The organism is Aeromonas sp. 159, assembly GCF_963862045.1.
Lineage (GTDB): Bacteria > Pseudomonadota > Gammaproteobacteria > Enterobacterales > Aeromonadaceae > Aeromonas > Aeromonas veronii.
In genome coordinates this window covers 1-57671 of sequence record NZ_CAWLMI010000006.1, presented here as the reverse complement: position 1 = coordinate 57671, position 57671 = coordinate 1, and the positions used below count along the sequence as shown (strand labels likewise).

General features: G+C 58.6%; 50 protein-coding genes. 38 read left to right on the top strand and 12 right to left on the bottom strand.

All coding sequences use genetic code 11. The annotated features are described in order from the left end of the window. Positions 1-15: 15 nt before the first annotated feature. The 10 genes from lafA (at position 16) to AACR14_RS01005 (ending at position 7771) form a co-directional block, all read left to right on the top strand. A complete protein-coding gene (gene lafA, locus AACR14_RS01050; protein ID WP_019444803.1) occupies positions 16-879 on the top strand; it encodes a lateral flagellin LafA in 864 nt (287 codons plus the stop codon). Between the two features lie 114 nt (positions 880-993). Beyond that, on the top strand, positions 994-2277 hold the full coding sequence (gene lafB / locus AACR14_RS01045; RefSeq protein ID WP_019444802.1) for a lateral flagellar capping protein LafB: 1284 nt from the start codon (positions 994-996) through the stop codon (positions 2275-2277). A 46-nt stretch (positions 2278-2323) separates the two neighbouring features. Then, positions 2324-2716, top strand: a complete 393-nt coding sequence (gene lafC / locus AACR14_RS01040; RefSeq protein WP_019444801.1) for a lateral flagellar export chaperone LafC — start codon at positions 2324-2326, stop codon at positions 2714-2716. A 59-nt stretch (positions 2717-2775) separates the two neighbouring features. Then, a complete protein-coding gene (locus tag AACR14_RS01035) occupies positions 2776-3177 on the top strand; it encodes a hypothetical protein (RefSeq protein ID WP_019444800.1) in 402 nt (133 codons plus the stop codon). Between the two features lie 47 nt (positions 3178-3224). Further along, positions 3225-4250 carry a flagellar hook-length control protein FliK gene (locus AACR14_RS01030; RefSeq protein ID WP_230848189.1) on the top strand — a complete coding sequence of 342 codons (1026 nt, stop codon included), beginning with the start codon at positions 3225-3227 and terminating at the stop codon, positions 4248-4250. Positions 4251-4321: 71 nt separating this feature from the next. After that, positions 4322-4744 carry a lateral flagellar basal body-associated protein LafF gene (lafF, locus tag AACR14_RS01025; RefSeq protein WP_269428984.1) on the top strand — a complete coding sequence of 141 codons (423 nt, stop codon included), beginning with the start codon at positions 4322-4324 and terminating at the stop codon, positions 4742-4744. A 7-nt stretch (positions 4745-4751) separates the two neighbouring features. Continuing rightward, positions 4752-5468 carry a lateral flagellar system RNA polymerase sigma factor LafS gene (gene lafS, locus AACR14_RS01020; RefSeq protein WP_026034857.1) on the top strand — a complete coding sequence of 239 codons (717 nt, stop codon included), beginning with the start codon at positions 4752-4754 and terminating at the stop codon, positions 5466-5468. A 50-nt stretch (positions 5469-5518) separates the two neighbouring features. After that, positions 5519-6376, top strand: coding sequence for a lateral flagellar motor stator protein LafT (lafT, locus tag AACR14_RS01015; protein WP_019444796.1), 858 nt, complete (start codon positions 5519-5521; stop codon positions 6374-6376). Then, positions 6376-7323, top strand: a complete 948-nt coding sequence (lafU, locus tag AACR14_RS01010) for a lateral flagellar motor protein LafU (protein WP_019444795.1) — start codon at positions 6376-6378, stop codon at positions 7321-7323. Before lafT ends, lafU begins: the two co-directional genes overlap by 1 nt. After that, positions 7310-7771, top strand: coding sequence for a hypothetical protein (locus tag AACR14_RS01005; protein WP_080741269.1), 462 nt, complete (start codon positions 7310-7312; stop codon positions 7769-7771). Before lafU ends, AACR14_RS01005 begins: the two co-directional genes overlap by 14 nt. On the opposite strand, the gene AACR14_RS01000 is transcribed toward AACR14_RS01005, so the two are convergent. Next, entirely contained in the window at positions 7704-8672 is a 969-nt protein-coding gene (locus AACR14_RS01000; protein WP_237714685.1) for a lytic transglycosylase domain-containing protein, read from the bottom strand. The two genes, AACR14_RS01005 and AACR14_RS01000, sit on opposite strands and share 68 nt — an antisense overlap. A gap of 119 nt (positions 8673-8791) precedes the next feature. After that, positions 8792-9241 carry a hypothetical protein gene (locus tag AACR14_RS00995; RefSeq protein ID WP_019444793.1) on the bottom strand — a complete coding sequence of 150 codons (450 nt, stop codon included), beginning with the start codon at positions 9239-9241 and terminating at the stop codon, positions 8792-8794. A 114-nt stretch (positions 9242-9355) separates the two neighbouring features. Here AACR14_RS00995 and mraZ point away from each other — a divergent pair, with 114 nt between their 5' ends. The 18 genes from mraZ (at position 9356) to mutT (ending at position 30438) form a co-directional block, all read left to right on the top strand. Then, positions 9356-9814 (top strand): division/cell wall cluster transcriptional repressor MraZ, encoded by a 459-nt coding sequence (mraZ, locus tag AACR14_RS00990; RefSeq protein WP_013723406.1) that lies wholly within the window; start codon positions 9356-9358, stop codon positions 9812-9814. Then, positions 9815-10753: a 16S rRNA (cytosine(1402)-N(4))-methyltransferase RsmH gene (gene rsmH, locus AACR14_RS00985; RefSeq protein WP_005336168.1), complete on the top strand. Its 939-nt coding sequence runs from the start codon at positions 9815-9817 to the stop codon at positions 10751-10753. Between the two features lie 3 nt (positions 10754-10756). After that, complete coding sequence (gene ftsL / locus AACR14_RS00980) at positions 10757-11071, top strand: cell division protein FtsL (RefSeq protein WP_005336166.1); 315 nt, start codon at positions 10757-10759, stop codon at positions 11069-11071. After that, positions 11068-12822, top strand: a complete 1755-nt coding sequence (locus AACR14_RS00975) for a peptidoglycan glycosyltransferase FtsI (RefSeq protein ID WP_019444792.1) — start codon at positions 11068-11070, stop codon at positions 12820-12822. The genes ftsL and AACR14_RS00975 overlap by 4 nt, the downstream gene beginning before the upstream one ends. Next, on the top strand, positions 12755-14287 hold the full coding sequence (gene murE / locus AACR14_RS00970) for a UDP-N-acetylmuramoyl-L-alanyl-D-glutamate--2,6-diaminopimelate ligase (RefSeq protein ID WP_050547815.1): 1533 nt from the start codon (positions 12755-12757) through the stop codon (positions 14285-14287). The genes AACR14_RS00975 and murE overlap by 68 nt, the downstream gene beginning before the upstream one ends. Then, positions 14284-15639, top strand: coding sequence for a UDP-N-acetylmuramoyl-tripeptide--D-alanyl-D-alanine ligase (locus AACR14_RS00965; protein ID WP_019444790.1), 1356 nt, complete (start codon positions 14284-14286; stop codon positions 15637-15639). The genes murE and AACR14_RS00965 overlap by 4 nt, the downstream gene beginning before the upstream one ends. Then, on the top strand, positions 15633-16715 hold the full coding sequence (gene mraY / locus AACR14_RS00960; RefSeq protein ID WP_019444789.1) for a phospho-N-acetylmuramoyl-pentapeptide-transferase: 1083 nt from the start codon (positions 15633-15635) through the stop codon (positions 16713-16715). The genes AACR14_RS00965 and mraY overlap by 7 nt, the downstream gene beginning before the upstream one ends. Before the next feature lie 4 nt (positions 16716-16719). Next, complete coding sequence (gene murD / locus AACR14_RS00955; RefSeq protein ID WP_019444788.1) at positions 16720-18003, top strand: UDP-N-acetylmuramoyl-L-alanine--D-glutamate ligase; 1284 nt, start codon at positions 16720-16722, stop codon at positions 18001-18003. Further along, positions 18000-19181: a cell division protein FtsW gene (ftsW, locus tag AACR14_RS00950; protein ID WP_005336154.1), complete on the top strand. Its 1182-nt coding sequence runs from the start codon at positions 18000-18002 to the stop codon at positions 19179-19181. Before murD ends, ftsW begins: the two co-directional genes overlap by 4 nt. Continuing rightward, positions 19181-20263, top strand: coding sequence for an undecaprenyldiphospho-muramoylpentapeptide beta-N-acetylglucosaminyltransferase (murG, locus tag AACR14_RS00945; RefSeq protein WP_005355117.1), 1083 nt, complete (start codon positions 19181-19183; stop codon positions 20261-20263). Before ftsW ends, murG begins: the two co-directional genes overlap by 1 nt. A gap of 111 nt (positions 20264-20374) precedes the next feature. Next, entirely contained in the window at positions 20375-21829 is a 1455-nt protein-coding gene (murC, locus tag AACR14_RS00940) for a UDP-N-acetylmuramate--L-alanine ligase (protein ID WP_005336150.1), read from the top strand. A 97-nt stretch (positions 21830-21926) separates the two neighbouring features. Beyond that, positions 21927-22679 (top strand): cell division protein FtsQ/DivIB, encoded by a 753-nt coding sequence (locus AACR14_RS00935; protein ID WP_005336149.1) that lies wholly within the window; start codon positions 21927-21929, stop codon positions 22677-22679. Further along, positions 22660-23919, top strand: coding sequence for a cell division protein FtsA (ftsA, locus tag AACR14_RS00930; RefSeq protein WP_005336148.1), 1260 nt, complete (start codon positions 22660-22662; stop codon positions 23917-23919). Before AACR14_RS00935 ends, ftsA begins: the two co-directional genes overlap by 20 nt. 39 nt (positions 23920-23958) lie before the next feature. Next, positions 23959-25110, top strand: coding sequence for a cell division protein FtsZ (gene ftsZ, locus AACR14_RS00925; protein WP_005336147.1), 1152 nt, complete (start codon positions 23959-23961; stop codon positions 25108-25110). Positions 25111-25209: 99 nt separating this feature from the next. After that, positions 25210-26133, top strand: coding sequence for a UDP-3-O-acyl-N-acetylglucosamine deacetylase (gene lpxC / locus AACR14_RS00920; RefSeq protein ID WP_005336146.1), 924 nt, complete (start codon positions 25210-25212; stop codon positions 26131-26133). 140 nt (positions 26134-26273) lie between these two features. After that, positions 26274-27179 (top strand): M23 family metallopeptidase, encoded by a 906-nt coding sequence (locus AACR14_RS00915; protein WP_005355107.1) that lies wholly within the window; start codon positions 26274-26276, stop codon positions 27177-27179. 59 nt (positions 27180-27238) lie between these two features. Beyond that, complete coding sequence (gene secA / locus AACR14_RS00910) at positions 27239-29959, top strand: preprotein translocase subunit SecA (RefSeq protein WP_005336144.1); 2721 nt, start codon at positions 27239-27241, stop codon at positions 29957-29959. Positions 29960-30033: 74 nt separating this feature from the next. Then, complete coding sequence (gene mutT / locus AACR14_RS00905; protein WP_019444787.1) at positions 30034-30438, top strand: 8-oxo-dGTP diphosphatase MutT; 405 nt, start codon at positions 30034-30036, stop codon at positions 30436-30438. Between the two features lie 77 nt (positions 30439-30515). Here mutT and yacG read toward each other — a convergent pair whose 3' ends face one another. The 9 genes from yacG to AACR14_RS00860 all read right to left on the bottom strand — a co-directional run bounded on the left by yacG (position 30516) and on the right by AACR14_RS00860 (position 38335). After that, on the bottom strand, positions 30516-30710 hold the full coding sequence (yacG, locus tag AACR14_RS00900; protein ID WP_005336142.1) for a DNA gyrase inhibitor YacG: 195 nt from the start codon (positions 30708-30710) through the stop codon (positions 30516-30518). A 9-nt stretch (positions 30711-30719) separates the two neighbouring features. Further along, positions 30720-31442, bottom strand: coding sequence for a cell division protein ZapD (gene zapD / locus AACR14_RS00895; protein WP_019444786.1), 723 nt, complete (start codon positions 31440-31442; stop codon positions 30720-30722). Between the two features lie 37 nt (positions 31443-31479). Next, on the bottom strand, positions 31480-32094 hold the full coding sequence (gene coaE / locus AACR14_RS00890) for a dephospho-CoA kinase (RefSeq protein ID WP_019444785.1): 615 nt from the start codon (positions 32092-32094) through the stop codon (positions 31480-31482). A 13-nt stretch (positions 32095-32107) separates the two neighbouring features. Further along, positions 32108-32980 (bottom strand): prepilin peptidase, encoded by an 873-nt coding sequence (locus AACR14_RS00885; protein ID WP_019444784.1) that lies wholly within the window; start codon positions 32978-32980, stop codon positions 32108-32110. Positions 32981-33041: 61 nt separating this feature from the next. After that, positions 33042-34283 (bottom strand): type II secretion system F family protein, encoded by a 1242-nt coding sequence (locus AACR14_RS00880; protein WP_005336136.1) that lies wholly within the window; start codon positions 34281-34283, stop codon positions 33042-33044. Between the two features lie 239 nt (positions 34284-34522). Continuing rightward, a complete protein-coding gene (gene tapB / locus AACR14_RS00875) occupies positions 34523-36229 on the bottom strand; it encodes a PilB family type IVa pilus assembly ATPase TapB (protein WP_019444783.1) in 1707 nt (568 codons plus the stop codon). 3 nt (positions 36230-36232) lie between these two features. After that, positions 36233-36670, bottom strand: a complete 438-nt coding sequence (locus AACR14_RS00870) for a pilin (RefSeq protein ID WP_019444782.1) — start codon at positions 36668-36670, stop codon at positions 36233-36235. A gap of 315 nt (positions 36671-36985) precedes the next feature. Next, entirely contained in the window at positions 36986-37861 is an 876-nt protein-coding gene (nadC, locus tag AACR14_RS00865; RefSeq protein WP_019444781.1) for a carboxylating nicotinate-nucleotide diphosphorylase, read from the bottom strand. A gap of 3 nt (positions 37862-37864) precedes the next feature. Beyond that, positions 37865-38335 carry a retropepsin-like aspartic protease family protein gene (locus AACR14_RS00860; RefSeq protein ID WP_005336129.1) on the bottom strand — a complete coding sequence of 157 codons (471 nt, stop codon included), beginning with the start codon at positions 38333-38335 and terminating at the stop codon, positions 37865-37867. 130 nt (positions 38336-38465) lie between these two features. On the opposite strand from AACR14_RS00860, the gene ampD reads away from it, so the two are divergent. The 6 genes from ampD (at position 38466) to AACR14_RS00830 (ending at position 47496) form a co-directional block, all read left to right on the top strand. Continuing rightward, entirely contained in the window at positions 38466-39041 is a 576-nt protein-coding gene (ampD, locus tag AACR14_RS00855) for a 1,6-anhydro-N-acetylmuramyl-L-alanine amidase AmpD (RefSeq protein WP_019444780.1), read from the top strand. Between the two features lie 278 nt (positions 39042-39319). Beyond that, positions 39320-40084: a pyruvate dehydrogenase complex transcriptional repressor PdhR gene (gene pdhR / locus AACR14_RS00850; RefSeq protein WP_005336127.1), complete on the top strand. Its 765-nt coding sequence runs from the start codon at positions 39320-39322 to the stop codon at positions 40082-40084. A 79-nt stretch (positions 40085-40163) separates the two neighbouring features. Further along, positions 40164-42824, top strand: a complete 2661-nt coding sequence (aceE, locus tag AACR14_RS00845; RefSeq protein ID WP_019444779.1) for a pyruvate dehydrogenase (acetyl-transferring), homodimeric type — start codon at positions 40164-40166, stop codon at positions 42822-42824. A 119-nt stretch (positions 42825-42943) separates the two neighbouring features. Further along, positions 42944-44833, top strand: a complete 1890-nt coding sequence (gene aceF / locus AACR14_RS00840) for a pyruvate dehydrogenase complex dihydrolipoyllysine-residue acetyltransferase (RefSeq protein WP_019444778.1) — start codon at positions 42944-42946, stop codon at positions 44831-44833. Positions 44834-44981: 148 nt separating this feature from the next. Continuing rightward, the gene (gene lpdA, locus AACR14_RS00835; RefSeq protein ID WP_005341659.1) at positions 44982-46409 is read left to right on the top strand and encodes a dihydrolipoyl dehydrogenase; all 1428 of its coding nucleotides are present in this window, start codon (positions 44982-44984) and stop codon (positions 46407-46409) included. Between the two features lie 124 nt (positions 46410-46533). Beyond that, positions 46534-47496, top strand: a complete 963-nt coding sequence (locus AACR14_RS00830; RefSeq protein ID WP_019444777.1) for a sensor domain-containing diguanylate cyclase — start codon at positions 46534-46536, stop codon at positions 47494-47496. 96 nt (positions 47497-47592) lie between these two features. Here the strand turns inward: AACR14_RS00830 and AACR14_RS00825 are convergent, their stop codons facing one another. Beyond that, positions 47593-49503, bottom strand: coding sequence for a methyl-accepting chemotaxis protein (locus AACR14_RS00825; RefSeq protein ID WP_019444776.1), 1911 nt, complete (start codon positions 49501-49503; stop codon positions 47593-47595). Between the two features lie 234 nt (positions 49504-49737). Between AACR14_RS00825 and AACR14_RS00820 the strand changes: the two genes are divergently transcribed. The 4 genes from AACR14_RS00820 to AACR14_RS00805 form a co-directional block, all read left to right on the top strand. Beyond that, positions 49738-51999, top strand: coding sequence for a patatin-like phospholipase family protein (locus tag AACR14_RS00820; protein ID WP_019444775.1), 2262 nt, complete (start codon positions 49738-49740; stop codon positions 51997-51999). 229 nt (positions 52000-52228) lie between these two features. Next, positions 52229-54826, top strand: a complete 2598-nt coding sequence (gene acnB / locus AACR14_RS00815; protein ID WP_019444774.1) for a bifunctional aconitate hydratase 2/2-methylisocitrate dehydratase — start codon at positions 52229-52231, stop codon at positions 54824-54826. Positions 54827-55106: 280 nt separating this feature from the next. Next, positions 55107-56693 (top strand): EAL domain-containing protein, encoded by a 1587-nt coding sequence (locus AACR14_RS00810; protein WP_005355079.1) that lies wholly within the window; start codon positions 55107-55109, stop codon positions 56691-56693. Between the two features lie 162 nt (positions 56694-56855). Then, a partial coding sequence (locus AACR14_RS00805) for an FAD-binding protein (RefSeq protein ID WP_019444773.1) occupies positions 56856-57671 on the top strand: 816 nt, incomplete at its 3' end.

The following is a 57671-nucleotide window of genomic DNA, read 5'->3' as shown; positions in this document are numbered from 1 at the left end:
AATGAGGATCATGTTATGGGTTTGTCTATTCACACCAATTTCGCTTCTCTGACTACTCAGAACCAGCTGAACTCCACCAACAAGATGCTGGGCACCGCCATGCAGCGTCTGGGCACTGGTCTGCGTATCAACTCCGCTGCCGATGATGCCGCAGGTCTGCAGATGGCTACTCGTCTGCAAGCGCAGTCCAGCGGTCAGAAAGTTGGTATGCGTAACTCTCAGGATGCCATCTCCATGATGCAGACTGCTGAAGGTGCTATGGACGAGATGAGCAATATCGTGCAACGCATGAAGGATCTGGCCACCCAGTCTGCAAACGGAACAAGCACTTCTGCAGATCGCACAGCTATGAACTCAGAATTTACTGAGCTGCGCTCCGAGCTTGATAACATCACCAACAACACCACTTTTGGTGGTCAGAAACTGCTTGCTGCAAGTAGTGGTTTCCAAGGGAACGTAACTTTCCAGATCGGGGGCACCACCGCTGAAAAACTGGAATTAAAAGATACAGGTACACTGGCTACAGCCCTGAAAAGTGTGATTGGTACTGGTAAAGGTACCGATGGTACTAATGTGAAGGCTGGCATTGCTGACCAGGCCAAAGCAACGGCAGCGATGACAGATTTGGATACTTTCTCTAAGGGGATCGGTGAGGCTCGTTCTGCTTTCGGTGCCAACATCAACCGTCTGGAGCACACCGTCAACAACCTCTCCAACATGAAAGAGAACACCGATATGGCGAACGGCCGTATCATGGATGCCGACTTCGCCCAGGAGAGCACCAACATGACCAAGAACCAGATGCTGATGCAGGCTGGCATGTCCGTGCTGTCCAACTCCAACCAGATGACAGGCATGGTCACTTCCCTGCTGCGTTAACAGGTGATATAGCCGCTCCTATGGGGGCGGCCTTTTGTTTAGCCATTACGTGTCGGTTGGAAAGGGATTAAAGGACATTTTCCAACAGGCATGCCACAGAATAAGGGGGTAGTGATGCAAGTAGATCCGGCCAGCATGGCAATGCAACTGGTAGCTATCGAGCGCCAGAATATGGATAAGCTGCTGAAAAAGCAGATGGACAGTATCAAGGGGCAGCAGAGTGCAATCAGCACACTCACGACCAAGCTGTCGACCTTCCAGACCATGCTCAAGGATCTGAATAAGGCATCCAACCTGCAAGCCCAGAAGGCCACCATGTCCCAAGAAGGGCTCATGACGGTGACGAGCAATGGAAAGGCCAGCTCGGGGCAATACAACTTCTTTGTGGAGCAGTTAGCCCAGTCTCACCAGGTTGGTCTTAGCCTTGATAGCGAGACGGCCCCCCTGCCTGCGGATGGTATCTTTTCTCTCACAGTCAAAGGCAAGACGCTCGATATCGATCTGGCTACCCTGCCTGCTGGATCGACAGTGAAGGATCTGGTTTCCCATATTAACAATGCCAAGGATAACCCGGGTGTGAAAGCCACACTGGTTCGGACTGATGGCAAGGTCAACATGGTGTTGACCAGCAAGGATAGTGGTGAAGAGAATGCCATTACGGTGAATTACAGCGGTGATGCAAGCTCTTCCTTGGGAACTGCCATTGCCAACAAGAGCGAGATCACCAAAGCCCAGAATGCCAAGTTGCAGATGGGCGGGAACAATCCGCTAACCATCACCTCGGCCAGCAACAAGATTGAAAATGTGGTCGATGGCCTGACCCTCCAGCTCACCAAAGCACAGAAGAGCGGCGATGCGCCTCTGCAGGTGACTGTCGAACAGGATAAAGAGGCGGTCACCGGCTCTCTCAAGAAGTTCACCGATAGTTATAACGAGCTGATCGACGAACTGGCCAAGATGATGTCCAGTGACCCCAAGGCTCCCGGGGCGCTCTCTTCCGATAGCGGAGTACGCAGCCTCAAGAGCGTGCTTTCCAACAGTGTGCGAGATCTGCCCAATGGGCTCAGCCTGAGCAGCCTTGGCATCAAAACAGACAAGACCGGCAAGCTATCCTTCAACGAGACTGACTTCAACAAGGCACTGGAGAAAGATCCCGAGCTGCTGAGCAAGGCACTGATGGGGGATGATGGTCTGCTCAAGCGGATGAGCACTTCACTCGATCCCTACACCAAGCGCGATGGCGCACTCAAAGGGCGCAAGAGTGGCTTGGAAGCCAGTGAAAAGCGGGTGAATGAGCGAATGGAAGCGCTGGATCGCCGTATGAATTCCGCGTATAAGCGCTACCTCAACCAATTTACCACCATGAATCAGATGATGCAGACCATGGGCGCCCTGTAAGGGGTCTTGCTATTTGGCTGCCTCATCCGGAGCAAGCGAGTTTTACATGTTTGAACATCAAGATGGTTACGATGCTTATCAGTTTGCCGCTACTCAGGCCAAGGCTGCTAGCGCTGATCCGCATCAGTTGGTACTGATGCTGATGGAGGGGCTGCTCGACGAGATGGCCAGAGCCGAAGGACATATTCTTGCCCGCCAGTTTGAACGAAAGGGTCAGGCAATCAGCAAGTGTTTGCAGATTCTTGGCGGGTTGGACAGCGCACTTGATATGGATAAAGGTGGCGAGCTGGCAGCCAATCTGCATCGTCTTTATGACTACTGCGGTCAGAAATTGTTCGAGATCAGCGTCTCCAACAATGTTGAGGGATTTGCCGAAGTGCGCAAAATCCTGCAAGAGCTGAAAGAGGGTTGGGAAGCAATGGCGCGTCATCCTCGTTAATACGGAAGTAGTACTTCCTTCCTCTCCGTTCTTCCTCACGCCCAACATATTGAAATTTCTTGGTTCTCGGTCTGGCCCACTCCTTGCTTGTGGGCTGGTTTATCTTCTTTTTGGGGCTCGTCATGTCAGGTATTGCTCCCGTGTTGCGTGAGACCGAATTGCAGACTCGCCAGCGTCAGTTATTGGGGTTGGGTACGCTCTTGCTGCAACAAGCGCAAGCTGGCCAGTGGGATGCAGTCAGGCTAACCGATGGACGTTTCGCACAATTTGTCTCTCAAGTTAGCCGGAATCCCCAACTCTGGGCTGCGTTGCAACCAGCAAGAGATAAAGCCCGAATTTTGTATCGACAGGCATTGCAACTCTGCGAGCAGGAAACCCTGGTTCGTAAACAGGAGTGGCAGCAGCTTTCTTCGATTCGTGAAGGCTTGACCGCCTACGGTGAGACAGAGCAATGGGATTGATTCAATTTAGCGGTTTTGACGCTGCGTATTCGCCTGATGTCACGGCCTTGAACCGTTTGTCCGGCCAAGCCGGCAGTGAAGGTGAGCTGTATCAACCGCTGGATGAGGCGGTTGACCCTCTGCTTGCATTGCCCTTGCCCGAGCTGGCTGCCAGCGATGTTGCGGTAGAGGAAAAAGAGAGAGAACAGCCGGGGGCGGAAGGCGACCCGGCTGAACAGCTGCCGGCGTTTACCAATATGCCTCCTCTCTTTGTCAGAGTAAGTGATGCCGATCTTGATGGTTTTCGTGTGAGCCGTACTTTTTCCCGAGCTGAAGGTAGCACCGGTGGCCAGCAGGTGGTGGTGGATAACAAATTGCCACCCTCTCTTCGTACCTTGATGGGGAGTGCGACCGCGCTGCCCGAGCAAGAGGTGATGCCGCGTCGTGAAACGGTCTCTGCCGCTGCAGAACAGGCGCTCTCTACGTTGCTTGTCAAATCGAATGGGCAAACCGGTGTATTGCCCGGCCGCTTCACCTTGCCGGTGATGGCTGCCGGTTTGGATATGGGAAGTGTGCCTGACACCGCTGCGGTAGAAAACAGGTTGCCAGATGCTCGCCAGCTGGCAGTCGGACAACTCGCCGCTGCACCGCTGCGTCCGGTCGACTATCAATGGGCTCCTGTCCGGTTGCCAGACAACCAGAGCCAGTGGGGACAGCAGCTGGTTAGCCTGCTTCAGGACAAGGTTGAACTGCAGGTCAATCAACAGGTGAAACAGGCTCATATCCGGCTGGACCCGCCAGAGCTGGGGCGACTGGAGTTGACCGTCAAGCTCGATGGTGACCGGCTCAATGTCCAGTTGAACGTGACCAATCCGGCTGTGCGCGATGCGATGATCCAGTCGATGGAGCGCTTGCGCATGAGCTTGGCTCCCCATCATGCCGGTGGGGTCGAGGTCAATGTGGGGCAGGGTGGCGAACAGGGACAGCAGGAGCGGTGGCAACAGGAGAAGATCCTGGCTGGCCGCCGCCAGTGGCAGGATGATCCGGATTCCCAATGGGATACGGTGCACGACTGGCTCAATACACTGGTCTGATTTTTAACCCGTAATAACGAGAGTGGTTTTACATTATGCGGCGTGTCATGAAGTGGTTGATGATATTCGTCATGGCTCTGTGTCTGTTGGCCATACTGGCCTATGGCGCATGGCTTAAGCGCGATGTGGTCGAAGTCTGGCTCGGATTGGCAGAGCCAAAGCCCGAGCTGAGCAGCACTCCGCTGTTCAAGCCGATGGAGCGCTTTGTTATCAGTCTGGAAGGGGGTGAGCAGTCTCATTATCTGGTGCTGGAGCTGGCACTGGTGACCTACAACCCGGCGCAGGTTGCCAAGCTGGATGAACTGACGCCACTGATCCGCAATGCCATGGTGCAGTATTTCAGCCACCGCTCCCATGATGACGTAAAAGTCGAGCTGCAGAATATTTCCAAGTTGCAAGTCTCTCTGCGCGACAAGCTGGTCACTACGGTACAGGGATATGGCTATAAGCCCTATCTTGATGAAGTGCTGATCACCAAGGTACTGGTACAGTAGCCACGATATGACAGATTCCGTTTGGGATGCTCAACAAGAGTTTGCCGATACTCCGCAACTTCCTCGCACGGGAGAGCCCGCTATTCTTGCTCGCTATCTACCCTTGGTGAAGCGAGCCGCCAGCCATCTGCGCAGCCAGGTCAGTGCCTGTTTTGATCAGGAGGACATGGAGCAGGTGGGAATGATGGGATTGCTGGAGGCGTGGCGCCGTTATGGCAGCGAGCCCGATGCCCAGTTTGAAAGTTATGCCTTCAAACGGATTCGTGGCGCCATGCTCGATGAGTTGCGCCGTCTGGACTGGCGACCCCGCCAACTGCGACAGCAGGTACACGGCCATAATCAGGCGCAGCGTGAACTGCACAATCGTTTGGGGCGCCCCCCCTCAGAGCAAGAACTTGCTACTGCGCTCGACTGTTCGGTGGATGAGGTGCGTCAGTTGTCCTACGCCAGCCAGGCTGAAGCGCTGCAGAGTCTGGAAGAGTGGCTGGAGAATGGCGGTAAAGCCCCGACTACCGAATCTGATGATGTCGATATGGCGATGACCATCAGCAAGGTGTTGGCCACTCTGGATAAACGCGAGCAGTTATTGCTTTCCCTCTATTACCAGCAAGAGCTCAACATGAAAGAGATCGCGTTGGTGCTGGGATTAACCGAATCCCGGGTTTGTCAGCTGCACAAACAATGTGTACTTCAGCTAAAGCAGCGATTGGTCGACTCCATATAGTAGTGCTTCACCTTTACTGGTGACCCTTCTTGTATCGTGCGGGAACATTCATGCAAAAACAGATTGGCATCGGCGTCATATTAGTGTGCGTGCTGGGTGGCTTCATGATGGCCGGGGGAAACCTCGCAGCCTTGTGGCAGCCAGCCGAGCTCATCATCATCATCGGCGCAGCGGTAGGCTCCATGTTTCTGGGCAACTCGAAAGAGGTGATGCATGAAATGTGGCGGCAGATAAAGATGTGCTTCAAAGCGAATAAAGAAGAGAAAGAGGTCTATCGTGAGCTGCTGACTCTGATGCATCAACTGCTTGAAGAGACACGCAATAAGGGGATGAAGGCGCTCGACGAGCATATTGAAAATCCCCAGCAGAGCTCGGTTTTCTTGATGTATCCCCAGATTTCGGAAGATCCCCAACTGCTTGGTTTCATTATCGATAACCTGCGTCTGCTCGGAATGGGCAAGATCACCCCCCATGAACTGGATACCGTGCTGGAGCAGGAGATCATGGCCATTGAAGAGGACATGCTCAAGCCTGCTCATGCCTTGCACAAAACCGGTGAGGCCTGCCCTGGCTTCGGCATTCTTGCTGCGGTGATGGGGATCATCATCACCATGCAGCAACTGGACGGCCCTCTGAGCAATATCGGTGTCCATGTGGCGGCCGCTCTGGTGGGAACTTTTATCGGTATTTTCCTCTGTTACTGCTTGCTGGAGCCAATCAGCAATGCCATGGAAGAGATGGTCAAGCGCCGTATCGGCCTGTTGATGTGCATCAAGTCGATCCTGATTGCCCAGTTGCGTGGCAAGACACCGCTGCTTGCCGTCGATTCGGGTCGCAAGATCCTGGAGCCTGAAGTCAAACCAAGCTTCCTTGAGCTGGAAGATTGGGTGACCAACAGGGCGATGTAATGCGCAATCACGAACAGATTATCGTCAAGCGTCAGCAGCGTCGTAACAGCGGTCCCAAAGGGGGAGGCGCCTGGAAGGTGGCATTTGCCGACTTCACGTTGGCCATGATGGCGTTCTTCATGGTGCTCTGGATCCTCGCTGTGTCAAATCAGGAGGAGCGGGAAGTCGTTGCCAGTCGCCTGCGGGACTACAGCATCATGGACAGTGAGGCAAACCCGTTTGATATTCGCAACAGCCCCTATCCTGTCGATCTCGGTGGCAACCCCTCTGTGATGGATGAGCTTAACCCCAAGTTCGATCAGCAGGGTCAGCTGATGCCCAGGCATATGGACCGTAATCAGAGCATTTTTTCTGACGGTCCAAGCGGTGGGTATGAAAAGCTGTTGATAGGCAAGCTTGAGGGTGAAGCCCAGATGAAGCAGCTGGCCAGCTTTATCGACCATCTTGCTGAGCAGATGCAGGCGAAGAATAACCTCGAGATTCAAATTGTTCCCCAAGGGTTGCGGATCCTGATCCGTGATGACGCGGATCGGGAAATGTATAGCCGCGGCAGTGCACGTATCACTCCATTTTTTCGTCACCTGTTGATGGCATTGGCCCCCATTTTCCAGCGAATTGAGAATCGGGTCATGATTTCTGGCCATACCGACAGCACACCGTTTGCCGGTGACAATTACAGCAACTGGGAGCTATCGTCAGACCGCGCCATGATGGCAAGACGGGTGTTGCTGGCGGGAGGCATGCCACCTGAACGGGTCGGACAGGTTGTCGCGATGGCCGATACCATGCTGGAAGATACCCGCAATCCACAAAGCAGCCGTAATCGGCGCATTGAATTGCTGGTCATGACAACCCAGGCAGAAACTAATCTGGAGCAACTTTTCAGCTCCCAAACGCAAGCGGCAACCACCCATGCCAAGGAGATGATTTCCCATGGACGACCCTGAGATCGAGTTTCCGCTGCATACCTCGCACAATGATCCACGCCGAAAGGTGCCGCGCTGGTATCTGCACGATGGAACAACGCCTTTCGAGTCACAGAGTTGCGGGATTGCGGCCAGATTGCTGATTTCCGGATTGCTGTTTGACAAGAGCATCGGCCGCGCAGTGATCAAAGATATTGGCCCGGGAGGGGTCGGTTTCCTTGCTCCGGCCCGATTTGAATTACCCGAAACGGTGACGCTCTCCCTGTTGCCGCGAATTGCGCTGGATTGCAACATCACTCATCGTCGCGCTATTGGTCGGCAGCTCTGCTTTTACGGGGCTCGCTGGTCATATCCGGAAGAGGTTGATTTGGCTCCGGTACTGAGCCATTGGCGCCACTGTTTCATGGTGCCGCAATCAGCGGCCGCTTCTGCTGAATCCCAAGAGGATCAGGCAAGCGTTCCAGTCTGATTTCTCCTCGACTCATATCAAGCCCCCTGGCAGCTTTAAGTAAAAGGGGGTCATGCAGACTGTCCAGTGAGACCGCTTTGACAATGGCGGTCGCCCCTTTCTTCTGGTTGGCGGTGGGGGCTTTGCCCTTGCTATAGACGATCGGGCAATGGGTTATCCCTTGCGCGACAGGGAGTTGCCAGGCCGGATTCCAGCTGCTGGCTTCATTCATTGATACGCCCTTCGCCTGAGCCCACGCGGGCAGTGAGCAGCCGTTCGGATGACGGAATATTTGCAAGTCATTGCCGCTGTGCCATGGCGGAAGTTGAAACTGATAGCTGTCAGCCATATCAAGCAGTCTTGCCAGCGCAACAAAGCGCGCGACATAAAAGCGTGTTTCAGTCGGAAGCTCCAGTTCCCATATATTACGTGTCCCCGCTTTTAAAACCGCATTGAGTACCCGCCCTTCTCCTGCGTTGTAGGCGGCCAAAGCAAGCAGCCAGTCATTGCCAAAGAAGCGATACAGCCATGCCAGATAGGAAAGGGCTGCCTCTGTCGCCAATGGCAGTGAATAGCGTCCATCAAATTCGCTGGTGATGGGAATGGCAAATCGGGTGGCGGTATCTGGCATCAGCTGCCAGGGGCCTGCGGCGCCAGCAGAAGAGACCACATCCAATCGGTAACTGCTTTCCAGTAAAGGAACAAAGGCAAGCAAGGGCGGCAGTTTGCGTTCGTGAACCTGTTCCGCGACCCAGCGAATAACGGGCTGTGTCTCCGCAAGACGTTGTTGAAGATAATGGCGCTGCTTCAGCAAGAATTGCTGCTGCTGACCGACCAAATCTGCCCCTTTACCCTGAATCGGGACAGGGAAGCCAACTTGCCACTGATAATTGTGATAAGCATGGCAAGATGTTGATATCATTAACATCCCGCACATTAGTAAAGAAATGAGCCGGGTCATGGGGCAATTGTTGAGCAAGGATCGCGCAATAATAAAAACATGATATATCTCAACAGTTTTTTGAATTTAAGGTCGTCTGATCATGTGTAATCCAGGACGTAGCAAGCATGATAACACGAGTAAAAAAGAGCCCAAATTCGGGTAAAGCGATTCAGAAGTTTTTGCTGTATCTGATACTCGCCAATTTCATTCTGATGGGCTTGTACATTGGTTACGCTCAAGAGCTGACATTTGCCACCAATATTCTGCTGACATCCCTGCTGATTATTTACAATCTGTTGCTTTGTCAGCTGGTGTCTCTGCGTGCTCGCCGTTCGAAAGATGGTTACATCATCTATCCAGTGATATGTGTCAGTATTTTGCTCTGTGCAGTGGTATTGTTCCGTTTCATCATATCGCCCAGATAGTGACCGCTCACCGACTTGCTGCTTATTAATCACTTTCTGTTTTTTCAGCAATAACTCTTGGAAAATCAACCCACTCAATCTGCGGTATGCAATTGCTGCGTCAATATGTTCCCTCTGTCCCATCTCCTTGCTTGAAAAGCCCCCTGCACGTCCTTAAACTTCAAGGTGGGGAAAAGTGGATCAAAGTGGTTTTTAGAGGGGCAATCTGCCTGCTCACTCACCTTCAGGGACTGCAATTTGTTGCGTGGCGCTCATGCCATCAGCCTGGACAGTAAAGGGCGGCTGGCAATTCCGACCAAATTCCGTGATTGGCTGCGCGACGAAAGCGACGGCCAGCTGGTCTGCACCATCGATATTGCCCATCCCTGTCTGCTGCTTTATCCCCTGAATGAATGGGAAGAGGTCGAGCGCAAGCTCAAAACTCTCTCCAGCATGAATCCGCAAGAGCGCCGTTTGCAGCGTCTGCTGCTGGGACATGCAACTGAATGCGAGCTGGATGGCAATGGCCGTCTGCTGCTCAGTCAGCCACTGCGCAACCATGCGGGGCTGGACAAGAAAATCATGCTGGTGGGCCAGCTCAACAAGTTTGAGCTGTGGGATGAAGCCCGCTGGCAACAACAGGTCAATGACGACATCTTGGGTCTGCCCGGGGACGATTGGGCAAGCTCACCACGACTACAGGATTTCTCTTTATAAATGACCCAAGCCGCTGAACACATCACAGTGCTGCTGCACGAAGCCGTTGAAGGTCTGGCCATCAAGCCGGACGGTGTCTACGTCGACGGTACTTTTGGCCGTGGTGGTCATTCTCGTCTGATCCTGCAGCACCTTGGCCCCAATGGCCGCCTGATCGCCATCGACCGCGATCCCCAGGCGATCGCCGAAGCGGCCAAGATCCAGGATCCCCGTTTCGAAATCGTGCACGGCCCCTTCTCCGGCATAGCCTCCTATCTGGATGAGCGCGGTTTGCTGGGCAAGGTGGATGGCTTCCTGCTGGATCTGGGAGTCTCTTCACCTCAGCTGGATGATGCCGAGCGCGGCTTCAGCTTTATGAAAGATGGTCCGCTCGATATGCGGATGGACCCCACCTCCGGCCAGAGCGCCGCCGAGTGGCTGGCCAAGGCCGATGTGGATGACATCGCCTGGGTGCTGAAGACCTTCGGTGAGGAGCGTTTTGCCAAGAAGATCGCCCGTGCCATCGTGCATGACCGTGTGACCGAGCCTTATGTGCGCACTCGCCAACTGGCGGAGATGATTGCCCGGGTCAATCCGAGCAAGGAGAAGGGCAAGCATGCGGCAACCCGCAGTTTCCAGGCTATCCGCATCTATATCAACAGCGAGCTGGACGAGATCGAAACCGCGCTCAACGGTGCACTGGAAGTGTTGGCACCACATGGCCGTCTGTCGGTGATCAGCTTCCATTCGCTGGAAGACCGCTTGGTGAAGCATTTCATCCGCAAGCACGAGAAGGGGCCGGAAGTGCCTTACGGCATTCCGTTGACCGAGGCCCAGTTGGCTGGCGGTCGCAAATTGAAGTCGGTCGGCAAGGCGCTCAAGCCTTCTGATCATGAAGTATCTGAAAACAGCCGGTCACGCAGCTCGGTGCTGCGGGTTGCCGAACGGCTGGCGGAGTAAGCGATGAGTGAAGTGCGTGTTCATCTGGCCAAGGAGATCGTTGCCGATCTCTGGCGGCACAAGCTGCAGATTTTTCTGTCGGTCGCCGTGCTGGTGACCGCGTTTGCCGTGATCCTGGTGACCAACATGACCCGTGGTCTGACGGCCAAGCAGAACGATCTGATGGCGGAAGAGGATCGCCTCAATATCGAATGGCGCCACCTGCTGCTGGAGCAGGGCACCCTGGCTGAACACTCCCGGGTGGCGAGTCTGGCGATGGACAAGTTGCAGATGGGTCGTCCGCTGGTGACCACCGAGAAGGTAATTACCCAACCATGAAACGCAAGGCTACAGCCAAAGCTGCCAAAGCGAATGTCAAAGCGCCATCGATCTATCCGTGGCGCTTTCGCACGCTTGCGGTGTTTATCGGCATCGCGTTTGTGGGTCTGATCCTGCGTCTGGCCTGGATCCAGGTGATCAATCCGGATCGTCTGCGTCAGGAAGGGGACATGCGTTCCCTGCGTACCACCTCTACCCAGGCGGTGCGCGGCATGATCACCGATCGCAACGGCGAGCAGCTGGCGGTTTCTGTGCCGGTCGAAGCTGTCTGGGCCGATCCCAAGACAGTGCATGAATCTGGTGCCATCAATAATGAGCGAGCCTGGCTGGCTCTCTCCGCCGTGCTCAAGCTCGACATCAATACCCTCAAACACCGCATCGCCAACCCCAGCAAACGCTTCGTCTATCTGCAGCGTCAGGTTACTCCTGCGGTGGCGGAATATATCAAGGGGCTCAAGCTGGGTGGCATCTACCTGCGCCCCGAAGCGCGCCGCTTCTATCCGACCGGCGAGATCAGCGCCCATCTGGTGGGGGTGACCAACATCGATGGCAGCGGTATTGAAGGGATTGAGCGCAGCTACAACGAGTGGCTGACGGCGACACCCGGCGAAATGCGGGTACGAAAGGATCGTCAAGGTCGCGTCATCGAGCGGCTTGGCATCGTCAAAGAGGGCAAGAACGCCAACGATCTGCAGCTTAGTATCGATCAGCGGGTGCAGGCTCTGGCCTACCGTGCCCTCAAGCGGGCAACCGACGAGAACAAGGCGACCTCCGGCTCCATGGTGATGCTGGATATCAAGACCGGTGAAGTACTCGCCATGGTCAACACCCCCTCCTATAACCCGAACAACCGCGGCCAGTATCAGAGCTTCCGGGTACGCAACCGGGTGGTGACCGATACCTACGAGCCGGGTTCGACCGTCAAGCCATTGATTTTGCTCAGTGCCTTGCAGGCAGGTGTCACCAGCTGGAAAGATTTCATTCCCGGTGGTCCGCTCTTTATCGGTGCCAAGCAGATCAAGGACGTCAGTATCCACAAGGCGACCAACCTTTACGATATCCTGCGTTACTCCTCCAACATCGGTATGTCGCGCATCGCGCTGCGGATGCCGGCGCAGGAGATGATCAATACCCTCAGCATGTTCGGTTTCGGCATGGATACCGGCAGCGGGCTGATGGGCGAGAGTAGCGGCATGCTGCCTCAGCGTCGCCGCTGGTCCGATATCGAGCGGGCGACCCTCTCGTTCGGTTATGGTCTGCGAGTCACCCCGCTGCAGCTGGCTTCCGCCTACGCCACCCTGGCCAACAAGGGCAAACGGGTGCCGCTCTCCATCGTCAAGGTGACTACGCCGCCCAAGGGTGAGCAAGTTATTGATCACAACAACGCCGCTGCCATGTTGCAGGCGCTGGAGTATGTGGTCGACAACGCCATTCCAAAAGCCAAGATCCCGGGCTATCGGGTTGGCGGCAAGAGTGGTACCGCCAAGGTCGCCGTCGCCGGTGGCTATGGCAAGGATTACATGGCCTGGTTTGCCGGTTTCGCACCCGCCAGTGATCCCCGTTTCGTCATGGTGGTGGTGATCAACGAGCCAAAAGGCAGCGCCTATTATGGCGGCGCCGTGGCGACCCCACCGTTTGCAGAGGCCATGGGCGGGGTGCTGCAGCTCTTCAATATTCGTCCCGATGCGGTGCCGCCAGCGGTGCCCACCAAACTTGCCCGTACGGAGGCTTCTCTTGTCCCGCGCACTTGATGCATTACTGCGCCCCTTCGGTATCCTGGCGCCGGCGCTCACCCTGACTGATATCCAGCTGGATAGTCGGCGGGCTGGCCCCGGCTCGCTCTTCGTGGCCATTCGTGGTCATCAGGTGGATGGCAGACGGTTTATCGAACAGGCGGTGGCTCAGGGAGCGACCGCTGTTGTGTTTGAGGAGGATGGTGAATTTATCCCACCATCGACTCCGGTTCCCTGTATCGGGATGCGGGATCTGCCCGCTCACCTCTCTGCTCTTGCGGGCTATTTCTACGATCAGCCAGCCCAAAAATTGGATCTGGTCGGGATCACCGGCACCAACGGCAAGAGCACTACGGCACTGCTGGTCGCCAACTGGCGCACCCTGCTGGGGGGCAAGGCGGGTGTGATGGGCACCATCGGCAACGGCCTGTTCGGCAACCTGATTGAAGCGGAAAATACCACCGGCAGCGCCGTGCAGGTGCAAGCCAATCTGGCTGCGCTGCAAGCGCAGGGGGCGGACCTGGTGGCGATGGAGGTCTCCAGCCATGGTCTGGTGCAGCATCGTGTTGCCGCACTGCCCTTTGCCGCCGCGGTTTTCACCAACCTGAGCCGGGATCACCTCGATTATCACGGCACCATGGAAGCCTATGGCGCAGCCAAAGAGCAGTTGCTGCAACTGGTCGATGAGTCTAATGCGGTGATCAACCTCGATGACGAGTTGGGTGCCAAGTGGCTCGAAAAATATCCAGCAGCGGTGGCGTTCAGTGTGGATGGCCCGATTGAACACCATTCTGGCCGTCAATTAACGGCGCAGCAGCTCGATTTTCACCAGCAAGGTTTTCGTGCGCAGATTAACTCCAGCTGGGGGAATGGTGTATTATCCGCCCCCTTGCTCGGGCGCTTCAACGTCAGCAATGTGCTGGCCGCGATGGGTGTGATGCTGGTGCTTGGTTATGACTTCAACGAGCTGCTGGCAACTGCCCCGAAATTGCAACCGGTGACCGGTCGCATGGAGTGTTTCGGCGGTGGCGATACGCCGCTGGCGGTGGTCGATTACGCCCACACCCCGGATGCGCTGGAGAAGGCATTGCAGGCCCTGCGGGTGCACTGCACAGGCCAACTCTGGTGCCTGGTCGGCTGTGGTGGCGACCGCGATCGCGGCAAGCGCCCCATGATGGCCGCCATGGCCGAGCAGTATGCGGATCGCGTGATCCTGACCGACGACAATCCCCGTACCGAGGAGCCGGCCCGGATCATGGCCGACATGGTGGCGGGTCTTCGCGATCCTGCTGCGGTGCAGGTGGAGCACGACCGGGTCAAGGCGATTGCGCTGGCCATCGGTCAGGCGAGCAAACAGGACATCATCCTGGTGGCCGGTAAGGGTCACGAGGATTATCAGATCATTGGAACCGACAAGCGGCACTATAGCGACCGGGAAACCGTCGCGGCTGCTTTGCACACATTAATGGAGTCATTCACATGATGACCCTCAGGCTTGCCGACCTGGCGCAGGTGCTCGATGCCCGTCTGATTGGTGAAGATGGTGAGATTACTGCAGTCAGCACCGATACCCGTACTCTGGGTGCTGGTGCCCTGTTCGTTGCACTGCGCGGCGAGCGCTTCGATGCCCACGACTTTTGCGATCAGGCGCTGGCTGCAGGGGCCTCTGCCCTGCTGGTCGAGCACGAACTGCCGCTGGCCATCCCCCAGCTGGTGGTGACCGACAGTCTGAAGGGGCTGGGCCGACTCGGCAAACTGGTGCGCGAGCGTATCAACCCGAAAGTGCTGGCCATTACCGGCAGCTGCGGCAAGACCACGGTGAAGGAGATGGCAACTGCCATCCTGCGCAACGAAGGGGAAGTGCTGGCCACCGCTGGCAACTTCAACAATGAGGTGGGCGTGCCGCTCACCCTGCTGCGCCTCGAACCGCAACACAAGTTTGCGGTGATGGAGCTGGGTGCCAACCATCCGGGCGAGATCGCCTGGACTACCTCGCTGGCCAAACCCGATGCCGCCATCATCAACAACGTGGCGGCGGCCCATCTGGAGGGCTTCGGCTCGCTGGAAGGGGTGTTCCACGCCAAGAGCGAAATCTTTGAGGGCTTGAGCGAGGGTGGCACCGCCATCGTCAATGCCGACAACGAATTCTGGCCGAAGTGGCGGGAACGCGGCATTCAGTGCGCCTTCTCCATCGAAGATCAGAGCCAGCCGTTCCATGCTCGCGATGTGGTTCTCAACGCTCAGGGTTGTGCCGAGTTCGTGATGGTGACCCCGCAAGGGGAGCTGAGCCTGACTCTGGCGATCCCAGGTCGCCACAACGTGGCCAATGCGTTGGCTGCCGCCGCGGGCTGTCTGGCCCTCGGCGCATCCCTCGCCTGTGTCAAGGCGGGGCTGGAGCAGATGGCACCGGTCAAGGGGCGCTTCTGCGTGCAGCGCTGGGGCGGCCTGACCCTGGTGGATGATACCTACAATGCCAGCGTGGAGTCCGTGCTGGCTGGCATCGATGCCCTGACCGCCATGAGCGGCTTCAAGGTGCTGGTGTTCGGTGATATGCGGGAACTGGGTGAGGAGTCTACCGAGCAACACGCCCGGGTTGGCCGTCATGCCCGCGAGTGCGGTCTGGATGCCGTGCTGACAGTGGGGGAAGAGAGTCGCCACACCGCAGATGCCGCGGCGGGCCGACATTTCGATAACAAGGCGTCGTTGTTTGAAGTGCTTGCGCAAATGATAAATACACATCAGGAAATTTCGATTCTGGTCAAGGGGGCCCGTGGCTCCCGCATGGAAGATATCGTCGAGATGGTCAAAGGCCATCAGGAGTCAGCCACATGCTAGTCTGGCTGGCCGAACTGCTCACCCCGCACTTCACCTTCTTCAACGTCTTCTCCTACCTGACGTTTCGCGCCATCCTGTCGATCATCACCGGACTGGGGGTTGCCCTCTGGATGGGGCCACGCCTGATCCGTCGCCTGCAGATCCTGAAATTCGGTCAGGTGATTCGCAACGATGGTCCCGAGTCCCACCTCAGCAAGCGGGGCACCCCGACCATGGGTGGCCTGATGATCATTGCTGCGATTTTCACGTCTGTGCTGCTCTGGTGCCGCCTCGACAACCCCTATGTCTGGCTGGTGCTGTTTGTGCTGGGTGCCTACGGTGCCATCGGCTTTGCCGACGACTACCTCAAGGTGGTGCGCAAGAATACCGACGGCCTGATCGCGCGCTGGAAGTATTTCTGGCAATCCGCGGTAGCGCTGGCGGTGGCTGTGTTCCTCTATGCGACTGCAACCCATGATGGGCAGACCCAGCTGGTGGTGCCTTTCCTCAAGGATGTGATGCCGCAGCTTGGCCTGATGTTTATCGTGCTGACCTACTTTGTCATCGTCGGTACCTCCAATGCGGTCAACCTGACCGACGGTCTCGACGGCCTGGCCATCATGCCGACCGTGATGGTGGCGGGGGGCTTTGCCCTGATCGCCTGGGCTACCGGTAACGTCAACTTTGCCAACTACCTGCACATTCCCTACGTGCCCTATACCTCCGAGCTGGTGATCGTCTGTACCGCCATCGTCGGGGCGGGTCTGGGTTTCCTCTGGTTCAACACCTATCCGGCCCAGGTCTTTATGGGCGACGTTGGCTCTCTGGCCCTCGGTGGCGCGCTCGGCACCATCGCAGTGCTGGTACGTCAGGAGTTCCTGCTGGTGATCATGGGCGGCGTCTTCGTGATGGAGACCGTCTCGGTGATCCTGCAGGTGGGTTCATACAAACTGCGCGGCGTGCGGATCTTTCGCATGGCGCCGATCCATCACCACTACGAGAAGAAGGGCTGGCCGGAGCCGCGCGTCATCGTGCGCTTCTGGATCATCACCCTCGTGCTGGTGCTGCTGGGTCTTGCCACCCTGAAGGTGAGGTAAGGCCATGGTCATCATCATCGGATTGGGCAAAACCGGACTCTCCTGTGTCGATTACTTCCTCGGCCGTGGCGTGACGCCACTGGTGATGGATACCCGCGCCAACCCGCCCGGCAAGGATCAACTGCCGCCGGAGGTTGAGCTCATTCACGGGCTCGACGAGGCACTGCTCAAGCAGGCGCACATGATCGTCGCGAGCCCGGGTATCGCGCTGGCGACCCCCGAACTGAAAGCGGCGGCCGAGTGTGGTGTGCAGATCGTCGGTGACATCGAACTGTTTGTTCGCGAGACCCCGACTCCTGTCATCGCCATTACCGGCTCCAACGGCAAGAGCACAGTTACTACCCTGGTGGGAGAGATGATTGCCGAAGCCGGCCTTAATGTCGGCGTGGGTGGCAATATCGGCACGCCTGCGCTGGAGCTGCTCAAGCAGCCGATGGATCTCTGCGTGCTGGAGCTTTCCAGCTTCCAGTTGGAAACTACTCACAGTTTGCGTGCTGCCGCCTCCGTGGTGCTGAACCTCTCAGAAGATCACATGGATCGTTATCAGGGCATGGCCGACTATCGCGCCGCCAAGATGGAGATCCATCAGCACTCCAAACACATTCTGGTCAATCGTGACGATGCCCAGACCCTGCCCGATGTGGGTCAGGTGTGGCAGAGCTTTGGGCTCGATTGCAATGGCTATGGCCGTTGCCTGCTGGATGGTCGCTACTGGTTGACCCTGCACGGCGAACCGCTGCTGGCGGTGGACGAGATGAAGATCGTCGGTGCCCACAATCAGGCCAACGCCCTTGCGGCCATGGCGCTGTGCGATGCGGTCGGTATTCCCCGTGCGGCTCAGCTTACCGTGCTGCGTCGTTTCGAGGGCTTGCCCCATCGTGCCCGCTTCGTGCGGGAGGTGAACGGGGTGCGCTGGATCAACGACTCCAAAGCCACCAACGTGGGGGCCACGCTGGCTGCCGTTGCCGGTGTGCGCGAGTCGGTCAAGGGGCGCCTGCTGTTGCTGGCCGGTGGTCAGGGCAAGGGGCAGGATTTTGGCCCGATCCAGGCGCTGCTGGGCAACCAGATCGATCACATGTACTGCTTTGGTCAGGATGCCGAGGTGCTGCTGGCACTGGGCGAGCAGACCGAACGGGTGGCCGACCTGGCCGCTGCAGTTGCCAAAGCAGCGGCCGATGCCAAGCCCGGTGACTGGGTGCTGTTGGCGCCGGCCTGTGCCAGCCTCGATCAGTTCAAGTCGTTCGAGGTGCGCGGCGATCGCTTCACCGAGATGGTGCTGGCACTATGAACGCCCTTCGCGCAGCAGCAGGTCTGTTCCAGCGCTGGTTGTTACCGGCGCGTCCTGCCGGTCTCTACGATCGGCAGCTGGTACTGCTGGCGCTCTCCCTGATGGCGGTCGGGGTGGTCATCGTGGCCTCGGCGTCGATCCCCGAAGGGATTGCGCTGGGGGATGACCCCTTCATGTTTGTGAAGCGTCACGCCCTGTTTCTGGTGATGGCGCTCGGTATCTCCTGGTTTGTGTTGCAGGTGCCGATGGCGCGCTGGCAACAGCACAACGGCCCCATGTTGCTGCTGGCGATCTTGATGCTGGTGCTGGTTTTGCTGGTGGGGCGGAACGTCAACGGTGCGGTGCGCTGGTTGCCGCTCGGCCCCTTCAACCTGCAGCCTGCCGAGTTTGGCAAGCTGGCGCTGTTTGTCTATCTGGCCGGCTATCTGGTACGGCGCCAGAGCGAAGTGCGCGAAGCCTGGATCGGCTTTTTGAAACCGCTGGCGGTGTTCGGGGTGCTGGCGGTCTTGCTGCTGTTGCAGCCGGATCTGGGTTCCACCGTAGTGATGTTCGTTACCTCGTTTGGCATGCTGTTTCTGGCTGGAGCCCGACTGGGGCAGTTTTTGACCCTGATCGGCGCGGGCCTCGGTTCGGTGGTGATGCTGATCATCGTCGAGCCCTACCGGATGCGGCGGGTGACCTCCTTTATGGATCCCTGGGCCGATCCGTTCGGCAGCGGCTACCAGTTGACCCAGTCGCTGATGGCGTTTGGTCGTGGCAGCTGGTTTGGCGAAGGGCTTGGCAACTCTATCCAGAAGATGGAGTACCTGCCGGAAGCGCACACCGACTTCGTGTTTGCGATCCTCGGTGAAGAGCTGGGTTACGTCGGGGTGCTGGGAGCCCTGTTCCTGATTTTTGCGCTGGCGGTCAAGGCGCTCAAGCTGGGGCATCGCGCGCTGGTGGCAGAGCGGCTCTATGACGGTTATCTGGCGATCGGCATCGGCATCTGGTTCAGCTTCCAGACCTTCGTCAACGTTGGCGCGGCCAGCGGCATGATGCCGACCAAGGGCTTGACCTTGCCGCTGGTCAGTTACGGTGGTTCCAGTCTCATCATCATGTCGGTGGCGGTGAGCATGTTGATTCGAATCGATTTTGAGTTGCGTCAGGCGACAGCCCAGGCGCGCGTGCGGGAGGTTTAGTGAGCAAGACTCTGTTGGTGATGGCGGGTGGTACCGGTGGGCATGTGTTCCCCGGTCTGGCCGTGGCCGATCGCCTGAAGGCCCAGGGCTGGACTGTCCACTGGCTCGGCACTGCCGACCGGATGGAGGCGGAGCTGGTGCCCGCCCACGGTTATCCCATCTCCTTCATCGATATTCAGGGGGTGCGTGGCAACGGCATCAAACGACTGCTGGTGGCGCCCTATCGCATCGTCAAATCGATCCTGCAGGCGCGTCAGGTGCTCAAGACCGTTCGCCCTGATGTGGTGCTCGGCATGGGCGGTTTTGCTTCCGGCCCGGGTGGCGTGGCGGCCTGGTTCTCCGGCATTCCGTTGTTGCTCCATGAGCAAAATGCTGCTGCCGGCATGACCAACAAGCTGCTGGCCCGTATCGCCAGGCGGGTATTGATGGCATTTCCGGGCGCCTTCGCGCCAAGCCGTCGCACCGCCGTGGTGGGTAATCCGGTGCGTCCCGAAGTGGTCGCCCTGCCGGATCCGCAACTGCGCAGCGGGGATGAGCCACTGCATCTGCTGATCGTGGGTGGCAGTCTGGGGGCGCGGGTGCTCAACGAGCAGGTACCTGCTGCGGTGGCGGCATCCGGCGTGCCCATTGAAGTGCGTCACCAGTGTGGCAAGGGCAATGCTGAGGCCGTCTCTGCTGCCTATGCCCAGCACGGCATCAATGCCGAGGTGAGCGAATTTATCAAGGATATGGCCAGCGCCTACGCCTGGGCCGACCTGGTGGTCTGCCGTGCTGGTGCCCTGACCGTTTCCGAAGTGGCTGCCGCCGGTGTGGCCGCCATTTTCGTGCCGCTGCCCCATGCTGTGGATGATCACCAGACCCGAAACGCCTTGACCCTGGTCGACGGCGGTGCAGCCGAGTTTCTGCCCCAGTCCGAGCTGAACACAGCCTCACTGGCGGCGCGCCTGACCTGGCTGGCTGGTCGCCGGGAGACCCTGTTTAACATGGCGAAAGCGGCTCGCCGCGTCGCCATCACGGATGCGGCCGAGCGGGTTGCAGATGAGTGCAAACAGCTCGCAACCGGGCAGCGTGGTAAAGATTGATGAGCAAGGTTGCAGTGGTGACACCGGGCAGCCTTGTACCTGTATGTATTGATGCCGCCGTGCAGCCGCGCTTTGACGGCACATGGCCTGCGGCAGACTAAAGAGACGATTATGACCAAGGTTGAACTGGCAAAACTGCGTACTGTGATCCCCGAAATGCGCCGCGTGCGTCGCATCCACTTTATCGGCATCGGTGGTGCCGGTATGGGCGGGATCGCCGAAGTGCTTGCCAACGAAGGGTATCAGGTAACGGGTTCTGATCTGGCTCGCAACGCCGTGACCGAGCGGTTGGCCGGACTGGGCGCGCACATCTTCGTCGGCCACAGTGCCGAGCATGTCGAGGGTGCCAGTGTGGTGGTGGTCTCTACCGCCATCAAGCAGGACAACCCGGAGCTGCTGGCTGCCCGTGAACTGCGGATCCCGGTGGTGCGCCGCGCCGAGATGCTGGCCGAGCTGATGCGTTTCCGCCACGGTATCGCCATCGCCGGTACCCACGGCAAGACCACCACTACCAGTCTGGTGGCGAGCATCTATGCCGAAGCCGACCGTGACCCGACCTTCGTCATCGGTGGCCTGCTCAACAGCGCCGGCACCAATGCCCGCCTGGGCAGCAGCCGCTACCTGATTGCCGAAGCGGACGAGAGCGACGCCTCTTTCCTGCATCTGCAGCCGATGGTCTCTATCGTGACCAACATCGAAGCGGATCACATGGATACCTACGGCGGTGATTTCTCCAAGCTGAAGGCCACCTTCATCGAGTTTCTGCACAATCTGCCCTTCTACGGACTGGCGGTGGTCTGCATCGATGATCCGGTGATCCGTGGCATGTTGCCCGAGATTGCCCGTCCGACTCTGACCTACGGCCTCTCTGACGATGCGGATGTGCAGGTGCTGGATTTTGTCCAGACCACCAACCACAGCTGCTTCCGTGTTCGCCGCAAAGAGGCGGGTGAGCTGCAGGTGACCCTCAATTTGCCGGGTATTCACAACGCATTGAACGCCGCAGCGGCGATAGCTGTCGCGACAGAGGATGGTGTCAGCGACGAGGCCATCATCTCTGCACTGGCCAAATTTGAAGGGGTCGGTCGTCGCTTCCAGCAGTATGGCGAGTTTGAAACCGGTCGCGGCAAGGCGATGCTGGTGGACGATTACGGTCACCACCCGAGCGAAGTGAAGGTCACCATCAATGCCGCCCGCGCCGGTTGGCCCGAGAAGCGTCTGGTGATGGTGTTCCAGCCGCACCGTTATACCCGCACCCGCGACCTCTACGAGGACTTCGCCGATGTGCTCTCCAAGGTAGACGTGCTGGTGATGCTGGAGGTTTATGCTGCCGGTGAGGAGCCGATCCCGGGCGCTGATGGACGGGCACTGTGCCGCTCCATTCGCTCGCGTGGCAACCTGGAACCCATCTTCGTCGCCACGCCAGATGACGTGCCAGCCGTGCTGGCCGACCTGATCGGCGAGGGGGATTTGGTGCTGACTCAAGGCGCCGGGAACGTCGGGGCACTGGCCCGTCGTCTCGGAGAGATGAAATTGAGCATAGATAGCATGAAATCTGGCGCCTGAGGGCCCAATGAGTATTTTGACCGCCAAGCCGGGGCCTATATAATGGCGAACCGGTCTGTCAAAGGCCGGTTTAGCGCGTTACACGGGGATCGATCGGGTGGAGGCAAGGGCACAGGGGCGCACCAAGGGTGGCTTCATCGCAGGGGTAGCATTTTTCCTGCTGGTGATATGGGGCTGCTACCGGACGGCGCTGGATGTTAAAGGTTGGCTGACAGATGCCAACCGGTTGCCCATGAGCGAGCTGTTGCTGCAGGGGCAACACCAGTATTTGCAAACCGAAGAGCTGCGGATGGCCGTGCTGGATGGCGCCGAGCTGCGCAACTTCTTCGAATTGGACGTCAACGAATTGCAGGCAAGGCTCAATGCCTTGCCATGGGTGGCCTCGGTCTCGGTACGAAAGAAGTGGCCGAACAAGATCAAGATCTACCTCACGGAACAAGATGTGGCGGCGCGCTGGAATGGCAACCGCTTCGTCAACACCAAGGGCAAGGTATTCAGTGCCCCGGATCGGGTCAAGACGCCGCTGTTGCAGCTGTCAGGGCCGGATGACCAGGCCGCCCGGGTGTTGAAAGAGAGTCGGCAGTACGAGTCGCAACTGGCTGCCAAGGGATACAAGTTGCTGGGGGTGAATCTGACCCCCCGCCATGCCTGGGAACTGACCCTGGATGGCAATATCAAGCTGTTCCTGGGACGCAATGACATTGCGCTCCGGTTGCAGCGGTTTATCGATGCCTTCCCGGTTATCGAACCCCGTGCGCAAGTCGCTTACGTGGATCTTCGATACGACACCGGAATGGCAGTTGGCTGGAAGAAGAGCGAAGAGAAAGTGCATGACCAACACCGCAGATAGGAATTTGATTGTCGGACTGGATATCGGCACAACCAAGGTGGCGGTTCTGGTCGGGGAAGTATTGCCGGACGGTGAACTGAACGTCATCGGTATGGGCAGTCACGCTTCTCGCGGAATGGAGAAGGGCGGGGTCAATGACCTCGACTCCGTGGTCAAGTCACTGCGCCGCGCGGTGGAAGAGGCCGAGATGATGGCAGATTGCCAGATCAGCTCGGTCTATCTGGGGTTGTCCGGCAAGCATATTGATTGCCGGAACGAGACCGGTATGGTGCCCATCTCCGATGAAGAGGTGACCCAGGAGGATGTGGACAACGTGATCCACACTGCCAAGTCGGTTCGCCTCTCCGATGAGCTGCGTGTGCTGCATGTACTGCCTCAGGAGTTTGCCATCGATTATCAGGAAGGGATCAAGAATCCGGTTGGCCTCTCCGGTGTGCGGATGGCAGCCAAGGTTCACCTGATCACCTGCCACAACGACATGGCTCGCAACATCGAGAAGTGTGTGGAGAAGGTCGGTTTGCGCGTGGATCAACTGATCTTCTCCGCGCTGGCCTCCAGCTATGCCGTGTTGACCGAAGACGAGAAAGAGCTGGGTGTCTGCGTGGTGGACATCGGTGGCGGCACCATGGATATGTCGCTGTTTACCGGCGGTGCCCTGCGCCACACCAAGGTGATCCCGTACGCTGGCAGCACTGTGACCAGCGACATCGCCTACGCCTTCGGCACGCCGCCGCTCGACGCGGAAGCGATCAAGGTGCGCTACGGCTGTGCCCTCGGTCGTCTGGTCAGCAAGGAAGACAATATTGAAGTACCCAGTGTCGGCGGTCGCCCGGCGCGCAGCCTGCAACGGCAGACACTGGCTGAAGTGATTGAGCCCCGTTACACCGAGTTGCTCTCCATGGTGAATGATGAGCTGGTGCGGGTACAAAGCGAGTTGAAAGCGCAGGGGGTCAAGCATCAGCTGGCAGCCGGTGTGGTCTTGACCGGCGGCGCTGCCCAGATTGAAGGCATTGTGGAGTGTGCAGAGCAGATCTTCCAGAGCCAGGTCCGGGTGGGAGAGCCCATGAACATACGTGGTTTGAGTGATTACGTGCAGGCACCGGTGTACTCGACTGCGGTCGGGTTGCTGCAATATGGCCGCACCCATCAAGCCACAGGTAGCAACAAAGAATATGCCGCCAAGGCAAGCGTCGGTGGCCTGGTCAAACGGGTTAGCAACTGGCTGCGTGGCGAGTTCTAAGAATTTTGCTGAGTCAGGCAAATAAAGCGGAGAGACAACATGTTTGAATTTATGGATAGCCACACTGACGAAGCCGTCATTAAAGTGATCGGTGTAGGTGGCGGCGGCGGTAACGCTGTCGAGCACATGGTTCGTCAAAATATTGAGGGTGTTGAGTTCATTACCGTCAACACCGACGCCCAGGCACTGCGTAACTCCAGCGCCAACACTACCCTGCAGATCGGCGGTGGCATCACCAAGGGTCTGGGTGCCGGCGCCAATCCGGAAGTGGGTCGTGATGCGGCCATGGAAGATCGCGAAGCGCTGCGTGAGCTGCTGACCGGTTCCGACATGGTGTTCATCGCCGCCGGTATGGGTGGTGGTACCGGTACCGGTGCTGCGCCGATCGTGGCCGAGGTGGCACGCGAGATGGGCATCCTGACCGTTGCTGTAGTGACCAAGCCGTTCTCCTTCGAAGGGAAGAAGCGGATGGGCTTCGCCGCGCACGGTATCGAAGAGCTCTCCAAGAACGTCGACTCCCTGATCACCATCCCCAACGACAAGTTGCTGAAGGTGCTGGGTCGCGGTATCTCCCTGCTGGATGCCTTCAAGGCGGCCAACGATGTACTGCTTGGCGCGGTACAGGGCATTGCCGAGCTGATCACCCGTCCGGGTTTGATCAACGTCGACTTCGCGGACGTGCGTACCGTAATGCGCGAAATGGGTACTGCCATGATGGGTACCGGTTCCGCCTCCGGTGATGACCGCGCCGAAGAAGCGGCCGAGAAAGCCATCTCCAGCCCGCTGCTGGAAGATGTGGATCTGGCTGGTGCCCGTGGCATCCTGGTCAACATCACCGCCGGTATGGACATGACCATCGAAGAGTTCGAAACCGTGGGTAACGCGGTCAAGGCCTTCGCTTCCGAGAACGCCACTGTAGTAGTGGGTACCGTAATCGATCCGGAAATGCACGACGAACTGCGTGTGACCGTGGTTGCGACCGGTATCGGTGCCGAGCGCAAGCCTGACATCACTTTGGTCAAGAGCAGCCAGGTGCAAGAGCGCCCGGTGCGTCAGCCGCTGGTTAGCGACATGATGCAAGGCCGCGTGATGGACGAAGCTCCGGCCAAGGTGGTCAACGCCGAGCCGCAAGCTCGTCGTGAACCGGATTACCTGGATATTCCGGCGTTCCTGCGCAAGCAAGCTGACTAAGCCTCTTATGGCTCTCGTTTGTTTGTTGTTCAAGGAATGTGCTAAGATGGCCTGCCAACGACCATCTGGTCCGGATTTTAAGCTGTTTAGGGTACACCCATGATTAGACAAAGAACCTTGAAAACGAGTGTACAGGCGACTGGTGTCGGCCTGCATTCGGGCCGGAAAGTCACCATGACGTTCCGTCCGGCGCCTGTGAACACAGGGATCGTTTACTTGCGTACCGACCTGAATCCTGTGGTGGAGCTGCCAGCCAATGCCGATCAGGTGCGCGATACCGTGCTCTGTACCGCTCTGGTCAACGAAGCCGGTGTCCGTGTCTCTACCATTGAGCACCTCTCTGCCGCGCTGGCCGGGATGGGGATCGACAACCTCTACGTTGAGGTTGACGCACCCGAGATCCCGGTAATGGACGGTAGTGCGCATCCCTTTATCTACCTGCTGCAGGAAGTCGGGATCCGTGAGCAGAATGCTGCCAAGCAGTTTGTGCGGATCAAGAAGAGCATTCGGGTTGAAGACGGCGACAAGTGGGCGGAATTCCACCCCTATCGCAACGGCTTCAAGATGGATCTCGAGATCGATTTCCAGCATCCGGTCTTTGAAGGGCGCAATCAGCGTTGCGTACTGGATTTCTCCGGTGCCTCCTTCGTGAAAGAGATCAGCCGTGCCCGTACCTTCGGGTTCATGCGCGATATCGAGTACCTGCGTTCCCAGAACCTGGCGCTGGGCGGAAGCCTGGAAAACGCCGTGGTACTGGACGACTATCGGGTGCTGAACGAAGACGGTTTGCGTTATGAGGACGAGTTCGTCAAGCACAAGATGCTGGACGCGATCGGTGACCTCTATATGTGTAACCGCAGCATCATCGGTGAGTTCCGTGCCTACAAGACCGGACATGCCCTGAACAACAAGCTGCTGCGTGCCTTGCTGGCCGAGCAGGAGGCTTGGGAACTGGTGACCTTCGAGGGTGAGGGCGACAAAGCGCCTATCGCTTACTACGATAACGGTCTGGTTCTGGCCTGATAGCTGTGCAACGGAACGTCGGTCCTCTCTCCGCACCGACGTTCCGTCATTTGTTTACTCCATCCTTTAATACCGATTATCTCCCGGTTTTATTTCCCGTGCAGGCTCCTGGCCGCACCTGACCGAGCAGACTGATTTCTATGAGCATTACCCTGATCCTCCACGGCAAGCAGCGACGCAAGTTGCACCTGCCCAAACAACGTCTGGCCTGGGTCGGCGGTATTCTCTTCTCCCTGTTGGCCCTTGGTGGTGGTTGGCTCTGGCAGAGCTGGCACCAGAAAATGGAGGCGCTGGAAGTGGCGCTTGCCGTTGCCGAGCAACAGTCCGTCGACCAGAGTGGCGATGAAGCCCGTGAACAGTTGGCAATGCTGGCAGCTCAGGTGGGCACCATGCAGGGCCAGCTTGGCCGTCTCAATGCCCTCGGCGAACGATTGACCGAGCAGGCCGATCTCGATCCCGACGAGTTCAATTTCAAAGAGCTGCCCCCCATGGGCGGCCCTTCTTATGATGAAGAGCTGGAAGTGAGCCTCAACGAGCTGCAAGCCTCGATGAAACACCTCAGCCAGCAGCTCAGTAGCCGTGAAGAGCAGCTGTCGGTACTTGAATCTTTCATCATGAATCACCATATCACCGATGCCGGTTTTATTTCCGGCACGCCAGTCAAACAGGAGCGAGTTTGGGTCTCGTCCGGGTTTGGTGGACGGGTCGATCCGTTCAACGGCCGTGCCAAGATGCACAAAGGGGTCGATTTCCGTGGCAAACCCGGAACCCCGATTTTGGCCACCGGGCCCGGCATTGTCAGCTGGGCGGGCCGTCATCCGGAATTTGGCAATATGGTGGAGATTAATCACGGCAATGGCCTGGTCACCCGCTATGCCCACAACTCCAAGTTGCTGGTCGAGGTGGGCACCCTGGTTGATCAGGGTCAGAAGATTGCTTTGATGGGACGCACCGGTCGCGCGACCGGGGTCCATCTGCATTACGAAGTGTTGAAAGATGGTCGTCAGGTCAACCCCGCACGCTTTCTCAGTGCCAGACGGGGTTAGGTTTTTTTCTTCAGGTTCCAGTGACGGAACGCTTTTATAACCAGAAATAGTTGGTACCCATGATTAGCACACTGCTTACCAAGATTATCGGCAGCCGGAACGACAGAACGCTCAAGGCTTTGCGCAAAATTGTAAAACAGATCAATGCCATGGAGCCGCAGTTCGAGGCTCTTTCTGATGCCGAGTTGCAGGCCAAAACGGCTGAATATCGTCAGCGTATCGAGCAGGGTGAGACCCTGGAGCAGTTGCTGCCGGAAGCGTTCGCGACCGTGCGTGAAGCCTCCAAGCGGGTGTTTGGCATGCGCCACTTCGACGTGCAGCTGATCGGCGGCATGGTGCTGAACTCCAACCGCATCGCGGAAATGAAAACCGGTGAAGGTAAGACTCTTACTGCGACTCTGCCAGCTTACCTGAACGCCCTGAGTGGCCGTGGTGTGCACGTGGTGACGGTGAACGACTATCTGGCCAAACGTGACGCTGAGGCAAACCGCCCGCTGTTTGCCTTCCTCGGCATGACCGTCGACTGCAACGTGCCCGGTATGGATGCGTCCCAGAAGCGTGACGCCTATGCCGCAGACATCACCTACGGTACCAACAACGAATTCGGTTTCGACTACCTGCGCGACAACATGGCGTTCTCGCCGGAGCAGCGCGTACAGCGTCCGCTCAACTACGCGCTGGTGGATGAGGTGGACTCGGTGCTTATCGATGAAGCCCGGACTCCGCTCATCATCTCCGGTCCGGCCGAAGATAGCTCCGAGCTCTATATCCGCGTCAACAAACTGATCCCGCTGCTGGTCAAGCAGGACAAGGAAGACACCGAAGAGTACACCGGCGACGGTCACTACACGGTGGACGAGAAGAACCGTCAGGCCCTGCTGACCGAAAACGGTCAGATCTTCGTGGAAGAGCTGCTCAAGAAAGAGGGGCTGCTGGACGAGAACGACTCCCTGTTCTCCGCCTCCAACATCAGCCTGCTGCACCACGTCAATGCGGGTCTGCGTGCTCACACCCTGTTCGAGCGCAACGTCGACTACATCGTCCAGAAAGACGAGATCGTCATCGTTGACGAACATACTGGCCGTACCATGCCGGGTCGTCGCTGGTCCGATGGTCTGCATCAGGCCGTTGAAGCGAAGGAAGGGGTGAAGATCCAGAACGAGAACCAGACGCTGGCATCCATCACCTTCCAGAACTACTTCCGTCTCTACAACAAGCTGGCGGGCATGACAGGTACTGCAGATACCGAAGCCTTTGAATTCCAGCAGATTTATGGCCTGGATACCGTGGTCATCCCGACCAACAAGCCGATGGTGCGCAAGGACATGGGCGATCTGGTCTACCTGACCGCCAATGAGAAGTATGCCGCCATCATCGAAGATATCCGTCAGTGCGTGGCCAAGGGCCAGCCTGTACTGGTTGGTACCGTCTCTATCGAGAACTCCGAGCTGCTCTCCGGCATCCTGACCAAGGAGAAGATCCCGCACAAGGTGCTGAACGCCAAGTTCCACGCCATGGAAGCGGAGATCGTCGCCCAGGCCGGTCAGACTGGCGCGGTCACCATCGCGACCAACATGGCCGGTCGTGGTACCGACATCGTGTTGGGCGGCAACTGGCAGGCAGAGATTGCCAAGCTGGAGAACCCGACCAGCGAGCAGATTGCCGAGCTGAAAGCCGCCTGGCAGGTGCGTCACGATGCGGTGCTGGCCGCCGGTGGTCTGCACATTATCGGTACCGAGCGTCACGAGTCCCGTCGTATCGATAACCAGCTGCGCGGCCGTTCCGGTCGTCAGGGTGACCCGGGCTCCTCCCGTTTCTACCTCTCAATGGAAGATACCCTGATGCGGATCTTCGCCTCCGACCGCGTGACCGGCATGATGAAGAAGCTGGGCATGGAAGAGGGCGAAGCCATCGAGCACCCGTGGGTCACCAAGGCGATCGAAAACGCCCAACGCAAGGTGGAAGGTCGCAACTTCGACATCCGCAAGAGCTTGCTGGAGTTTGATGACGTCGCCAACGACCAGCGCAAGGTGGTCTACGAGCAGCGCAACGAGCTGCTGGATACCAACGACATCTCCGAGACCATTCACGTTATCCGTGACGACGTCTACGGCGCGGTGATCGACGAATACATCCCGCCCCAGTCTCTGGAGGAGATGTGGGACGTGCCGGGCCTGGAAGCACGCCTGAAGGCAGACTTCGCGCTGGATCTGCCGCTGCAGCAGTGGCTGGCGGAAGATGACAAGCTGTACGAGGAGAAGCTGCGCGAGCGCATTCTGGACGAAGCCACCAAGCTCTATGCCCACAAGGAGGAGCTGGTCGGCAAAGAGGTGCTGCGCAACTTCGAGAAGGCAGTGATGCTGCAAACCCTGGATGGCCTCTGGAAAGAACATCTGGCGGCCATGGATCACCTGCGTCAGGGCATCCATCTGCGCGGTTACGCCCAGAAGAACCCCAAGCAGGAGTACAAGCGCGAATCCTTTGATCTGTTCACCCAGATGCTGGAAACTCTCAAGCGCGACGTTGTCAGCATCCTGAGCCGTGTTCAGGTGCAGGAGCGCGATGTGGAAGCGATGGAAGAGCAGCAGCGCCAGCAGGCGGAAGCCGCTCCCCGTACCTATACCCACGCCGCTGCCGAGAGCCAGCTGGCCGATGAACAGGCCGCAGGCGAAGAGGGCCACACCACCTTCGTGCGCGACGAGCAGAAAGTTGGTCGCAACGATCCCTGCCCGTGCGGCTCCGGCAAGAAGTACAAGCACTGCCACGGTCAGTTGACCTGATCGACGCTATGCCATAACAGGCGGGCCAAGTGCCCGCCTTGTTATTGGTGGCAACAAGCGAACAGAGGTAATTGATGGAACAGAAAAAACGGATCTGGGTGGCGGTTGGCGTCATCGAGAATGAACGGGGCGATATCTTCATCGCCAGACGCTCCTCCGATCGCCATCAGGGTGATCGCTGGGAGTTTCCCGGTGGCAAGGTGGAGTCGGGCGAGGATCTGCTCACCGCACTGGATCGGGAGCTGTGGGAAGAGATCGGCATCCGGGTATTGGATTGTGCCCCCTTTATGGAACTACAGCACGACTACCCCGAGAAGCAGGTATTGCTGGATATCTGGAAGGTGACCCGTTTCAGTGGCGAGCCGTTCGGAAAAGAGGGGCAGGAGTGTCTGTGGGTGCCGGTGGCCGAGCTGCACAATTACCACTTCCCCGATGCCAATGGCCCGATTGTAGCGCGGCTTCAAGGCCTGCTGGCGTGAGCCGGTAGCAATCAACAAGCATGAAAAAAGGGCCAATCGGCCCTTTTTTCATATTGCAGAGATGAGTGACCAGGCGCTTATAGCCACTGGTCACCCTCTTCCGGCTCCGGCAGCAGATCCGGGTTGATCTCCCCCGGGATCCGCTTCTCTTCATCGGCCCACTCACCGAGATCGATCAGCTGGCAGCGTTTGCTGCAGAAAGGTCGGAACGGACTCTGCGGGCCCCACTCCACTTCGCTCTGGCAGGTTGGACACTTTACCTTGGTGACCATAAGCCCTCCTTAGCAGCAGGCGAGCTGGAACGGCACGTCGCCAATCGGCTGTTCTGCGGTGGGCAGAAAGCGCAGGGCGAAGCGGTTCTTGTGGCCGCTCAGGGTCGGGTAGCAGAACTGATTGCCCGGCAGCTTGATGCGGATCAGCTCGGCGCTCTCGGCGGTGTCCTGGAAGAAACCGTTGCTGGCAACCTGCTCGCTGAAGCTGCCTGATTCACGCCACAGGCGCAGCAGCAGAGTGATGGCATTCATCAGCAGGTTAATGTCGCTCAGCCAGCCTTGCATCTGCTGGTGACGGGTGATGGCCGGGGTACCGAGCCAGTGGTGCAGCTGCGGCACATCGAAGGCACAAAGGCCACCCGGAATGGAGAAGCGCTGGCGGATGGAGCCGAGCAGACGATCCTCTTTCAGGCGGGCACCCGGGCGTGGCGAGTTGAGCAGGTTACGGGAGAGCTGACTGCTCTCTTGCTGCATCTGCTTGATCTGCTCCAGATCGACATCGGGCAGGCTGGCCCAGTGGCTCAGACGCTGGCCGAGACGCTCCAGATCCTTGATGAGGTCGGCGCGCAGGTCACCACGCTCCAGCAACTCCTGCAGATCGAACAGCCCCTTGAAGAAGGCGATATGTGCCCAGGATTGTTCACTCTCCAGATTGTCGCGGATCTGGGAAAACAGGGACTCCAGACGAAGATAGGTCCGGCTTTTTTCATTGAGGGGGAAATCGTAAATCATGCCTAATCCTGGCCAGCCATAAACCGGCCTAGTGTACTCACACTTGGCGGGCTTGTTGAGAGGCAATTGCCAGATATGTCTCGTGCAGCGCCAAAATCCGCGTTTTAATCGCCATTTCGCTGCCATTGTGGTTTTCGATGACATCATCCGCCGCGGCAAGGCGCTCCGACCGGCTCGCCTGGGCGGCGATAATGGCCTTGGCCTGCTCGGCCGATACCCCATCCCGGCGACAGGTGCGCTCAATCTGGGTGGCTTCATCCACATCGATCACCAGCACCCGGTTGGCGAGGCCGGTGAGTTTGTTCTCCACCAGTAGTGGCACCACCAGCAGGCAGTAAGGTGAACTGGCTGCGGCACATTGGCGCTGCATTTCACTGCGAATCAGCGGGTGGAGCAGGGCATTGAGCCACTCCTTGGCCTGCGGGTCGCTGAAGACCCGCTCACGCAGGGCACGACGGTCGAGTTGACCGCTCGGAGCAATCACATCAGGGCCAAAATGGTCGGCGATGGCAGCAAGGGCCGGGGTGCCCGGCTCGACCACTTCGCGGGCGATCACATCGGCATCCACCACCTCGATACCCAGCGCGGCAAACTGATTGGCGATAGTGGTCTTGCCGCTGCCGATACCACCTGTGATAGCAACTACATACATGGGGGCCTCTTGCTCAAAGCAGGGTAGAGAGATACCAGCGGGTGATGGTATCGCCCCATAGCAGCGCAATCCAGCCCGCGATGGCGAGGTAGGGGCCGAAGGGGATGGGCTTGCCCTGATGATGTTTTTGCAAGGCGATCAGGCTGATGCCGATCACGGCACCGACCAGAGATGAGAGCAGCAGAATTATGGGCAGCGCCTGCCAACCGAGCCAGGCGCCCAGCGCCGCCAGCAGCTTGAAGTCGCCATAGCCCATCCCCTCCTTGCCAGTGAGCAGCTTGAAAGCCCAGTAGAGGCTCCAGAGCACCAGATAGCCCGCCATGGCACCGATCACGGCATCTGCCAGCGGCACGAAGCCGCCTGCCAGGTTGAACAGCAGCCCACCCCACAGCAGGGGCAGGGTGAGCTGGTCGGGCAGCAACATCTTGTCGAGATCGATGAAGGTGAGGGCGACCAGCACCCAGGTCAGCAGCAGGGCGGCCAGCGTGCCCCAGCCCGGGGTTATGACCATTGCTACGGCGAGCGATAGCAGGGCTGTCAGCAGCTCTACCAGTGGATAGCGGGCCGAGATGGGGGCCTGACAGTCGCGGCAACGCCCTTTGAGCCAGAGCCAGCTCAGCAGCGGGATGTTCTCCAGCGCAGTGATGGCGTGGCCACAGTGAGGACATGCGGAGCGGGGGACCATCAGGTTGTAGCGCTCTGGCGCAGCGGCCTCCTCATCGGGGGCAAAGTAGCTGCGATACTCGGCCTGCCACTCCCGCTCCAGCATGATGGGCAAGCGGTGGATGACCACATTAAGGAAACTACCGATCATCAGGGAGAAAAGAAAAACCAGCGAGAAGTAGAGCCAGGGCAAGCTGTGAGCCAGCTCGAGAAGAAGTGTCATAACCAACCGTCAGTTATTGGATGAGGGGGAGGGCATGGCGGTGGTGCCATGCCCTGATAAATCAGCCTACCACGTCGCCCAGCTTGAAGATGGGCAGGTACATGGCAATAACCATACCGCCGACCAGCACCCCGAGCACCACCATGATGAGGGGTTCCAGCAGGCTGGTGAGGCCATCGACCAGATCATCCACCTCCTGTTCGAAGATGGTGGCGACCTTGGAGAGCATATCATCGATGGCACCGGACTCCTCACCGATCATCACCATCTGGATCACCATGTCGGGGAAGAGATCGACGGTGCGCATTGCAACGTTGATCTGCATACCGGCCACCACCTCGTTGCGGATGGCCATGACCGCGGTGCGATAGACATAGTTGCCGGAGGCGCCAGCCGCCGAAATCAGCGCATCCACCAGCGGAATACCGGCGGAGAAGGTGGTTGACAGGGTCCGGGCAAAGCGGGCCATCGCCGCCTTGTGCAGGATCATTCCGACCACCGGAATGGTGAGGACGAACTTGTCGGTATTGTCTTTCACCTTCTGGGAGGCCCGCCAGGCCCGCACGTAAAGGAAGATGCCAAGGGCCGTGCCACCAAAGAAGACATACCACCAGTTCTGCATAAAGCGGGAGATGCCGATAACAAACTGGGTGAACACCGGCAGCTCGGCGCCGAAGCTCTTGAAGATATCCTCGAACTGCGGAATGACGAACAGCAGCAGGATAGAGGTGACCACGATTGCGACCAGAATGACCATGGTGGGGTAGAACATCGCCTTCTTGATCTTCGACTTGAGCGCTTCCGACTTTTCTCGGTAAGTGGCGATACGGTCGTAGATGGTTTCCAGCGCACCGGATTGCTCACCGGCTTCCACCAGATCGCAATAGAGATCGTCAAAGTAGAGGGGATGGCGGCGCAGTGCCTCCGACATGGGGGTACCGGTCTCCACATCGGCGGCAATCTGCCCCATCAGCTCGCGCATCGAGGCTTTCTCGTGACTGCGGGCGATGATCTGCAGGCTCTGCACCAGTGGTACGCCGGCGGAGAGCATGGTGGTGATCTGGCGTGAGACGATGGCGATATCCATCGGCTTGATCTTGGCTCCGCCCTTGGAGAAGAGCCCCTGGGATTTCTTGGCTACCTTGGTGACGTTTACCCCCTGCTTGCGCAGTTCGGTCTTGACGGTGTTGATGCTGTCGGCCTGCAGCTCGCCGGAGACCTTCTGCCCCTTGCGATTAACCCCGTGCCAGCGGAAGGCGAAGACTTTCTTGGGGGCATTGTTCTTTTTCGTTAGGGTTGCCATCTTTGCATCCTGCAATGGGGTTGGTTGTCAGAGCCTGGCTCTGCACGTCACCAACCTGGTCAAGGTGCCCGACTGGCTTTATGCCTGCGGGGTACTGATAGGGTGGGTGGTACCTTCTTGGCGCCAGCCCGGTCACTTGAATATCTGATTACTCTGTCGTTCGGACTATCATCCGTTCCGTGTTCGTGAACGACGAATTTGCTCTGCCAACCAAACCGGCAGGTCGTCCCGCACACGGATCAGTTGGTGGTGACCCGGTTGACTTCGGCCAGACTGGTGACCCCGAGCCGGGCCTTCTCCAGTCCCGAGGTGCGCAGGGTGCGCATCCCCTCCTTCTGCGCGATAGCTGCGATTTGCAGGGAGTTTGCGCCCTGCATGATCAATTTGGCGATGTTCTCCGACATCAACATGATTTCGTAGATGCCGACCCGTCCCTTGTAGCCGCCAGAACACTCCTTGCAGCCGACCGGTTTGAACAGTCGCAGCCCGGCCGCCAGTTGCTGCGGCGTAAAGCCCAGCTCCAGCAGTTCTGCTTCCGGCACAACTTCCGGCGCTTTGCAGTGGTCGCACAGTTTACGGGCCAGCCGCTGGGCCATGATTAGGGTCACCGAGGAGGCTATGTTGAAGGCCGGAACCCCCATGTTCATCATCCGGGTCAGGGTCTCGGCGGCCGAGTTGGTGTGCAGGGTCGAAAGCACCAGGTGACCGGTCTGTGCCGCCTTGATGGCAATCTCTGCGGTTTCAAGATCGCGAATTTCACCCACCATCACCACATCCGGGTCTTGCCGCAAGAAGGAGCGCAGGGCGCTGGCGAAGGTGAGCCCCGCCTTGGGGTTGACTTGCACCTGGTTGACGCCGGGCAGGTTGATCTCCACCGGATCTTCGGCGGTAGAGATATTGACCTCGGTGGTGTTGAGAATATTGAGGCCGGTATAGAGCGAGACCGTTTTGCCCGAGCCGGTGGGGCCGGTCACCAGGATCATCCCCTGTGGCTTGGAGAGGGCGCGCAGGTACTGCGCTTTCTGCCTGTCATCAAAGCCGAGTTGCTCGATATTGAGGCGTGCCGCCGAGGAGTCGAGCAGGCGGATAACGATCTTCTCCCCCCACATGGTGGGCAGGGTGTTGACTCGCATATCCATCGACTTGTTGCGCGACAACTTCAACTTGATGCGGCCATCCTGCGGCAGCCGCCGTTCGGCGATATCGAGTCGTGCCATGACCTTGAGGCGGGCGGAGAAGCGGTTGGAGAGGTTGACCGGCGGCGTAGCAATTTCATGCAGAATGCCATCGATGCGAAAGCGCACCCGATACTTGAACTCATAGGGCTCGAAGTGCAGGTCGGAGGCGCCGCGCTTGATGGCATCCATCAGGATCTTGTTGATGTACTTGACGATAGGAGCATCGTCATCGGCGGTATTGACGCTCTCGTCCAGCCGACTGTTCTCGTCGGAGACTTCGAGATCCGAAATCTCGGCCTCGTCGATATCCTCCATGCCGAGGGCGTCGTTTTCGCTCTCCAGCAGCTTGCTGATGGCGGCGGTGAGCTTGTTCTCCTCCACCAGCAGCGCCTCGGTATGAAGGCCGAAGCTGAAGCCAAAGTCCTCCAACGCCGAGACATTGGTCGGATCCGACATGGCGATATAGAGGGTGTGGCCCTGGGTGTAGATGGGCAGGACGTGGTGTTTCTCAATCAGCTTCTGATTGAGGTATTTCTGCGGGATCTCGGCCAAGTCGAAGGCGGCAAGATCCAGCAGAGGTACCCCATACTCCAGCTCGCAAAAATCGGCGAGCGCCTTGCTGTCGAGGATCTCGTTCTCTATCAGAAATGTCACAAAGGGTTTGCGCTGGGCCTTGGCCTGGCTCAGATAGTGCTGGGAGTCCTCTTCACTGATCAGTGAAGAGGCGGCCAGGCTTAACGCCAGGCCGCTATTAGGGCTAGAGGTCATGCGTTAGCAGAGGTTGGCTGCAATACATGTGGATGAAGATGCCGGTTGAGTCCACTTAACCCTGCCATTATCTACTTCACCCTGCATAATGAAATCTGCGCCATCAACAGGAGTATCACCTATCGCTTGGATTTCATAAGGTGCTGCTGCAGTACCTTCGCCAGAGATATTAATTTGTTTTACAATGTCGGTAGTTGTACCACCACTCACTGCCCCTTCCGCTTTAGTTACACAGTCTGCTGCAGCCCCTCCAGTTTGTGCGCAAATGTCTATCGCAGTTTTAGCTGGGCCAGTTGCTGTGATTACTTCTGTGAATTTTGCTCGTTTGGTGTAGCTTTGATAAGCAGGCAGCGCTACCGCCGCCAGAATGGCGACGATCGCGACCACGATCATCAGTTCAATAAGGGTAAAACCCGATTGTTTCTTCATTACGCTCTTCATGGAAAATATCCTTTTATCCTTGGTTCCTGGGAAGTGTCGGTAGAAAATCGTCCGAACGTCAGTATCTTATCCGAGCTGTCAGGGGTGGCAACAGAGATTGCTGTCTTTGTTAACCACTTTCATGTCATTTACCAAAAACTTGATGCGAGTCATAAAATAAGTGGCTTCTTATGACTCTTTGTTATGGGTGAAAGCGGGTCCGTTATTACACTCCTTTGCTGAGGGATCCTGCATAAAGAAAAGGCGCCCATGGCGCCTTTTGCAAGTTGTTTATCCGGTTAGGTCGAGTATTTGCTCAGGCCTGCGGGGTGAATCTCACTGCTGGATAAAGCGCATGGAGAGATCGAGCGCCCGTACATGCTTGGTCAGCGCCCCGACTGAGATAAAATCGACGCCGGTGGCGGCAAACTCTGCAAGAGTGTCGAGGGTGACATTGCCGGAGACTTCCAGCTTGGCGCGGCCCTGATTGATGGCGACAGCTTCCCGCATCATGGTCACGTCGAAGTTGTCCAGCATCACGATATCGGCGTTGGCCGCTAGCGCCTGTTCCAGCTCTGCCAGTGATTCCACTTCCACCTCTACCGGTTTGCCCGGATTGAGATGGCGAGCCTCATTAATCGCCTCGGCAATGCCGCCGCAGGCAAGGATATGGTTCTCTTTGATGAGATAGGCGTCGTAGAGGCCGATGCGGTGATTCTTGCCGCCGCCACAGGTGACCGCGTACTTCTGGGCGGTGCGCAGCCCCGGTATGGTCTTGCGGGTGTCGAGCAGACGGCAGTCGGTGCCCTCCAGCTCCGCCACATAGCGAGCGGTGAGGGTGGCGACGCCGGAGAGGGTCTGGACAAAGTTCAGCGCATTGCGCTCGCCGGTCAGCAGCAGGCGGGCAGGGCCATGGAGGCGGAAAAGCTCCTGATTGGGGGAGAGCACCTCCCCATCCTGCACCTTCCACTCCACCTTCACCTCGCCACCGAGCTGGGCCTTCAGTTGCAGGAAGACTTCATCCACCCAGGGCTGGCCGCAGAACACACCGGCCTCACGGGTGATGACCCGGGCAGTGGCCATCCGATCCGCCGGGATCAGCTGGGCGGTGATATCGGCGCTGGCGTCCGGTTGGTCCAGCGTGGTGAGGGCATCGCCCAGATCTTCGAGTAGTGCGGCGCGCACGGCGCGGCTGACATCCTGTTGAAACATGCCTTATTCCTGCAAGGGTCTGAGCAGCAGTTGCCGCTCCTTTTGAACCAGCTCCAGCCGACCGAGGGCGTTCATGCCAACCAGCACTTCGTCACCGTCTGCCGCCGGATTGATAAAGATGGCCAGATCGTACAAGGTCAATGGCCCCATCGCCAGCGTTTCGATGGTGCCGTTGCCGACCCGGATCTGCCCCGCGGCGGTATTGACCTGGCTGCTGCCATAAGCGGTCAGGCCGAGCCGCTCGGCAACCTGCTGCGGGATGGTGATGCGAGTGGCGCCGGTATCGAGCAGCAGTTGCACCGGCTGACCGTTGATGGCACCCTCCAGACGATAGTGGCCGCTCTGGTCGGCCCGCAGCAACAGCTCGCCGCTGGCGGTGACGCTGGGTTGGTTGCGGGAGTGAAAATAGAGGGTCAGCAGGCCCATCAAAGAGAGCCAGGCCAGTAACCACATCCAGCGTGCCGTGTGCTGCATACCCCATCCATATCGAGCGGAAGATGACTCAGCCTAACATACCATTTCCCTTTGATTCAGTGAGTTGGTGTCGGGTTGCCTATCAGGTATCTTCGTTTTCTCGCCATTTATCAGCCAACTCGAGTAGCCGATGACTCAACTCCCTTCGCAACCTTGTTTCTCTATCGATGCCGCTGGCTGGTGCCAGCAGGCGCGCCGGGTGCCTTCTCCCCATCACAACGAACGGGCAGCGCCGGATGATATCTCCCTGCTGGTGGTGCATGGCATCAGCCTGCCGCCGGGGGAGTTTGGTGGCCCCTTTATCGACGATCTCTTTATGGGGCGACTCGACCCGGAGGCTCACCCCTATTTTGCCGGTATCCATCAGTTGCGGGTCTCGGCCCATTGCCTGATCCGCCGTGATGGCGAGCTGGTGCAGTATGTGCCGTTCGGCAAGCGCGCCTGGCATGCGGGGGTATCGAGCTGGCAGGGGAGGGAGGCGTGCAATGACTTCTCCATCGGTATCGAGCTGGAGGGGACTGACGAAATCCCCTACACCGAGGCTCAATACCGGGCGCTGGCGGGGCTCACTCGAGCCATATCGGAGCGCTATCCGGCGATTACCCACGAAAAAATTGTCGGCCATTGCGATATCGCGCCAGGGCGCAAGACGGATCCCGGAGCCAGTTTCCAGTGGGATTACTACCGTCAGTTACTAAACAGCTAAAGTAAATATTAAAATTTAGTTTGGATTTTAAAATCAATGGCTTGCCTATCTGGCAGGCCATTTTTGTCTCTGGTTGCGCAAATGTTATTTGTGAGCGTGGTCAAGAATATTGGTCAGACCATTTTCTATGAGCTAAATCATGTTTCCCCTGCTTTACCTCTTAAGTGGTGGGGCTGATTCTTGACTCAGATCATCTTTTGAGTGGACTTTTCAAAAGGCCTCTGCTAATTTTCGCCCCATCCATAAAATTGGTAATACCAATTTAACAAAGTAGCCTCATGCCCTATCGCAAGATTACGCAACCCAAGTTGGCCGACTCCATTGTCGCCGAGCTGGAACAGATGATTCTGGAAGGCAGCCTGCAACCGGGGCAGAAATTGCCTCCCGAGCGGGAACTCGCCATCCAGTTTCAGGTATCGCGCCCCTCCTTGCGCGAAGCCATCCAGCGACTGGAAGCGCGCGGATTGCTTTATCGCCGTCAGGGCGGCGGCACTTATGTGCAGAATGCCCTGAGCAAGGGGATCGCCGATCCTCTGTTCGAACTGCTCAGTACCCACCCGGAAGCCCAGTATGACTTGCTGGAGTTTCGCCACGCGCTGGAAGGCATCTGTGCCTACTACGCGGCCTTGCGGGGAACCGGGTCTGATTTCGAGCGTATTCGTCAGGTGCAAACCACTATCGAAGAGGCGGGCCAACTCGGTTCGCTGGTGGCCGAGTCGGCAGCCGTGACCCAGTTCTATCTGGCGGTGGCCGAGGCGTCCCACAACGTGGTGCTGCTGCACCTGCTGCGGGCCATGAGCCCCATGCTCGAACAGAATATTCTGCAGAATAACGAGATTTTGAATCGCCGCCCGGGAGTGGTAGCCAAGATACGTCGCCATCGCGCGAATCTGATCGAGGCTATTCTTTCGGGGGCTCCGGAGCGGGCCAGAACAGCTTGTCATGAGCATCTGGCCTTTATCGAGGACACCTTGTTGGATATGCAGAGGGAAGACAGCCGGATCCAGCGATCCATGCGTCGGATCCGTCAGCAGGAAAACTAATCCCACAAGGCTTTATTGTCGAATGCTTGCGCCCTTCGCCGTGCAATGCCGTGCAATCACAACAACATAGGAACCAGCCATGTCTGATATCCTGAAGAACGATGTGGACCCGATAGAAACGCTGGAGTGGCTTGCCTCTCTGGAATCCCTGCTGCGTGAAGAGGGTCCGCAACGCGCTCAGTTCATCCTTGAACAGTTGGCCGAGAAAGCCCGCGTAAGCGGTGTGGACGTGGCTGCCAAGGCAAATCGCGATTACATCAACACCATCCCGTCCAGCGACGAGCCGGACTACCCGGGTGACCTGGAGATGGAACGCCGCATTCGCGCCATCATCCGCTGGAACGCCATGATGATCGTGCTGCGCGCGTCCAAGAAAGACCTGGACCTGGGTGGTCACATGTCTTCCTTCGCTTCTTCTGCGACCATCTATGATGTCTGCTTCAACCACTTCTTCCGTGCTCGCAACGAGAAGGATGGTGGTGATCTGGTTTACTTCCAGGGTCACATCTCTCCGGGCATCTATGCTCGCGCCTTTGCTGAAGGTCGTCTGACCGAAGAGCAGCTGGACAACTTCCGTCAGGAAGTGGACGGCAAGGGTATCCCTTCCTATCCGCACCCGAAACTGATGCCGGACTTCTGGCAGTTCCCGACCGTATCCATGGGTCTGGGCCCCATCGCCGCCATCTATCAGGCTCGCTTCCTGAAGTATCTGACCGACCGTGGTATCAAGGATTGCTCCGAGCAGACCGTTTACGCCTTCCTGGGTGATGGCGAGATGGACGAGCCGGAAGCCAAGGGTGCCCTGACCGTTGCCGTGCGTGAAAAGCTCGACAACCTGGTGTTCGTGGTTAACTGCAACCTGCAGCGTCTGGATGGTCCGGTTGTCGGTAACGGCAAGGTCATCAACGAGCTGGAAGGCCTGTTCGCTGGCGCAGGTTGGGATGTCACCAAGGTTATCTGGGGTCGCAAGTGGGATGAGCTGCTGAAGAAAGATACCTCCGGCAAGCTGATCCAGTTGATGAACGAGACCGTAGACGGCGACTACCAGACCATGAAGTCCCGCGACGGTGGCTACATCCGCGAGCACTTCTTCAACCGTTATCCGGAAACTGCCGCGCTGGTCAAAGACATGACCGACGAGGAGATCTTCGCTCTGAACCGCGGTGGTCACGATCCTCGCAAACTGTTCGCCGCGTTCAACAAGGCGACCCAGACCAAGGGCAAGCCGACCGTTATTCTGGCCAAGACCATCAAGGGTTACGGTATGGGTGAAGCGGCCGAAGGCAAGAACATCGCTCACCAGGTCAAGAAGATGGAGCTGGACTCCGTGCGTCACCTGCGTGACCGCTTCAACCTGCCGGTGGCCGACGAGCAGCTGGCCGATCTGCCTTACCTGAAGATCGAAGCCGGTTCTGCCGAGCACAAATACCTGCACGACCGTCGCACTGCCCTGAAAGGCTATGTGCCGACCCGTCTGCGCGAAAGCACCACTAAGCTGGAAATCCCGGCACTGGATGCCTTCGCTCCGCTGCTGGGTGAGCAGGCGCGCGAAATCTCCACCACCATGGCGTTCGTGCGTTCCCTGAACGTGATGCTGAAAGACAAGTCCATCGGCAAGCGCATCGTTCCGATCCTCGCTGACGAAGCCCGTACCTTCGGTATGGAAGGTCTGTTCCGCCAGATCGGTATCTACAGCCCGCACGGTCAGCAGTACACCCCGCAAGACCGCGACATCGTCTCCTACTACAAGGAAGACAAGCAGGGTCAGGTTCTGCAAGACGGTATCAACGAGTTGGGCGCCATGTCCTCCTGGCTGGCTGCTGCGACCTCTTACAGCACCAACGACTGCCCGATGATCCCGTTCTACATCTACTACTCCATGTTCGGTTTCCAGCGGATCGGCGACATGGCGTGGGCAGCCGGTGACCAGCAAGCCCGTGGCTTCCTGCTGGGTGCAACCTCCGGTCGTACTACCCTGAACGGCGAAGGTCTGCAGCACGAAGATGGTCACAGCCACATCCTGGCGAACACCATCCCGAACTGCATCTCCTACGACCCGTCCTACGCCTATGAAGTGGCGGTGATCGTACAGGACGGCTTGCGCCGCATGTACGGTGAGAACCCGGAGAACGTGTTCTACTACATCACCACCCTGAACGAGAACTACGCCATGCCGGCCATGCCGGAAGGCGCCGAGGAAGGCATCCGCAAGGGTATCTACAAGCTGGAATCCGTAGCCGGTGCCAAGGCGAAAGTTCAGCTGCTGGGTTGTGGTTCCATCTTGGGTCACGTGCGCAAGGCTGCCCAGATCCTGGCCAGCGAGTACGGCATCGGTTCCGATGTGTTCAGCGTCACCTCCTTCAACGAGCTGGCCCGTGACGGTCAGGACGCGGATCGCTGGAACATGCTGCACCCGACAGCCGAAGCTCGCGTTCCCTACATTGCTCAGGTACTGGGTTCCGAAGCAACCATCGCTGCGACCGACTACATGAAGTCCTTCGCCGATCAGGTTCGTGCCTTCGTTCCGACCGAGAACTACCGCGTGCTGGGTACCGACGGTTACGGCCGTTCCGACAGCCGTGCCAACCTGCGTCGTCACTTCGAAGTGAACGAGTTCTACGTGGTGGTTGCTGCTCTGACCGAACTGGCCAAGCGCGGCGAGGTAGACAAGCAGGTTGTGGCCGACGCCATCGCCAAGTACGGCATCGATGCCGACAAGGTCAACCCGCTGTACGCGTAAGTGGATCAAGGGTCGCGCCGTCATGTGGCGCGACCCTGCCAGGATTTAAAACGGTTAACGCGAGATGTGCGTGGCGGCATCAGCCAGCTATGCGGATCGACGCAAGAGGATAAAGCACAATGTCCAAACAGATTATGGTGCCGGATATCGGCGCCGATGAAGTTGAAGTCACCGAGATCATGGTGGCCGTGGGTGACAAGGTCGAGCTGGACCAGTCCATCATCGCGGTAGAAGGTGACAAGGCCTCCATGGAAGTACCGGCCCCGTCTGCCGGTATCGTTAAAGAGATCCTGATCAAGGTGGGCGACAAGGTTGCCACCGGTTCCCAGATCATGATCTTCGAAGCCGAAGGCGCTGCCGCCCCTGCTGAAGTGGCTGCACCGGTTGCTGCTGCTCCGGCCGCCGCACCTGCCGCTGCCGTGCGCAAAGATGTGCACGTACCGGACATCGGTGACGACGAAGTGGACGTGACTGAAATCATGGTTGCCGTGGGCGACATGGTAGAAGCTGACCAGTCCATCATTGCCGTGGAAGGTGACAAGGCCTCCATGGAAGTACCGGCACCGTTCGCAGGCCGCGTAGTCGAGATCAAGGTTGCCGCTGGCGCCAAGGTCTCTACCGGCTCTCTGGTGATGGTATTTGAAGTGGCTGGCGCTGCGCCTGCTGCCGTTGCTGCTCCGGCCCAAGCTGCCGCGCCGTTGGCTGCTGCCCCGGTTGCCGCTGCGGCCAAAGAGGTCAACGTACCGGATATCGGTGGCGACGAAGTGGAAGTCACCGAGATCATGGTTGCTGTGGGTGACAAGGTTGAAGCTGACCAGTCCCTGATCGCCGTGGAAGGTGACAAGGCCTCCATGGAAGTGCCTGCGCCGTTCGCCGGTGTGGTCAAAGAGATCAAGGTGAAGGCGGGTGACAAGGTCTCCACCGGTTCCCTGATCATGGTCTTCGAAGTGGCTGGCGCTGCTCCTGCTGCCGCGCCGGTTGCTCAAGCTGCCGCTCCGGTCGCTGCAGCCCCTGTTGCCGCAGCTCCGGCACCGGTTGCCCAGGCTGCTGCCGCTGCGACCGATTTCGTTGCCAACGACGCTTATGTACACGCCTCTCCGGCAGTACGCCGTCTGGCGCGCGAGTTTGGCGTCAACCTGGCCAAGGTGAAAGCCTCCGGTCGCAAGGGCCGCATCGTCAAAGAAGACGTACAAGCCTACGTGAAGGATGCCATCAAGCGTGCCGAGTCCGCTCCTGCCTCTGCCGGCGTAGCCGGTGGCAACGGTCTGGGCGTACTGCCGTGGCCGAAAGTAGACTTCAGCAAGTTTGGTGATGTGGAAGAGGTCGAGCTGACCCGCATCCAGAAGATCTCCGGTCCGAACCTGCACCGCAACTGGGTCATGATCCCTCATGTCACCCAGTTCGACGAAGCCGATACCACCGAGCTGGAAGCGTTCCGCAAAGAGCAGAACGCGATGCTCGAGAAGCAGAAGGCAGACGTGAAGATCACCCCGCTGGTGTTCATCCTGAAAGCCGCCGCCAAGGCGCTGGAAGCTCACCCGCGCTTCTGCAGCTCCCTGTCCGAAGATGGCAGCAAGCTGATCATGAAGAAGTACATCCACATCGGTGTGGCGGTAGATACCCCCAACGGTCTGGTTGTGCCTGTGGTTCGTGATGTTAACAAGAAGGGCATCATGGAGCTGTCTCGCGATCTGGCCGAGATCTCCAAGAAGGCCCGTGCCGGCAAGCTGACCGCTGCCGACATGCAGGGCGGTTGCTTCACCATCTCCAGCCTGGGTGGCATCGGCGGTACCAGCTTTACCCCGATCGTCAACGCGCCGGAAGTGGCCATCCTCGGTGTTTCCAAGTCCGAGATGAAGCCGAAGTGGAACGGTAAAGAGTTCGCGCCGCGCCTGATGCTGCCGCTGGCTCTGAGCTACGACCACCGCGTGATCGATGGTGCCGATGGGGCTCGCTTCATCACCACCATGAACGGCGTGCTGTCCGACATTCGTCGACTGGTCCTGTAAGTGAGAGGGCGGGCCCAGAGCCTGCCCTTTTTACTTCTCATTTCATTAACATGATCGTAAACTTGCCCCGTTTTTTTCACGGCTGCAGCCACCCGTTTCGGTATAAGACTGCGCTGTCCGGGGATATAAGAACGACAAAGAGGTCATGATGAGTAAAGAAATCAAAACCCAGGTCGTAGTACTGGGTGCTGGCCCTGCCGGTTATTCCGCTGCTTTCCGTGCAGCCGATCTGGGTCTGGATACTATTATCGTCGAGCGTTACTCCACCCTGGGTGGCGTCTGCCTGAACGTGGGCTGCATCCCCTCCAAGGCGCTGCTGCACGTTGCCAAAGTGATTGAAGAAGCCAAGGCGCTGGCCGAGCACGGCATCGTCTTCGGTGCCCCGCAGACCGACATCGACAAGATCCGTCTGTGGAAAGAGAAGGTTATCAACCAGCTGACCGGCGGTCTGGCTGGCATGGCCAAGATGCGTAAAGTTCAGGTTGTTAACGGCTTGGGTAAATTTACCGGCCCGAACACGCTCGAAGTGACCGGGGAAGACGGCAAGACTACCGTGACCTTCGACAACGCCATCATCGCGGCCGGTTCCCGTCCGGTGAAGCTGCCGTTCATCCCCCACGATGACCCGCGCGTATGGGACTCTACCGATGCGCTGGAGCTGAAAACCGTTCCCGGCAAACTGCTGGTTATCGGTGGCGGCATCATCGGTCTGGAGATGGGTACCGTTTACTCCTCTCTGGGTTCCGAGATCGATGTGGTGGAATTTGCCGACCAGCTGGTTCCGGCTGCCGACAAAGATATCGTCAAGATCTATACCAAGCGCGTCGCCAAGAAGTTCAACATCATGCTGGAGACCAAGGTCACCGCAGTTGAAGCGCGCGAAGACGGCCTGTATGTCTCCTATGAAGGCAAGCACGCTCCGGCCGAGCCGGTTCGTTACGACAACGTGCTGGTTGCCGTAGGTCGTGTGCCGAACGGCAAGATGCTGGATGCCGAGAAGGCAGGCGTTGCCGTGACCGAGCGCGGTTTCATCGAGGTGGACAAGCAGCTGCGTACCAACGTGGCGCACATCCACGCCATCGGTGACATCGTTGGCCAGCCGATGCTGGCACACAAAGGTGTTCACGAAGGTCACGTTGCCGCCGAAGTTATCGCCGGCAAGAAGCACTACTTCGACCCGAAAGTGATCCCGTCCATCGCCTACACCGAGCCAGAGATGGCATGGGTTGGTCTGACCGAGAAGGAAGCCAAGCAACAGGGCCTGAACTTCGAAGTCGCCACCTTCCCGTGGGCTGCTTCCGGCCGCGCCATCGCGTCCGACTGTTCCGACGGTATGACCAAGCTGATCTTCGACAAGGAGAGCGGCCGCGTCATCGGTGGTGCCATCGTGGGTACCAACGGTGGTGAACTGCTGGGTGAAATCGGTCTGGCCATAGAGATGGGTGCTGACGCCGAAGATATCGCGCTGACCATCCACGCTCACCCGACTCTGCACGAGTCCGTGGGTCTGGCTGCCGAAGTGTTCGAAGGCTCCATCACCGACCTGCCGAACGCCAAGGCCAAGAAGAAAAAGTAATTTTCTTCCCCGCTTGTCTAAAAAGCCGCTCGAATGAGCGGCTTTTTGTTTTCTCCTTGCTGCCCCGACTTCGACAAAGCCCAATATGCTAAAGATAGGTTTTGGCACTGACGAGAGAGGCACGATGCTAGAAGCACCCATTCCGCCCGATGAGGCATTGCGGCTGGAGACCCTGCGGCGGCTCTCTTTGCTGGATTCCGAGGCTGAGGAGCGGTTTGACCGGCTGACCCGCATGGCCCGACGGGTGTTCAATGTCCCCATCGCGCTGGTGAGTCTGGTGGATGAAGAGCGCCAGTGGTTCAAATCCTGTATTGGACTGGAGGTCCGTGAGACCGCCCGGGACATTTCGTTTTGTGGCCACGCCATCATGGGCAATGAGACCTTTATCGTGCCGGATGCTTCGCAGGATCCCCGCTTTGCCGACAATCCGCTGGTGGTGGGTGGGCCCGGTATCCGCTTCTATGCCGGACAGCCACTGCGGATCGCCAACGGCTGCAAACTGGGGACGCTCTGCATCATCGACACTGTGCAGCGGGAATTGAGCGAGGAGGATGTGGGGTTGCTCAAGGACCTGGCGGCGATGGTGGTGCGGGAGCTCGAAGCGGTGCAGCTGGCCACCATTGATGAGTTGACCCTGATCTCCAATCGGCGCGGGTTCGTGATGCTGGCGGAGAAGAGCCTCTCGCTGGCCAGTCGCTTGCAGATGCCGCTGGCGCTGCTCTATCTGGATCTCAATGGCTTCAAGGGGATCAATGATCGGTGGGGGCATGCAGAAGGGGATCGGGCCCTGATCGCCTTTGCCACTCTGCTCAAGCAGGCTTTTCGTGGCGCCGACGTGTTTGCCCGCATGGGCGGCGATGAGTTCGCCGTCCTGCTGCCCAATGTGGTAGAGGCGCAGGCACAACTGGCCTATGAGCGTTTCAATGCCATGTTGGCCGAGCACAATCAGCACAGTGGTTGCGGTTATGCGCTGACCTGCAGCACCGGGATTGTCTGCTACGACGGGCGCGGTTGTGTGTCTCTGGCCGAGCTGCTCACCCGCGCAGATAAGCTGATGTATCAGCGCAAACGGGATGGCAAGGGCTGACGGCTATGCCGGATTAGCCGCCACCAAAACAACAGAGAGCGCCACGGCGCTCTCTGTTGTTGATGACTCAGGTCAAGGTCAAGGCCAAGGTCGGGGTCAGAGTCGGAAGTTGCCGACCAGCTTGTCCAGCTGACCGGAGAGCTGCTGCAGGCTGCGGCTCGATTCGGTCAGCTGGTGGGCGATATCGGCGGTCTCCATGGTGAGCTGGTTGATGTCTTCCACGTTGCGGTTGATCTCGCCGACCACGCTGGACTGCTCCTCGGTGGCGGTGGCGACCTGGATATTCATGTCGTTGATCTGGGTGATGTGGGCGGTGATCTGGCCGAGGGCGGCGTTGGCCTCATCGGCCTGGCTCACCACCTCCAGACTCTGGTTACGCCCCTGCGCCATGGCGCTGACGGCGCGGGCACTCTGCTCCTGCAAGCGGTTGATCATCCCCTGGATTTCGGCGGTCGAGGCGGCGGAGCGGTTGGCCAGATTGCGCACTTCATCTGCCACCACGGCGAAACCGCGACCCTGTTCACCGGCGCGAGCTGCCTCGATAGCAGCGTTCAATGCCAGCAGGTTGGTCTGCTCCGAGATGCTGCGGATGGTTTCGAGAATGCTGCCGATGGAGTCGGTCTGGCTCGCCAGCGACTCGATAACCCCTGCCACCTGCTCAATCTCGCCGGAGAGGTCGACGATGCCGTGGCGCGCCTGCGCCACCACTACCGCACCTGCATCGGCCTGATCGTTGGCCTGTCTGGCGACTTCGGCTGCCAGCGAAGCGTTACCGGCGATCTCGCTCACCGTGGCCCCCATTTCGTGGATAGCGGTGGCCACCTGCACGGTGCGGTCACGCTGGGCAGTACAGTTGTGCTGGGTCAGCTGCGCCTTGTTGGCCACCTCGTTGGCGGTGGCCGCGAGCTGGCGGGAGTTCTCCGCCACCTGCTCGATGGAGCCGTGGATCTTGGCGACGAAGTTATTGAAACCGGTGGCGACCTGACTCAGTTCGTCACGTCCTTCCACTTTCAGGCGCTGGGTAAGATCCCCATCGCCGCTGCCCAGCTCCTTGAACAGGCGGGCCAGCTCGTTGAGCGGGCGGCTGACCGAGCCTGCCAGCAGCATCCCTATCAGCCCCATGGAGAGCGCAATCACCAGCGAGATCATCAGGATCTCGTTGCGGGTCTGATCCAGCTCGGCATAGATCTCGGCTTGCGGCACCTGGGCCACCAGATACCAGTCGAGCAGCGGGATATAGCTGCTGGCTAGTACCATGGGTTCGCCGTTCACCTCGGCGTTGATGACGGCAAAGGGGCGTTTGGCCAGCAGGCTGCCGGTATCACCGCTGGCAATGTTGCCAAGAGTGTCACGCTCGATGCGGTTGGCCTCGGGGTGCAGCTTCACCTTGCCGCTGCCATCGACCATAAAGACGATGCCGCTCTCTTCCAGCCGGAAGTTGGAGACCATGGTCACCATGGTGTCGAGGGATTTGGCAAAGCCGGCCAGCCCGCGCCCGTTGAGCTGCTGGAAGTTGACGAACAGCTTCACCTCGCCGTTGCTCTCGCGGAAGATGCTGAGGGTCATCTCCTTCTGGCTCTTGGTGTAGTCATAGAACCAGGCGTCCTGTGTCGGGGTCAGGTTGCGCAGAAAGCCATCCTGGTTGTAGTAGGCGGCACTCTGGCGATCGGCGAAGGAGGCGGTCACCAGACCATACTGGTTGGCCACATCCTTGAGCTGGTTGATGAGGATTGGCTCCTGCTCTTTGGGCATGCCCCGATCCACCCAGTCGAGGATAAAGCGGTCGGTGGCCAGTTGGCGGGCGGCCTGGGCGATGCCGTGGAGATCCTGTTCAATCTCCTTGCTGATCCGCTGGGTCAGGTTGGGGAGCTCCTGCTCGAACATCCGGTTTTCGATCAGTTGCTGGGCCGAGCGTTGACTGAAGTAGCCTACCAGCAGGCAGGAGACGACCACGGCCAGGGTGACCGTAGCCAGAATTTTCTGTTTAAGAGTGAGGGTTGCCAGCATAAAGGTGCTCAAAAGGTTGAGATTGACGACGCTCATATTAGCGGCAGCGCGGCGCTACCCATGAGGCTTGCAGCCCTTTATTTGCGGATTACGTTTGCGCTCACAGGGGCGGCGGCGTGCCCCTTCGCCATGCAGCACAGGCGGGATGCGGATTGACGGTTGCGCTAACTGCCGGGCCCCTTATAGTAGAGGCCATCCTTGGTGACTGACCCTCTGAATAATATGGAAAATATGATGCGCAGCTTAGGTGCGGGATGGACCCGTCTGCTTTTGGTGATGCTGGCGGCCTGCCCGCTGCTGGCTGTGGCGGCACAGGGGGAGCGCCCGAAAATTGCGGTGGTGCTCAGCGGCGGCGGCGCCAAGGGATCGGCCCATATCGGCATCCTCAAGGTACTGGAGCAGAAACGGATTCCGGTCGACATCATAGTCGGCACCAGCATGGGCTCTTATGTGGCGGGGATGTATGCCATGGGGCTCAGTGCCGAGGAGGTGGAACGCACCACTTTGGCCATCGACTGGAACAAGGGGTATCAGGACAAGGTTGGCCGCGACGAGCTGTCGCTGCGCAAAAAGCAGCAGAACGAGCAGTACCAACTGCGCACCGACATAGGGGTGAATGGCGACACCACCCAGCTGCCGGACGGTTTCTTCCAGGGCCAATCCATGGCCAGCCTGCTGCGGGGGGCCACCTCCAACCTGCCGGTGCAGGAGAGCTTCGATGATCTCCCCATTCCCTACCGCGCCATGGCGACCGACATGGAGACGGTCACCCCCTTTGTGCTGGATCACGGCAGCCTGGCCAAGGCGATGCAGGCCTCCATGTCCATTCCCGGTGCCCTCAAGCCGGTGGAGTGGGAGGGGCACATCCTGGCGGACGGCGGCAGCGTCAACAACATGCCGGTGGATGTCGCCAAGGCGATGGGGGCCGACGTGGTGATCGCGGTGGATATCGGTGCCAAGCTGCGTACCCGGGAGTCCCTCAAGTCAGGGTTGGCCATGATTGACCAGCTCACCACCTACATGACCCAGGTGGGCACCGACAAGCAGAAGGCGCTGATGGGACCGAAGGATATTCTGATCGCCCCCGAGTTTGGCGATATGGGGATCGCCGACTTTGCCCGGATGCCGGAGGGGATCAAGATCGGTGAGGCGGCGGCTGACAAGGTGTCGCTGCAACTCGATAAACTGTCGCTCACCAAGGCGCAGTACAACGCCTATCGCAACCAGAAGCTGAGCCGCCGTGCCGAGCGTAGCGGTCAGCCCGCCTACTTCATCGACAAGGTGGAGATCATCAACAAGTCGCGCCTCTCCGACGAGACGGTGCGCGCCATGCTGAAAGTGCGGCCTGACAAGGTACAGACCAACGAGAGTCTGGAAGCGGGCATTCGCCGCCTCTACGCGCTGGAGTCGTTCGATCGCATCACCTACGAGGTGGAGGAGCGTGACGGGGAGAACGTGCTGCTGGTGGATGCCAGCGAGAAGAACTGGGGGCCAGGCTACCTCAACTTCCAGTTCGGTTTCACCGATGACTTCGAGAACACCTCCAACTACAACGTCGGCATGTCCTATACCCTCACCAACGTCAACGAGTGGGGTGCCGAGTGGCTGACCGAGGCGTCGCTGGGCACGGCCAAACATATCAAGACCGACTTCTATACCCCGCTCGAACCCTCCCAGACCTTCTATGGTGAGGCGAGTCTGGCCTATGACCAGACCCTGCGCCGCCTGTTTTTCCCAAATCCGGATCCCGAGATGGTTTCGATAAGCTATCTCGACTCCGAATACTCCTTCTTCAGCGGCGATCTGGCGGTGGGCTGGAACCGCCAGCCCTGGAGCCGGTTGTCGATGGGGCTGGAGGGACAACTGGGCACGATTGATGTGAAGAACTTCAAGGGGCTGGAGATGGATGCCACGGCGTGGGGCCCCTATGTCCGCTTTGAACACGACAATCTGGATAGCCTCTATTTCCCCTATCAGGGGGTGAAATGGGACATGAAACTGGGCCACTCCCATGTCAGTGTGGATGGACTCGAGTCAGCAGATGGCCGCAGTGAAGGCTGGAATTATCAGCTCTCGATGATCAAGCCCTGGTCATGGGACAGGCACAGCCTCAACCTGATCCTCGAAGGGGGTGGCTCGGGCAGTGAAGAGGTGGTGCCGCTGCATATTCAGGATCTGGGCGGACTGTTCCGCCTCTCCGGTTTCCAGCGCTACCAGCTGAGCGGTCGCTACAGCCTGTTTGGTGGCCTGCGCTACATCTATCGGGTGGCAGACAATGACTTCGGAGCCCTCAAGATGCCGCTCTATCTGGGTGGATCTCTGGAGCAGGGGGGGGTCTGGAACAAGGGTGAGGATATCAGTCTGGAGAGCTCCTTCACCGCCGGTTCGCTTTATGTCGGGGTGGAGAGCTTCCTCGGCCCTGTGTTCCTCGGCTACGGCATGGCGGAGGGGGGCAATGACGTCTTCTATCTGCAATTGGGCAGTACGTTTGAATAATGCTGAAATGATGCCAATTTGTTAACTCTGGTTGAGGGCGTTCAATTAATTTTCAAAAAATACCAGTCTGTTTAATTGGTTACGATTTTGTGGTGAATAAGTAAACAGGGTTTGGATTTTAATTAGTCGTTAAAACTTATATAGTGGGGAGCACCCTACGGGGTGTCCCGCAAGGACGATCGCCGCGAGCGTGGGCGAACCCCAAAAAAAGACCAAAGAGGAATTAGTCGTGCTTGAAACATACCGTAAACACGTCGCAGAACGTGCCGCCGAGGGCGTGGTTGCCAAACCTCTGGATGCAGAGCAGGTCGCCGCCCTGGTAACGCTTCTCAAGAACCCGCCCGCTGGCGAAGAAGACTTTCTGAAAGAGCTGTTGTCCTCCCGTATTCCCCCCGGTGTTGATGAAGCGGCCTATGTCAAAGCCGGTTTCCTCACCGCCGTCGCCAAGGGCGAAGCCCACTCTCCCATCCTGACTGCAGCCGAAGCCGTTGAGCTGCTGGGCACCATGCAGGGTGGTTACAACATTCAGCCGCTGATCGACCTGCTGGATCACGCCACTCTGGCGCCGCTTGCCGCCAAGGGGCTCTCCCACACCCTGCTGATGTTTGACTCCTTCCATGACGTGGAAGAGAAGGCCAAGGCGGGCAATGTCCACGCCAAACAGGTGATGCAGTCCTGGGCTGATGCCGAGTGGTTCCTCTCCCGCCCGGAGTTGGCCGAGAAGATCACCGTCACCGTGTTCAAGGTGACCGGCGAAACCAACACCGACGACCTCTCTCCGGCACCGGACGCCTGGTCCCGCCCGGACATTCCGCTGCACGCGTTGGCGATGCTGAAAAACGCCCGTCCCGGCATTACTCCGGACAAGGATGGCGCCGTCGGCCCCATCAAGACCATCGATGCCCTGAAAGAGAAAGGCTTCCCGCTTGCCTATGTGGGTGACGTGGTCGGTACCGGCTCTTCCCGTAAATCCGCCACCAACTCGGTGCTCTGGTTTATGGGTGACGACATTCCGTTCGTGCCGAACAAGCGCGCTGGCGGTGTCTGTCTGGGTGGCAAGATTGCCCCGATCTTCTTCAACACCATGGAAGATGCCGGCGCACTGCCTATCGAAGTGGATGTCTCCAAGCTGGAAATGGGCGATGTGATCGACATCTACCCCTATGCCGGCAAGATCTGCAAACACGGCACCGAACAGGTGCTGGCACAGTTTGAACTGAAAACCGACGTGCTGATCGACGAAGTGCGCGCCGGTGGCCGTATTCCGCTGATCATCGGTCGCGGCCTGACTGACAAGGCCCGCGAAGCGCTGGGTCTGCCGTTCTCCACCGTATTCCGTCGCCCGCAGCCGGTGGCCGATACCGGTAAAGGCTTCACCCTGGCCCAGAAGATGGTGGGCAAGGCGTGCGGCGTGAAGGGCATTCGCCCGGGCACTTACTGCGAGCCCAAGATGACCACGGTCGGCTCCCAGGACACCACGGGCCCGATGACCCGCGACGAGCTCAAAGATCTGGCCTGCCTCGGCTTCTCCGCCGATCTGACCATGCAGTCCTTCTGCCACACCGCGGCCTATCCGAAGCCCATCGACGTACAGACCCACCACACCCTGCCGGACTTCATCATGAACCGCGGCGGTGTGAGCTTGCGTCCGGGTGACGGCGTCATCCACTCCTGGCTGAACCGCATGCTGCTGCCGGATACCGTCGGTACCGGTGGTGACTCCCACACCCGTTTCCCCATCGGCATCTCCTTCCCGGCGGGCTCCGGTCTGGTGGCTTTCGCCGCCGCTACCGGCGTGATGCCACTGGACATGCCGGAGTCCGTGCTGGTGCGCTTCAAGGGCGAGCTGCAACCGGGCATCACTTTGCGTGATCTGGTCCATGCCATCCCCTATGCCGCCATCCAGAAAGGGCTGCTGACCGTCGAGAAAGCGGGCAAGAAGAACATCTTCTCCGGCCGCATCCTCGAGATCGAAGGTCTGCCGACCCTGAAAGTAGAGCAAGCGTTCGAGCTGGCGGACGCCAGCGCCGAGCGCTCTGCCGCCGGTTGCACCATCAAGCTGGATAAAGAGCCGATCATCGAGTACCTGAAGTCCAACATCGTGATGCTGAAATGGATGCTCTCCGAAGGCTACGGCGACGTGCGCACCATCACCCGCCGTATCAAGGGGATGGAAGAGTGGCTGGCCAACCCGACCCTGATGGAAGCGGACAAGGATGCCGAGTACGCCGAAATCATCGAGATCGATCTGGCCACCATCAAGGAGCCGATCCTCTGTGCGCCGAACGATCCGGACGATGCCCGTCTGCTGAGCGACGTGGCTGGCGACAAGATCGACGAGGTGTTCATCGGTTCCTGCATGACCAACATCGGCCACTTCCGTGCCGCCGGCAAACTGCTCGAGAAGTATCAGGGCGAGCTGCCGACCCGCATGTGGATCGCGCCGCCCACCAAGATGGACAAGGATCAGCTGACCGAAGAGGGCTACTACGGCATCTTTGGTCGCGTCGGTGCCCGCATCGAGATCCCGGGCTGCTCCCTGTGCATGGGCAACCAGGCGCGGGTAGCGGAAGGAGCCTCGGTGGTTTCCACCTCCACCCGTAACTTCCCGAACCGTCTGGGTAAAGGTGCCAACGTCTATCTGGCCTCTGCTGAGCTGGCCGCCGTTGCCGCCATCCTCGGCAAGATCCCGACCGTGGCGGAGTACCTGCAATACGCCAAGGCGCTCGATGCCACTGCGGCAGATACTTACCGCTACCTCAACTTCAACGAGATCGCCTCCTACACCAAGAAGGCCGATGCGGTGATCCTGCAGCAAGCCGTTTAACGGAGTTCTTGCGCGATTTGCGCGATAAGAAGCCAATAATGCCGCGTATTTACGCGGCATTATTTATTTGTGTGTTATTCACCGTCTTTTTTGAAGATTGTTTGCACGATCCTTGCTAGAGAGATCCAACCACCTGTTTGGTGGTTCGTTTTATAAACGCTTTGGGTTATGTTGTTCGGTTATGTGCGGTAATGATGAGGCATCGTTATCGAGGGAAAGTGGATATCTGTTCACTGAGTGCTTGCGTTGGCAGGCCTGACGAATTGCGGCGTGGTTCTTTATGTTTCTGTTCAGGATCGATCTCTCCCGAACCGGGTTACGCTTCGGCGGTGCCTTGCTGGTCTTTACTCTGCCGCTGCTGGTGGGAGCTTGGCTCATCCACAGCAATTATGTGCAGGAGCTGAAAGCGGAATCCAGTGCCTCGGCCCACAAGGCCAGAACCCTGATGGAGTCGATGCTGGATCATGCGGAGCAGGCCAACCGCTCCGTGCTGCCTCTGGTGAATGCTCCCTGTCGCGACAACCTGCTGGTGCTGCGCAAGAAGGTCGCCATCGAGCCCTTCCTGCGTTCGGTCAATCTGGTGCGAAACGGCATCATCAATTGCACCTCGCTGTTTGGTGAGGCCAATGATGCCGATGATGGCTCCATCTACACCGGCCGCAAGCTGCTGCTGATGAGTGGCAACCGGGTGCGGCAAAATCACCCGCTGCTGGTAGTGCGCACCGAGCAGGGAAAGGATGCCGCCTTGAGCGCCATCGACAGTACCCAGCTCAGCTTCATGCTCTCCATGAGCGGAAAATCCAGTGCGCTCTATCTGCAGGTGGGATCGGCCTGGCTCAATGAGTCGGGCCGCTATCTGAGCGAGGCGCCCACCCTCCATCGCGGGATCAGCCAGGCCCTCACATCATCCCATTATCCTTTCACCATCCATGCCGGTTATGCCATGCCGGTCTACTGGAAGTCGCTGTGGGCCGCGCGGCACGTGGCGCTGTCGTGGCTGGCGGTTTCCTCGCTTTTGCTGGCCTGGCTGGTGTGGTGGGTACTGGGGCGTCCCGGCTCGCCAACAGATGAGTTGCGACGTGCCCTGCGGGCCAGGGAGTTTGTTCCCTACTTGCAGCCGCTGATTGCCAGCCACGACGGCAAGATGATGGGCGCCGAGGTGCTGATGCGCTGGGAGCATGTCAATGAAGGGGTGATCCGGCCCGATCTCTTTATCCCGCAAGCGGAGGAGTCGGGACTGATCGTCCCCATGACCACCCATATCATGAAGCAGGTGGCGACAAGGTTGAACCGCTCTCAGGAGCAGTTGCCCGATGGGTTTCATATCAGCTTCAACATCAGCGCCGCTCATTGCCACGATTTTGCCCTGCTGGCCGAGTGCCGCGCCTTTCTCGGCCACTTCCTCCCCGGCAAGGTAGTACTGGTGCTGGAGCTGACCGAGCGGGAGCTGTTGATGTCAGATCCCCAGACCCTCTCCCTGTTTCGCCAGCTGGACGAGATGGGGGTCAAACTCGCCATCGACGACTTTGGCACCGGCCACTCCAGCCTGGCTTACCTGCAGCAGTTTCATGTGGATTACCTCAAGATCGACAAATCCTTTATCGCCCGCATCGGTACCGAGTCGCTCTCGGAGCATATCGTGGATAACGTGATCGATCTGGCGACCCGGCTCGGTCTGGCGCTGGTGGCGGAAGGGGTGGAGAGCGAGCGTCAGGCTGACTACCTCAGGGCCAAAGGGGTCGACTATCTGCAGGGATACCTGTTTGCCCGCCCCATGCCGCTGCGCCAGTTCTGCGAGGAGCTGCTGCCGGAAGAGGCACAGACCCGCCAGCCAGATGGGGTGCGAGGCATCCCGAATGCGACCTGATTTATCGGTGACAGACGGGCGGCCACGCTCCCGTCTGGCAGGGTAGGGGAGTGCTCTCTCCCTATCCCCCCTCGAGTGCAGGGGCTTGTTTTTCATGCCTTGCGGCTCGCTTTTCGGTAGAATCAGCGCTCATTTTGACGTCAGTAAAAGATGAGGCGCGGTATGACGGTTCAGTTCCAGGCATTTCACAGCATCAAGGCGATCGGTAATCGGGAGGTGCTGTTCAACTGGTCGAGAACCAATCCCCTCGGGGCGCTGGATCAGGTGTGGCGCCCGAAAACCCGTGACCAGCTGCAAGCGCTGCTGCGGGAACACCCCGAGCGCAAGCTGCGCCTTATCGGCTCCGGCCTCTCTTTCGAACCCATCCACAGCGTCTATGCCGAGGACAGTCAGGCGCTGCTGGTGGACTTGCACCACCTGCGCGGTCAGTTGGCGCAAACCGCCGACACCGTCACCTATCAGGCGGGGACGCCCCTCGATACCGTTTATGCCGAGTTGATCGCCATGGAGCGGATGCTGCCAGCATCCCCGGGCGTTATCGGCATCCAGACCCTGGGCGGCGCCCTCAGCACCGGCACCCACGGCCAGGGGCTGCACCAGTCTGCCCTCTGCGATGCGGTGGAGGCGATGACGGTGATGCTGGCCAATGGCGACATCATCCGGGTGGATCGCAGTGACCCGCGCTTCGGCGCCTTCGTGATGGGGATGGGGATGCTCGGCATCCTGCTCGACGTCACCCTGCGCACTGTGCCGAACCGCATTATGCGCTGCACCAAGTTCACCACCGATTACCCCTTCCTGCTGGAGCACAACGAGCGGCTCAACCGTGAGCACGGCTTTGTGAAGAGCTGGTGGTTTGCCTGGACCGGTGAGAGCCACATCTGGCTGGTGGATCCCGCTTCCGAGGAGGAGGTTGCCCGCTACCGCGCCGGCGGCAGCGAGCCGCTGCTTCTGGATGGCGATATCGACGCCCGCATG

Bases quoted from the DNA above. Each gene is read 5' to 3' on its own strand.
- lafA (WP_019444803.1), top strand. From the start codon at position 16: ATGGGTTTGTCTATTCACACCAATTTCGCTTCTCTGACTACTCAGAAC.
- lafB (WP_019444802.1), top strand. From the start codon at position 994: ATGCAAGTAGATCCGGCCAGCATGGCAATGCAACTGGTAGCTATCGAG.
- lafC (WP_019444801.1), top strand. From the start codon at position 2,324: ATGTTTGAACATCAAGATGGTTACGATGCTTATCAGTTTGCCGCTACT.
- lafF (WP_269428984.1), top strand. From the start codon at position 4,322: ATGGCTCTGTGTCTGTTGGCCATACTGGCCTATGGCGCATGGCTTAAG.
- lafS (WP_026034857.1), top strand. From the start codon at position 4,752: ATGACAGATTCCGTTTGGGATGCTCAACAAGAGTTTGCCGATACTCCG.
- lafT (WP_019444796.1), top strand. From the start codon at position 5,519: ATGCAAAAACAGATTGGCATCGGCGTCATATTAGTGTGCGTGCTGGGT.
- lafU (WP_019444795.1), top strand. From the start codon at position 6,376: ATGCGCAATCACGAACAGATTATCGTCAAGCGTCAGCAGCGTCGTAAC.
- AACR14_RS01005 (WP_080741269.1), top strand. From the start codon at position 7,310: ATGGACGACCCTGAGATCGAGTTTCCGCTGCATACCTCGCACAATGAT.
- AACR14_RS01000 (WP_237714685.1), bottom strand. From the start codon at position 8,672: ATGATATCAACATCTTGCCATGCTTATCACAATTATCAGTGGCAAGTT.
- AACR14_RS00995 (WP_019444793.1), bottom strand. From the start codon at position 9,241: ATGGGACAGAGGGAACATATTGACGCAGCAATTGCATACCGCAGATTG.
- rsmH (WP_005336168.1), top strand. From the start codon at position 9,815: ATGACCCAAGCCGCTGAACACATCACAGTGCTGCTGCACGAAGCCGTT.
- ftsL (WP_005336166.1), top strand. From the start codon at position 10,757: ATGAGTGAAGTGCGTGTTCATCTGGCCAAGGAGATCGTTGCCGATCTC.
- AACR14_RS00975 (WP_019444792.1), top strand. From the start codon at position 11,068: ATGAAACGCAAGGCTACAGCCAAAGCTGCCAAAGCGAATGTCAAAGCG.
- murE (WP_050547815.1), top strand. From the start codon at position 12,755: ATGCGGTGCCGCCAGCGGTGCCCACCAAACTTGCCCGTACGGAGGCTT.
- AACR14_RS00965 (WP_019444790.1), top strand. From the start codon at position 14,284: ATGATGACCCTCAGGCTTGCCGACCTGGCGCAGGTGCTCGATGCCCGT.
- mraY (WP_019444789.1), top strand. From the start codon at position 15,633: ATGCTAGTCTGGCTGGCCGAACTGCTCACCCCGCACTTCACCTTCTTC.
- murD (WP_019444788.1), top strand. From the start codon at position 16,720: ATGGTCATCATCATCGGATTGGGCAAAACCGGACTCTCCTGTGTCGAT.
- ftsW (WP_005336154.1), top strand. From the start codon at position 18,000: ATGAACGCCCTTCGCGCAGCAGCAGGTCTGTTCCAGCGCTGGTTGTTA.
- murC (WP_005336150.1), top strand. From the start codon at position 20,375: ATGACCAAGGTTGAACTGGCAAAACTGCGTACTGTGATCCCCGAAATG.
- ftsA (WP_005336148.1), top strand. From the start codon at position 22,660: ATGACCAACACCGCAGATAGGAATTTGATTGTCGGACTGGATATCGGC.
- ftsZ (WP_005336147.1), top strand. From the start codon at position 23,959: ATGTTTGAATTTATGGATAGCCACACTGACGAAGCCGTCATTAAAGTG.
- lpxC (WP_005336146.1), top strand. From the start codon at position 25,210: ATGATTAGACAAAGAACCTTGAAAACGAGTGTACAGGCGACTGGTGTC.
- AACR14_RS00915 (WP_005355107.1), top strand. From the start codon at position 26,274: ATGAGCATTACCCTGATCCTCCACGGCAAGCAGCGACGCAAGTTGCAC.
- secA (WP_005336144.1), top strand. From the start codon at position 27,239: ATGATTAGCACACTGCTTACCAAGATTATCGGCAGCCGGAACGACAGA.
- mutT (WP_019444787.1), top strand. From the start codon at position 30,034: ATGGAACAGAAAAAACGGATCTGGGTGGCGGTTGGCGTCATCGAGAAT.
- yacG (WP_005336142.1), bottom strand. From the start codon at position 30,710: ATGGTCACCAAGGTAAAGTGTCCAACCTGCCAGAGCGAAGTGGAGTGG.
- zapD (WP_019444786.1), bottom strand. From the start codon at position 31,442: ATGATTTACGATTTCCCCCTCAATGAAAAAAGCCGGACCTATCTTCGT.
- coaE (WP_019444785.1), bottom strand. From the start codon at position 32,094: ATGTATGTAGTTGCTATCACAGGTGGTATCGGCAGCGGCAAGACCACT.
- AACR14_RS00885 (WP_019444784.1), bottom strand. From the start codon at position 32,980: ATGACACTTCTTCTCGAGCTGGCTCACAGCTTGCCCTGGCTCTACTTC.
- AACR14_RS00880 (WP_005336136.1), bottom strand. From the start codon at position 34,283: ATGGCAACCCTAACGAAAAAGAACAATGCCCCCAAGAAAGTCTTCGCC.
- tapB (WP_019444783.1), bottom strand. From the start codon at position 36,229: ATGACCTCTAGCCCTAATAGCGGCCTGGCGTTAAGCCTGGCCGCCTCT.
- AACR14_RS00870 (WP_019444782.1), bottom strand. From the start codon at position 36,670: ATGAAGAGCGTAATGAAGAAACAATCGGGTTTTACCCTTATTGAACTG.
- nadC (WP_019444781.1), bottom strand. From the start codon at position 37,861: ATGTTTCAACAGGATGTCAGCCGCGCCGTGCGCGCCGCACTACTCGAA.
- AACR14_RS00860 (WP_005336129.1), bottom strand. From the start codon at position 38,335: ATGCAGCACACGGCACGCTGGATGTGGTTACTGGCCTGGCTCTCTTTG.
- ampD (WP_019444780.1), top strand. From the start codon at position 38,466: ATGACTCAACTCCCTTCGCAACCTTGTTTCTCTATCGATGCCGCTGGC.
- pdhR (WP_005336127.1), top strand. From the start codon at position 39,320: ATGCCCTATCGCAAGATTACGCAACCCAAGTTGGCCGACTCCATTGTC.
- aceE (WP_019444779.1), top strand. From the start codon at position 40,164: ATGTCTGATATCCTGAAGAACGATGTGGACCCGATAGAAACGCTGGAG.
- aceF (WP_019444778.1), top strand. From the start codon at position 42,944: ATGTCCAAACAGATTATGGTGCCGGATATCGGCGCCGATGAAGTTGAA.
- lpdA (WP_005341659.1), top strand. From the start codon at position 44,982: ATGAGTAAAGAAATCAAAACCCAGGTCGTAGTACTGGGTGCTGGCCCT.
- AACR14_RS00830 (WP_019444777.1), top strand. From the start codon at position 46,534: ATGCTAGAAGCACCCATTCCGCCCGATGAGGCATTGCGGCTGGAGACC.
- AACR14_RS00825 (WP_019444776.1), bottom strand. From the start codon at position 49,503: ATGCTGGCAACCCTCACTCTTAAACAGAAAATTCTGGCTACGGTCACC.
- AACR14_RS00820 (WP_019444775.1), top strand. From the start codon at position 49,738: ATGCGCAGCTTAGGTGCGGGATGGACCCGTCTGCTTTTGGTGATGCTG.
- AACR14_RS00810 (WP_005355079.1), top strand. From the start codon at position 55,107: ATGTTTCTGTTCAGGATCGATCTCTCCCGAACCGGGTTACGCTTCGGC.